This window comes from Spirulina major PCC 6313, assembly GCF_001890765.1.
In the GTDB taxonomy this organism is placed as follows: Bacteria; Cyanobacteriota; Cyanobacteriia; order Cyanobacteriales; family Spirulinaceae; genus Spirulina; species Spirulina major.
On record NZ_KV878783.1, the window covers coordinates 2175380 to 2233050 of the forward strand.

General features: G+C 54.2%; 47 protein-coding genes, 1 tRNA gene and 1 pseudogene (2 of these 49 running past the window's edge). 26 read left to right on the plus strand and 23 right to left on the minus strand.

Going from position 1 to position 57671, the window contains the following annotated elements; translation table 11 throughout:
* The 6 genes and pseudogenes from SPI6313_RS23975 to SPI6313_RS22315 form a co-directional block, all read left to right on the plus strand.
* Window positions 1–2276, plus strand: partial view of a DUF4114 domain-containing protein gene (locus tag SPI6313_RS23975; protein ID WP_072620769.1) — the 3' portion only. Its footprint begins 1705 nt before the window's first position; 2276 of the gene's 3981 nt are visible here — the last part of the coding sequence; the start codon falls outside the window, past its left edge; the stop codon is at window positions 2274–2276.
* A 288-nt stretch (window positions 2277–2564) separates the two neighbouring features.
* Entirely contained in the window at window positions 2565–2891 is a 327-nt protein-coding gene (locus SPI6313_RS09455; RefSeq protein WP_072620770.1) for a hypothetical protein, read from the plus strand.
* 513 nt (window positions 2892–3404) lie between these two features.
* A pseudogene (locus SPI6313_RS09460) lies at window positions 3405–3955 on the plus strand (Uma2 family endonuclease).
* A 146-nt stretch (window positions 3956–4101) separates the two neighbouring features.
* Complete coding sequence (locus SPI6313_RS09465) at window positions 4102–6801, plus strand: PD-(D/E)XK nuclease family protein (RefSeq protein WP_072620771.1); 2700 nt, start codon at window positions 4102–4104, stop codon at window positions 6799–6801.
* Window positions 6798–9998 carry a UvrD-helicase domain-containing protein gene (locus SPI6313_RS09470; protein WP_072620772.1) on the plus strand — a complete coding sequence of 1067 codons (3201 nt, stop codon included), beginning with the start codon at window positions 6798–6800 and terminating at the stop codon, window positions 9996–9998. Before SPI6313_RS09465 ends, SPI6313_RS09470 begins: the two co-directional genes overlap by 4 nt.
* Before the next feature lie 151 nt (window positions 9999–10149).
* Window positions 10150–10302 carry a helix-turn-helix domain-containing protein gene (locus SPI6313_RS22315; protein ID WP_084668962.1) on the plus strand — a complete coding sequence of 51 codons (153 nt, stop codon included), beginning with the start codon at window positions 10150–10152 and terminating at the stop codon, window positions 10300–10302.
* Window positions 10303–10344: 42 nt separating this feature from the next.
* Here SPI6313_RS22315 and cobJ read toward each other — a convergent pair whose 3' ends face one another.
* Window positions 10345–12171 carry a precorrin-3B C(17)-methyltransferase gene (cobJ, locus tag SPI6313_RS09480; protein ID WP_139276600.1) on the minus strand — a complete coding sequence of 609 codons (1827 nt, stop codon included), beginning with the start codon at window positions 12169–12171 and terminating at the stop codon, window positions 10345–10347.
* 44 nt (window positions 12172–12215) lie between these two features.
* Window positions 12216–13892, minus strand: a complete 1677-nt coding sequence (locus tag SPI6313_RS09485; RefSeq protein ID WP_175551111.1) for a peptidylprolyl isomerase — start codon at window positions 13890–13892, stop codon at window positions 12216–12218.
* Window positions 13893–14215: 323 nt separating this feature from the next.
* Between SPI6313_RS09485 and SPI6313_RS09490 the strand changes: the two genes are divergently transcribed.
* Window positions 14216–15085 (plus strand): tetratricopeptide repeat protein, encoded by an 870-nt coding sequence (locus SPI6313_RS09490; RefSeq protein WP_072620775.1) that lies wholly within the window; start codon window positions 14216–14218, stop codon window positions 15083–15085.
* A 90-nt stretch (window positions 15086–15175) separates the two neighbouring features.
* Here SPI6313_RS09490 and SPI6313_RS09495 read toward each other — a convergent pair whose 3' ends face one another.
* Both SPI6313_RS09495 and SPI6313_RS09500 read right to left on the minus strand, forming a co-directional pair.
* Entirely contained in the window at window positions 15176–16837 is a 1662-nt protein-coding gene (locus tag SPI6313_RS09495; RefSeq protein WP_072620776.1) for an NAD(P)H-quinone oxidoreductase subunit 4, read from the minus strand.
* A gap of 163 nt (window positions 16838–17000) precedes the next feature.
* Window positions 17001–19943 carry a protein kinase domain-containing protein gene (locus tag SPI6313_RS09500; protein WP_072620777.1) on the minus strand — a complete coding sequence of 981 codons (2943 nt, stop codon included), beginning with the start codon at window positions 19941–19943 and terminating at the stop codon, window positions 17001–17003.
* Window positions 19944–20178: 235 nt separating this feature from the next.
* Here SPI6313_RS09500 and SPI6313_RS09505 point away from each other — a divergent pair, with 235 nt between their 5' ends.
* Window positions 20179–20790, plus strand: a complete 612-nt coding sequence (locus SPI6313_RS09505) for a 5-formyltetrahydrofolate cyclo-ligase (protein ID WP_072620778.1) — start codon at window positions 20179–20181, stop codon at window positions 20788–20790.
* On the opposite strand, the gene SPI6313_RS09510 is transcribed toward SPI6313_RS09505, so the two are convergent.
* Window positions 20787–21407: a TetR/AcrR family transcriptional regulator gene (locus SPI6313_RS09510; protein ID WP_072620779.1), complete on the minus strand. Its 621-nt coding sequence runs from the start codon at window positions 21405–21407 to the stop codon at window positions 20787–20789. The two genes, SPI6313_RS09505 and SPI6313_RS09510, sit on opposite strands and share 4 nt — an antisense overlap.
* Before the next feature lie 118 nt (window positions 21408–21525).
* Here SPI6313_RS09510 and fraC point away from each other — a divergent pair, with 118 nt between their 5' ends.
* On the plus strand, window positions 21526–22107 hold the full coding sequence (gene fraC / locus SPI6313_RS09515; RefSeq protein ID WP_139276601.1) for a filament integrity protein FraC: 582 nt from the start codon (window positions 21526–21528) through the stop codon (window positions 22105–22107).
* Window positions 22108–22109: 2 nt separating this feature from the next.
* Window positions 22110–23060: a DUF5357 family protein gene (locus tag SPI6313_RS09520; RefSeq protein WP_072620781.1), complete on the plus strand. Its 951-nt coding sequence runs from the start codon at window positions 22110–22112 to the stop codon at window positions 23058–23060.
* 177 nt (window positions 23061–23237) lie between these two features.
* Here the strand turns inward: SPI6313_RS09520 and SPI6313_RS09525 are convergent, their stop codons facing one another.
* The 5 genes from SPI6313_RS09525 to SPI6313_RS09545 form a co-directional block, all read right to left on the minus strand.
* Window positions 23238–24104: a 6-carboxytetrahydropterin synthase gene (locus SPI6313_RS09525; protein WP_072620782.1), complete on the minus strand. Its 867-nt coding sequence runs from the start codon at window positions 24102–24104 to the stop codon at window positions 23238–23240.
* A gap of 81 nt (window positions 24105–24185) precedes the next feature.
* Entirely contained in the window at window positions 24186–24584 is a 399-nt protein-coding gene (locus SPI6313_RS09530) for a 2TM domain-containing protein (RefSeq protein ID WP_072620783.1), read from the minus strand.
* Window positions 24585–24935: 351 nt separating this feature from the next.
* The gene (gene crtH, locus SPI6313_RS09535; RefSeq protein WP_072620784.1) at window positions 24936–26474 is read right to left on the minus strand and encodes a carotenoid isomerase; all 1539 of its coding nucleotides are present in this window, start codon (window positions 26472–26474) and stop codon (window positions 24936–24938) included.
* Window positions 26475–26883: 409 nt separating this feature from the next.
* Window positions 26884–27714, minus strand: coding sequence for an ABC transporter permease (locus tag SPI6313_RS09540; RefSeq protein WP_072620785.1), 831 nt, complete (start codon window positions 27712–27714; stop codon window positions 26884–26886).
* Window positions 27715–28596: 882 nt separating this feature from the next.
* The gene (locus tag SPI6313_RS09545) at window positions 28597–31536 is read right to left on the minus strand and encodes a calcium-translocating P-type ATPase, PMCA-type (protein WP_072620786.1); all 2940 of its coding nucleotides are present in this window, start codon (window positions 31534–31536) and stop codon (window positions 28597–28599) included.
* A gap of 235 nt (window positions 31537–31771) precedes the next feature.
* Between SPI6313_RS09545 and SPI6313_RS09550 the strand changes: the two genes are divergently transcribed.
* Window positions 31772–33295, plus strand: coding sequence for a phytoene desaturase family protein (locus SPI6313_RS09550; RefSeq protein WP_072620787.1), 1524 nt, complete (start codon window positions 31772–31774; stop codon window positions 33293–33295).
* Window positions 33296–33310: 15 nt separating this feature from the next.
* Here SPI6313_RS09550 and SPI6313_RS09555 read toward each other — a convergent pair whose 3' ends face one another.
* The 3 genes from SPI6313_RS09555 to SPI6313_RS25365 are packed head-to-tail and all read right to left on the minus strand — an operon-like array spanning window position 33311 to window position 34187.
* Entirely contained in the window at window positions 33311–33703 is a 393-nt protein-coding gene (locus SPI6313_RS09555) for a type II toxin-antitoxin system VapC family toxin (RefSeq protein WP_072620788.1), read from the minus strand.
* Window positions 33700–33897 carry a hypothetical protein gene (locus SPI6313_RS09560; RefSeq protein WP_072620789.1) on the minus strand — a complete coding sequence of 66 codons (198 nt, stop codon included), beginning with the start codon at window positions 33895–33897 and terminating at the stop codon, window positions 33700–33702. The genes SPI6313_RS09555 and SPI6313_RS09560 overlap by 4 nt, the downstream gene beginning before the upstream one ends.
* 44 nt (window positions 33898–33941) lie before the next feature.
* The gene (locus tag SPI6313_RS25365) at window positions 33942–34187 is read right to left on the minus strand and encodes an NACHT C-terminal alpha/beta 1 domain-containing protein (protein ID WP_425443123.1); all 246 of its coding nucleotides are present in this window, start codon (window positions 34185–34187) and stop codon (window positions 33942–33944) included.
* 81 nt (window positions 34188–34268) lie between these two features.
* Between SPI6313_RS25365 and SPI6313_RS09565 the strand changes: the two genes are divergently transcribed.
* Both SPI6313_RS09565 and SPI6313_RS09570 read left to right on the plus strand, forming a co-directional pair.
* A complete protein-coding gene (locus SPI6313_RS09565; RefSeq protein ID WP_175551218.1) occupies window positions 34269–34475 on the plus strand; it encodes a hypothetical protein in 207 nt (68 codons plus the stop codon).
* Window positions 34476–34477: 2 nt separating this feature from the next.
* A complete protein-coding gene (locus SPI6313_RS09570) occupies window positions 34478–34744 on the plus strand; it encodes a type II toxin-antitoxin system RelE/ParE family toxin (protein ID WP_072620791.1) in 267 nt (88 codons plus the stop codon).
* A gap of 20 nt (window positions 34745–34764) precedes the next feature.
* Here SPI6313_RS09570 and SPI6313_RS09575 read toward each other — a convergent pair whose 3' ends face one another.
* Window positions 34765–38712 carry a HEAT repeat domain-containing protein gene (locus SPI6313_RS09575; RefSeq protein ID WP_084668964.1) on the minus strand — a complete coding sequence of 1316 codons (3948 nt, stop codon included), beginning with the start codon at window positions 38710–38712 and terminating at the stop codon, window positions 34765–34767.
* Window positions 38713–38885: 173 nt separating this feature from the next.
* Here SPI6313_RS09575 and SPI6313_RS09580 point away from each other — a divergent pair, with 173 nt between their 5' ends.
* A complete protein-coding gene (locus tag SPI6313_RS09580; RefSeq protein WP_072620792.1) occupies window positions 38886–39071 on the plus strand; it encodes a hypothetical protein in 186 nt (61 codons plus the stop codon).
* Window position 39072: 1 nt separating this feature from the next.
* Here SPI6313_RS09580 and SPI6313_RS09585 read toward each other — a convergent pair whose 3' ends face one another.
* Complete coding sequence (locus SPI6313_RS09585) at window positions 39073–39261, minus strand: CPXCG motif-containing cysteine-rich protein (RefSeq protein WP_072620793.1); 189 nt, start codon at window positions 39259–39261, stop codon at window positions 39073–39075.
* A 168-nt stretch (window positions 39262–39429) separates the two neighbouring features.
* Between SPI6313_RS09585 and SPI6313_RS09590 the strand changes: the two genes are divergently transcribed.
* Complete coding sequence (locus SPI6313_RS09590) at window positions 39430–39816, plus strand: DUF7682 family zinc-binding protein (protein WP_072620794.1); 387 nt, start codon at window positions 39430–39432, stop codon at window positions 39814–39816.
* A 41-nt stretch (window positions 39817–39857) separates the two neighbouring features.
* Window positions 39858–41033: a cysteine desulfurase family protein gene (locus SPI6313_RS09595; RefSeq protein WP_072623075.1), complete on the plus strand. Its 1176-nt coding sequence runs from the start codon at window positions 39858–39860 to the stop codon at window positions 41031–41033.
* Window positions 41034–41486: 453 nt separating this feature from the next.
* Here SPI6313_RS09595 and SPI6313_RS09600 read toward each other — a convergent pair.
* Both SPI6313_RS09600 and SPI6313_RS09610 read right to left on the minus strand, forming a co-directional pair.
* A tRNA-Phe gene (locus SPI6313_RS09600) sits at window positions 41487–41559 on the minus strand.
* 261 nt (window positions 41560–41820) lie between these two features.
* Complete coding sequence (locus SPI6313_RS09610) at window positions 41821–43572, minus strand: Rqc2 family fibronectin-binding protein (RefSeq protein ID WP_072620796.1); 1752 nt, start codon at window positions 43570–43572, stop codon at window positions 41821–41823.
* Window positions 43573–43697: 125 nt separating this feature from the next.
* Between SPI6313_RS09610 and remA the strand changes: the two genes are divergently transcribed.
* The 5 genes from remA (at window position 43698) to SPI6313_RS09635 (ending at window position 48120) form a co-directional block, all read left to right on the plus strand.
* Window positions 43698–43964 (plus strand): extracellular matrix/biofilm regulator RemA, encoded by a 267-nt coding sequence (gene remA / locus SPI6313_RS09615; RefSeq protein WP_072620797.1) that lies wholly within the window; start codon window positions 43698–43700, stop codon window positions 43962–43964.
* 26 nt (window positions 43965–43990) lie between these two features.
* Window positions 43991–44590 (plus strand): guanylate kinase, encoded by a 600-nt coding sequence (gene gmk, locus SPI6313_RS09620; protein WP_072620798.1) that lies wholly within the window; start codon window positions 43991–43993, stop codon window positions 44588–44590.
* A gap of 138 nt (window positions 44591–44728) precedes the next feature.
* The gene (locus tag SPI6313_RS09625; protein WP_072620799.1) at window positions 44729–45382 is read left to right on the plus strand and encodes a DUF3318 domain-containing protein; all 654 of its coding nucleotides are present in this window, start codon (window positions 44729–44731) and stop codon (window positions 45380–45382) included.
* A gap of 108 nt (window positions 45383–45490) precedes the next feature.
* On the plus strand, window positions 45491–46402 hold the full coding sequence (locus tag SPI6313_RS09630) for a cation diffusion facilitator family transporter (RefSeq protein ID WP_072620800.1): 912 nt from the start codon (window positions 45491–45493) through the stop codon (window positions 46400–46402).
* 146 nt (window positions 46403–46548) lie between these two features.
* Complete coding sequence (locus SPI6313_RS09635; RefSeq protein ID WP_072620801.1) at window positions 46549–48120, plus strand: AAA family ATPase; 1572 nt, start codon at window positions 46549–46551, stop codon at window positions 48118–48120.
* 82 nt (window positions 48121–48202) lie between these two features.
* Here SPI6313_RS09635 and SPI6313_RS09640 read toward each other — a convergent pair whose 3' ends face one another.
* On the minus strand, window positions 48203–48718 hold the full coding sequence (locus SPI6313_RS09640) for a QcrA and Rieske domain-containing protein (RefSeq protein WP_072620802.1): 516 nt from the start codon (window positions 48716–48718) through the stop codon (window positions 48203–48205).
* Between the two features lie 719 nt (window positions 48719–49437).
* Here SPI6313_RS09640 and SPI6313_RS09645 point away from each other — a divergent pair.
* Together SPI6313_RS09645 and SPI6313_RS09650 are read left to right on the plus strand one after the other, a co-directional pair.
* Window positions 49438–49821, plus strand: a complete 384-nt coding sequence (locus SPI6313_RS09645; protein ID WP_072620803.1) for a hypothetical protein — start codon at window positions 49438–49440, stop codon at window positions 49819–49821.
* 78 nt (window positions 49822–49899) lie between these two features.
* Window positions 49900–51447, plus strand: a complete 1548-nt coding sequence (locus SPI6313_RS09650; RefSeq protein WP_072620804.1) for an MFS transporter — start codon at window positions 49900–49902, stop codon at window positions 51445–51447.
* Here SPI6313_RS09650 and SPI6313_RS09655 read toward each other — a convergent pair.
* From SPI6313_RS09655 to SPI6313_RS09675, 5 genes are all read right to left on the minus strand, one after another.
* On the minus strand, window positions 51437–52933 hold the full coding sequence (locus tag SPI6313_RS09655) for a hypothetical protein (protein ID WP_072620805.1): 1497 nt from the start codon (window positions 52931–52933) through the stop codon (window positions 51437–51439). The two genes, SPI6313_RS09650 and SPI6313_RS09655, sit on opposite strands and share 11 nt — an antisense overlap.
* A gap of 137 nt (window positions 52934–53070) precedes the next feature.
* Window positions 53071–53322, minus strand: coding sequence for a DUF6737 family protein (locus SPI6313_RS09660; RefSeq protein WP_072620806.1), 252 nt, complete (start codon window positions 53320–53322; stop codon window positions 53071–53073).
* 20 nt (window positions 53323–53342) lie between these two features.
* Window positions 53343–53876 carry a CIA30 family protein gene (locus tag SPI6313_RS09665; protein ID WP_072620807.1) on the minus strand — a complete coding sequence of 178 codons (534 nt, stop codon included), beginning with the start codon at window positions 53874–53876 and terminating at the stop codon, window positions 53343–53345.
* Between the two features lie 69 nt (window positions 53877–53945).
* Entirely contained in the window at window positions 53946–55268 is a 1323-nt protein-coding gene (locus SPI6313_RS09670; protein ID WP_072620808.1) for a sensor histidine kinase, read from the minus strand.
* Window positions 55269–55317: 49 nt separating this feature from the next.
* On the minus strand, window positions 55318–55722 hold the full coding sequence (locus tag SPI6313_RS09675) for an NIL domain-containing protein (protein ID WP_072620809.1): 405 nt from the start codon (window positions 55720–55722) through the stop codon (window positions 55318–55320).
* 87 nt (window positions 55723–55809) lie between these two features.
* On the opposite strand from SPI6313_RS09675, the gene SPI6313_RS09680 reads away from it, so the two are divergent.
* The 3 genes from SPI6313_RS09680 to nusA form a co-directional block, all read left to right on the plus strand.
* The gene (locus SPI6313_RS09680; protein ID WP_072620810.1) at window positions 55810–56382 is read left to right on the plus strand and encodes a thioredoxin family protein; all 573 of its coding nucleotides are present in this window, start codon (window positions 55810–55812) and stop codon (window positions 56380–56382) included.
* Between the two features lie 188 nt (window positions 56383–56570).
* Window positions 56571–57041 (plus strand): ribosome maturation factor RimP, encoded by a 471-nt coding sequence (gene rimP / locus SPI6313_RS09685; RefSeq protein ID WP_072623076.1) that lies wholly within the window; start codon window positions 56571–56573, stop codon window positions 57039–57041.
* A 20-nt stretch (window positions 57042–57061) separates the two neighbouring features.
* On the plus strand, window positions 57062–57671 hold the 5' portion of the coding sequence (gene nusA, locus SPI6313_RS09690) for a transcription termination factor NusA (protein ID WP_072620811.1). It continues 575 nt past the right edge of the window; 610 of the gene's 1185 nt are visible here — the first part of the coding sequence; the start codon lies at window positions 57062–57064; its stop codon lies off the right edge, out of view.

A 57671-nucleotide genomic window follows, 5' to 3' on the forward strand; every position in this document is an offset into this window, starting at 1 on the left:
TCGCGGCCGCCGTGCATTTGGCGAAGACGATTAAAACAGATGATCAGACCCCACCTTTAGCTGACATCAACCCTTCTCTGACCGGAGATGATGATGCCATAGATATTGACGTATTCCCCGAAGTTGTTCCAGAAGAGGAATTTCAATTTGATGACTCACCCATAAACGCTTCCGAACGGGCCGCTGATTTGTGGTCTAAGACGATGACGCTCTTTATGGGCAAAGATTGGTCTACGGAGTATACCCGTGCCGAAAGTTGGATTGGGAAAATTACAACCAATCGCCCTCGATACTGGACTAAAGACGCTCAAGGCCGTCCATGGGAAATTCTTTACACCACTAATGGCTTTATCATTCGTAGTGCTGGGCTGGGTGCTTTCGCCTTCACCTGGGAAGAGTACAGGAATCGCAATGCTTGGGGTCTCTTCTGGCGCTCAGTCTATGCTCGGCGGTCTCGCAGCCAAATTCTGGCCTTCAAAAATGCCTATTGGGGTCAACGCTCTTGGGCGACTCAAACCGTGGGTTCGATGCGGCGGGTAGTTGGGCCAAATGGTAGTGGATGGGTGCAAGAATTTGATGGCCCCAATGGACGACGTTTACTGATGCTAGAAGATGGCAAAACAGAAGCGTTTTGGGTGCTAGGAGGCAATTACACAGAGTACATGGCAATGGGCGGGCTGACTGGAATGCTCGGTTTTCCTCGCTCTAATGAAAACAAAATTAATCGTGCCGATGGTCGCTATGCCACATGGCAGCCTTTCTCTTCTTCTGGTGGTAAATCTCGTATTCATCACTTAAGTGGCGTTGGCAGTGTTGCTACTTGGGGCAGTATTGGCAGCCTATACACCGATCTAGGTGGGGCTTCTCACTGGTTGGGGATGCCAACTCGTCGTGAGTACCATGATGGTGATACCATTTTCTCCGATTTTGAAGGCGGGCGTATTGCCCACAATCGCAATACTGGGCGCACGGAAGCCTTGCGTCCAGGGCAACAACCCTCTTGGCGACAAGTACAATCAGAGCCAGGTTTCGTGAATGGTAATGTGGGCGGTGTTAACCTCAACTTACGCTCTAGTGCTTCCACCAGTGGATCATTAATTGGGTCGTTGTCTCAGAATTCCCGTGTGACGATTTTGCGTTCTGTGACAGGTGGGACATATACGACACCCAATGGTCAGACTCGTTCCGATTGGTATGAGGTCGAAGCCAATGGGAAGAAAGGCTATGTCGCTGCTTACTATGTGACAAAGGGCAATCCTCCGAGCCTTACTGATGCTCAATTGCGAGACAAAAATCTTGCTCGCTTTCCTGGTTTACAGTTCTCAACAGTTGTCAGTAAAGCAATTAATAAAGCCCTAGATGCAGGGGGTGCGAATAATTCAGTTTATCCGCATTCCTCACCCAATTCAGCCAATACTTTCCATCAGTGGGGATTCCATAAAGTGGGTGATTATTACCTGATCATCAACAAGGCAACTGGAAAAGCTCTGGATGGAGGTGGGGGTTCTAATGGATCATTACCTTATATCCACCCTGATCCCCAAACTCATAACTCTTATCAATTGTGGAAGCTGACAAAAGTGGGTGACGCTTACATGATCGTTAATAAAGCTACAGGACGCGCCTTAGATCCCGGTGGTAATGGTGGCAATCAAATCTATATGCACCCCACTCCCAAATCAAGCAACAATTATCATTTATGGAAGTTGAATTTACCAGGTAGTGGTGTTAGCCCTAATCCCAATTACACATACAAGGAGTCTCACTATCTTAATACTTTGTACCAAGATAGTACCGGAAACTACATTAGTTCTCGACGGAATGATGGTTATCATAATACCGGCCGATCAATGGATTCATCTGGTGGAAAGGCGAATAGTGCAATCCATGCTTTGGTAGGTGGGGAAGTGATCGAAGCCAAAAATGGGAAGGAATTTTTTGGAAATAAGGTCAAGTCACACTGGGCTTATAATGGCACTGTTGCTATTTATAACAAAGCTCTCAATAAGACCTTTATTTATTGGCATTTAGCTGAAGGATCGATCAACGAAAGCATGAAAGGTAAAACTATCGAACCAGGAACCTTTATTGGAAAAGAAGGTAACACAGGTTATAGCTTTGGTGCTCATACTCATGTAGAAGTACATAATGGTCGAGTCAACGTTAATATGTCTAATCGCAATGCACCTAAAGCACCTGCTAATTCTGGTCGTTTATCTATTCCAACTATCTTTCAGGATGCTGTTCGCAAGGGCTTAGTCAAGTTACACAAATAGTTCAGGGTAACTAATGTCAGATCTACTTTAGAGATTACCCAACGCACCGCCGCCCCCATACCTGGCAGTGGTGCGTTTTTTTGTGGGGCTTGGGTGTAAGCATTGAGGGCGCAAGCGTTTCGCCCCTACGATGATTGACAATTTATGAAATTTGTAGGGGCGGATTGTATCCGAGCGATCGCATTGGAGCGATCGCCCCCCAAACCTAAACTACATCATCCGGACGGGGGCGCAAACGTTGTCTAAAACTGTAGAATGAAGAAAAACTAAAACCCAACACTTGGCTCAATGTCTGACATTTTCATTAGCATTCGGAACCAAGATGGTTACGCAATGGCCTCCACTCAGGGAACTCTCTTTATTGCAATTTTGCAACAAGATGGAACCCTAATCAGCCAGAAATCTGTGAACTGGCGTTGGGCAGATGCTCAATTTCCTGATTTACCGCCCGGAGACTATACTGCGATTGCCTTTCATCAATCCGTCAATCCTCCCGAAGCTCGACAGGATGTTACCTTGGCAATAGACACACTTCTTGAAGTTCAGTTCACCTATCTTGAGCCTGAACAACAACTTCTCTCTATCACTGTTGCGAGTATTCCCCTTGACCTATGAACCCCACTATCCACACCATTGATGATTCCGAGTCAATTCGTGCTTACCATAATCGCATTCGGATCTTTAGCCACCGTCTTAGCCGAGAAACTGATCCTAAAAAACGAGCGATTACTGCACTCTATCTTGCTGAAGCAGCTACAACGCTCGCCCGATTAGAATCGGAGCAGAGTTGAAACTGCCCCATAATATAATGCTAATTGTGATGCACCCCAAACCCCATCAACCCCAGCGCACTGCTGCCCCCACCCAGCAACGGTGCGTTTTTTCGTGGGGCTTGGGCGCAAGCGTTGCGCCCCTACGATGATTGACAATTTATGAAATTTGTAGGGGCGGATTGTATCCGAGCGATCGCATCGGCCCAAAACTATACACCATAGAGAATCGCAAGTGTTGAGAGGGCAATGGGGGTGAAGGGGGCGTTCATGGAGTGTCGCAGAGCGATCGCCCCCTTCAGCAGGGCAACCGAGAGGATTTACTAGAATAAACCCAGAACAATTCCCCCCATTCATCATGATTGCAGTTCCCCATCATCTCAACCCCCAAGAATATCTCGAACTCGAAAACAACAGCCAACATTGTCATGAATATCGCTATGGTTTAGTCTATTTCAGGGCAAGAGGCACAGATAATCATGATCGCATTGCCATTAATTTCTTAAACCAGATTAATTTACATCTGGGTCGTTCGGACTGCCGCTTTTATTCAGGGAATGTCAAGGTCAATTACGAAGATGACTTTTATTATTACCCAGATACCTTTGTGACTTGTGACGATCGCGACAAACAAGATCGCCTGATTAAACGCTACCCTAAATTGATTGTCGAGATCCTCTCAAAAGTACAAGGAATTTTGACGAAGGGGATAAGTTTACCGACTATCAAAAACTGGAATCCTTAGAAGAATGTATTCTCATTGAACAAGATCAACAACAAGTAGAATGTCGTCGCCGTCAGGCTGATAACACATGGGAAGCTGTGATTTATGGAGTTAATGAAAAAGTTATTTTTCAAAGTATTGAGGTAGAGATCGCGATCGCACAGTTGTATCAAGGGTTAGATTAGGTTCGGGTTGTGGCTCTGCATGGTGCGATGAGTCAAATGTATCATTTTCGTGAAATTTTGCAGCAACACTTCATCATCCGGGCGATCGCTTTTGATCTATGCTGCGAACGATACCCCCTGCAAACTGTTGATGTCTAAAACTGTTGATGTCTAAAACTGTTGATCGTGTCGTTTGGGTGAATGCCCACCCCCATACCCTGGCCACTCGCCTCGCGCTGCAAAACGATTGGACGGTGGTCACGGGGTCTCGCCTGGCGGCACGGGCGATCGCGGCTCGATCCCCCCAAACCCTCCGCCAACTGGCTGTTGCTCATCTGCGGCACCCTTGGCCTAACTGCCGTGTTGCATCGGGGTTAGAGGCGTTGCGATGTTTGCGGGCTGTTTTGGGGGAGACCCTCCGGCCAAAGGATCGGTTTGGGACGGCGAAGGTGTGGCTCCCGGCGGTGCGAGATTTGTTGCAGAGTGGGCCGCAGTTGCCCCTGTTACTCACGGATGAGGTGCGATCGCTGCGTATCCGTCAATTGCTGGTGGTGGCCCGTGCGTTTCAGCAGACTCTCCATGATCAGCAACAGATAGACGAAAGCGAACTGTATTGGAGAACCCTCGACCTTTCCCCTACCCCTAAACCGCTGCTGATTTATGGCTATTTTCAACCCCGCCGCGATGAATTGGCGTGGCTGGATGCGATCGCTGGCCCCGGCAGTGCCTTGATTTTGCCCCAACCCGATCACCCCTGGTTTGCCGATGTGCAGCAGTCGGTGGACTGGTTGCAGCACCAGGGCTGGACAGTGCAGTGGGATTCCGCTGCTCCCCAAACCTGCGGCGACCAGTTAAGTACACAATTTTTAACCGCTGCCGCCTCCCCCCCCGCCGCCGTTCAGGCTCATCACTACGACCACCGCGAAGCCGAGATTCGCGGCGTTCTCACCCAAGTGAAAACCCTCCTCAACCGGCAAGTCCCCGCCCGCAGTATCGTCCTGATCGCCCGCGATGAAACCGCCTACGGCCCCCAACTGCTGGATGTGGCGTGGGAATATCAGATTCCGGTGCGGGCCCTGTATCAGATTCCGCTCCTGAGTACGCGCCTCGGAACCTGGTTAAAACTGCTGATCGAAGTGTTGGTGGCGGGGTTTCCCTTTGAGCAGACGGCGCAACTGTTGAGCCATCCTCTGTGCAGTAATCCGGATCGGGAGTTTTGGGCGATTGTCCGGCAGGAGCATCCCCAGGGGTTCGCGGCTTGGCAGGCGATCGCAACGGCACACCTTGACCTCGATTTGCACCCCTTGGGGCGGGTCAACCAAGCCCGGCGACGGGATACCTGGGTGGACTGGTGGAAAGATTGCCTTAACAGGTTTAATCTCTATCAACGGGCTAACCGTTGGCCTCGCGACATCCTCGCCGTCAACGCCCTACGCCAACACCTCGCCGACCTCGCCAACAATGCCGAGGCAGAACTCCTCACCTGGGCAGACTTTCGCCAAGAATTGCTCGACCTCCTCGAATCCCTCACGGTCCCCGCCCAACCCGGTCGCGGCGGCGTTGAACTCCATGGGCCGCAGGCGGTGTTGGGGGCCCGATATCGCTATGGGTTTGTGTTGGGGATGGCGGAGGGTCTGTTTCCGGTTCCGATTCAGCCCGATCCGGTGGTGGACTTTTTCGATCGCCGCACCCTTGAGGATTACGGTGTGCGGTTACCCAGTGCGGCCGCCCTGGCCCGTCAGGAGGCGCTGTATTTTTATGGCATGGTGCAAACGGTGACGGAACGGGTGAGTTTTTCCTACGCGATTCGGCAGGACAAGGACGAACAGTTACCCAGCCCCTACCTCCAGCAGTTGAACCTCAAAACTACGGAGCCGCCACCCAAGGCGATCGCCAGCCCCGAAGAGGAACGCCGTCACGGTCTCCAAGCGGCCGCCGTAGATCCGGATGATCCGGTTTTAGGGTTGGCTCGCCATGCTTGGGCGGTGGAATTGCGGCGGGAAAGTGAGGCGGCGGCGGATGAATACGATGGTGCGATCGCCCTGCCCTTGGACCGTCCTGATTGGCACTTTAGCGCCTCACAGTTGACCCAGTTGGGGCAATGTCCCTTTAAATGGTTTGCCCGTAAACTGCTCAACCTCAATCCCCCCCAGGAGCCGGAAGACGACCTCACCCCCTCCCTACGCGGCAACCTCTACCACAAAACCCTCGAATTCCTAATCACGTTCCATCAAACCAACCCAGACCAAGACCTCACCGATCCCGCCCTCCTCGATCGCACCTATACCGCCGCCGAACAGGCGTTAACCCTGCCCGCCCTGCCGGCTTGGGAACACCGCCGCCCGGAACAACTAGCCACCCTCGCCCTCGTCCTCAAACATCCGAGTTTTTTACCCGCCAAGGCTGAACCCATCGCCCTTGAACATTGTTTCACCGGGGAATGGCACGGTTTGCAAGTATCGGGCCGGGTGGATCGCATCGATCGCACCCCCAACGGCCTTGTTTTAATTGACTACAAAACCGGGAGCGATCGCCCCCAAGGGATTAAAAACGCTCAAGGCCGAGCGGTGTTAGATCTGCAATTGCCCTTGTATCAAGATGTGGCCGCGCCCCACCTTGATTCTGCTGCATCGGTGCAGGATGCCTACTATTATTCTCTGTCGAAGCAGAAGAAAATCGCCATCCCCAAGGATCAGCAACCGAACGAACTCGCGGCCGCCATTGAACGCTGCAAGACCCATCTAACAACGGGAAATTATCCCGTCCAGCCCGACGTGAAGGGGGCAGCTTGCGAATATTGTGATTATTCATCGCTCTGTCGCCAAGGCGATCGCCTCCGTCGTAAAACCCAAGGAGAAAGAGCATGAAACTTACGGAACAACAGGCCCAAGCGGCCCAGCATCCCGGCAGCGTCGCGGTGACGGCGGGAGCGGGGACGGGCAAAACCCATATGCTCGCTGAACGGTATTTATATTTTCTCAACCAAGGCTATTCACCGCTGAATATTGTGGCTGTGACCTTTACGGACAAGGCCGCCCAGGAATTGCGATCGCGCATTCGTCGCACCATCACTGCCCAAATGGGCGATCGCCCCGACACCCGCGCCGAACTCGAAGCCGCCCCGATTAGCACCCTCCACGCCCTCGCCCAACAAATCTGTCGCGACCATCCCGAAGCCGCCCAAGTCCCCCCTGATTTCATCGTCCAAGATACGCTCCTCGGCCCAGTGTGGCAGGCTAGGGCGTTGATCGATGCGATCGCCCCATTGCCCAGCCCCCTCCCGCTGCCGTTTTCCCGACTGTGTAACCTGTTTGAGGCATTGCTCAAAAATCCGAGCACCGCCATGGCCGCCCTAGAATGCGATCGCGCCGCCTGGTTACCGATCCTTGCACCTCTGCGCCAAGACCAGTTAACGGCATTAATCACATCGGATGAATGGATAGCGGCGAAAGACGTATTAACCACCTATGCGGCTCCCGGTGATAAGTTAGACCTGCATCGGTTGACGGCTCTAGAAGCGATCGCAGACTTAGAACAGGGGCGCAATCTTAAAGGAGCGATCGCCGCACTTCAAGACCTCAAAATCAACGTCGGCAGTGCGAAAGAATGGGGCGATAAAGTCATCCTTAATGATGTCAAAACCGCCATTAAAACCCTACGATCCCTAGCCCAATCTAACGCCGAAATCATCACCCTTGAACCCAACGCCATTGATGACCAAACTGATGCACTACTTCCCGCCCTGCGCGAGGCTTTTCTCACCGTTTACGAGACGATTCGCCGGGGGAAAACAGAACAGCGCGTTCTTGATTTTAATGATTTAGAAATCCATGCCCTCCAAGCCTTAGAAAATCCCGAAGTCCAAGCCCATTATGCCCAGCGGTGGACGGTGTTTTTAATTGATGAATTTCAAGACACTAGCCTCATCCAAGGGCAATTTTTAGAACGGTTAACCACGGGGGCAATCGTGACGATTGTGGGGGATGTGAAACAGTCGATCTATGGGTTTCGGGGGGCAGCGGTGCAGGTGTTTCAAACGTGGCAGCAACGCATCCATGGGCGCGATCGCCCGGTGGAATTAAGCGTCAGTTTTCGCACCCATACCACCCTGTTAACGCAGATTAACCAAGTTTTCGCGCCCCTCCTTGATACGTTACATCAACCCCTCACCGCCCATCGTTGCGCCCCCCTCAACCCCACGCCCCGTATCGAACTCTACACTGTCCAACCCACCGAAGCCCAAACAAAAGATCCCGCGCTGGATACGACGGTTGAGGCGTGCCGCCGGGTGGAAGCGGATAAAATTGCGGATTTGATTGCAGAGATGCTCGATCAATCCTGCATCCATGACCCGGAAAGCGGTGAGGTGCGGCGGATTCGGCCGGGGGATGTGGCGGTGTTAGCGCGATCGTGGCAGTCGTTGGATCTGCCCGCAGCGGCGATCGCATCCCGTGGGATTCCCGTGGTGCAAGGGGGAGACGGCAAACTGCTCGAAACCCCAGAGGCGCGGGATGGTTGGGCGATGTTGCAGACCTTGGCGGATGGGACGGATAATCTCGCCCTGGCGACGGTGTTGCGGAGTCCCTTTTTTGCGGTGAGCGATCGCACCCTTTACCACTTCGCCCAATCTCTCCCCGCAAAAACCACCTGGTGGCAACATCTCGCCCACAGCACCGATCCTCCGTTAATCCATGCCTATCACTGTTTACAGCAGTTGAAAGCAGAGCGACGCACGGAACCCCCGACGCGGCTACTGCAATTGAGCGATCGCCTCACGGGTTACACTGCCGTGATCGCGAACCTGCCCAACGCGGCCCGACGGCTGGCGGATTGGCGCGGGTTTGGGGAATTGGTGCGATCGCTCGAATCCGGCCATGGGGATGCGATCGCCGTGGTGCGCCATCTCAAAGCGATCGCCGCCATCGATGATCTCAAAGTTCCCCGCCCCGCCCTCGCCGCTGACAATGCCGTCACCCTCACCACGATCCACAGCGCGAAGGGCTTAGAGTGGCCCGTGGTGTGCGTTATTGACCTATCCCGCCAATCGAAAACCGATCACACCCGATTTTATGTGGATGCCGATCTTGGCCTCGGTCTCAAGCTCGACGATGAAACCGGAACCGCCCAAGCGTCGGCCCTCTATACTGTTTTGGAACATCGCCACAACCAACGCGCACAGGCCGAAGCCAAACGCCTCCTCTATGTTGCCCTCACCCGTGCTCGCGATCGCCTCATCCTCACCGCCGCCGAACCGAAAGGGCCCGCCCTCGATCTGTTAAAACCCGGTTTAGAAACTTGCGTTGATGCGATCGCGATTCCCTTCGATCCGGCTCCCCTTAGCCACCCTGTTCCCATGGATGCGGTTGAGCCTGTCCCCGTTCCCCTGCCCACCCTGGCCACCGCCGGATTTTCTGACCTACCGATCACCGCTCTCACGGAGTACGCTCTCTGTCCGTTGCAGTTCAAATTTAACTATGTGGATGGGCATCCGGGCTATTACCCAGAGGATGATCCATCGACCGGGGAAACCCGCGATCGCCCCTCCGGCCGAACCATTGGCAACATCACCCACACCGCCCTAGAACAGAACATCATCGACCTCGCCACCCTGCGCCGCTACTACCCAAACCAGCCAGAGTCAGCCCTCAAAGATGCGCTCAACTATGCCCAGCGATTCCGCACCGCGCCGGAATTTGCAGCCTATCGTCAGGGCGATCGCGAAGTGCCGGTACAACTCGAACGCGAGGGAATTTTGTTCAATGGGTTTGTGGATCTTGTCGGCGCGGATTTTGTCCTGGATTTCAAAATCGATCGCACCCGCCAACCGCACCATCACCGCTTCCAACTCTGGGCCTACAGCCGCGCCACCCCAAAGCCCCACGCCCACATCGCCTATCTCCGCCATGACCACCTCCACAGCTTCACCCCCCAAGATTTAGAGAATTTAGATCACGAGGCGCACGCCATGATTCAGCAATTGGCCCAGGGCAATTTCACCGCCACCCCAGAGCGCGATCGCTGCTCCCATTGTCCCTATGCCACGGGTTGCGAGAGTGCGATCTAGTCACATGACACAGTTAAAATCAGGCTTTATTGTAGTGGACTGTTTTAGCTAAAATAGTGCAATGAAATTTTGATGTTTTTTTGCATTGTAAAGAATTTCAGCGATTTTCTAATACACAGCTTTAGCTGAAACAATCCACTAGGCTGTGAGCATGGCTCAAAAAGCATACCGCTATCGTTTCTATCCCACTACCGAACAGGAAACTCTGTTGCAGCCTGGTCGGTGGTTTGTGAGTCTGCTGTATCAATCCCCCACCATAGCGACGTTAGGAGCGTGGTGGTGGGAGAAGATCAATAAGACGTAGAGGAAAAATGAGATGCAGATCACGATTGACTTACAGCCAATGCTAATCCTGCCCCGGAATCGCGTAGCCCCTGGGGGTGATCAGCCAATCGGTGTAGCGGCGGGTGTTGCTGTTGCCGATTAGGACAGTGGTGAGCATGTCGATGGGGTGGGTGAGCATCTCATCAAGGGTGGTGAGGGTAATGGCCTCATCGGGGCGGTAGGCGGATTTGACGAGGGCGACGGGGGTATCGGGGCGGCGATGGGCGAGGAAAATGTCGCGGGCAGTGACGATCTGCTGCTGGCGTTGGCGCGATCGCGGATTATACAACGCCGTCACAAAATCTCCGTGGGCAGCGGCTTCGAGACGTTTAACAATCACATCCCAAGGCGTGAGGAGGTCGCTCAAACTCACGGCACAAAAATCATGCATCAACGGTGTGCCCACCCGGGCCGCTGCGGCCTGGAGGGCCGTGATGCCGGGGAACACCTGCACAGCGGGAGCTTTACCATCCCAACCTTGGGCGGCTAAGACTTCCATCACTAACCCCGCCATCCCGTAAATTCCGCAATCCCCCGACGACACCACCGCCACACTCAGGCCCAGATTGGCCAGTTCAACGGCCCGCTCGGCCCGTTGGGTTTCTTGGGTAATCGGTAGGGCTTCCACCTGTTGACCGGGACGGCGGAGGGGCGCGATCAGGTCGAGGTAGAGGGAATAGCCGATCAGGACATCGGCGGCGGTGATGGCCATTTGGGCGGCGGGGGTGATCTGACTGAGGGAACCGGGGCCCATGCCGACGAGGGCGATCGCACCGGTGCGGCCCGTGTATTCTGTGGCCGAGCGGGCGATCGCGATCGTCACGGCTCCTTCGCCCTCAGCTTTGATCACCTGTTTCGGGACGAGTAACTCAGCGGCTCCGCTGGCCTGGAGGGCGGCAGCCTCGGCAACGCTGGGAGTGCCGACGGTTTGGGCCACATAGTCCGAGGGGTTGGGAACAGCGATCGCGGCGAGGGTGGCGGCGGCAAAGGTACGGAAGGGATAGTCACGGGCAGCGCAAAGATCGAGGAGCGCGGCTTCGTCCCCTTTGAGGTCGATACTGGCAATGCCAGCGATCGCAGCGGGCGCGAGGTTAAAGTCTTGGCACACTTGCGTTAATGCCGCTGTGATCACGGCCAAACTTGTGCCCCGTTCACACCCCATCCCCACCCAGAGGACGCGGGGATACCATTGCACCGTGGGGGGTTCAGGCTGAGCCGGGTGGGGGCGATAGTCGATCCAAACCTGGGCGGCGGCGATGGGGTCTGGCGCGAAGGTCAGGGGATGATCGGGGGGGAGACTGTCGCGCCAACCGGTCGCGCCGCTGGTTTGGGTGACATGAACCACCGCCTGACGGGCGATCGCTGCACTCACCCCTGTCCAATCCCCCGCCCCCCGTCGCCAGCCCCAGGGTTTCCCCCACAGATCCACCGCTGGCATCTGTTGACCATGGGATGCGCCGGTGATGATCGGGGTCGCGCCCCAATAATGGGCGAGGGTTTGGGCGAGGCGATCGCCGCCGCCTTGGTGGCCACCGCAGAGACTGATCACAGTCTTACCCTGGGGATCAACCACGAGCACCGCCGGGTCGGTGGCTTTGTCGGTTAAGCATGGCGCAATGAGACGCACCACGGCCCCCGTGGCGAGGGCAAAAATCAGACCATCATAGTCCTGCCAAAGACCAGGGAGGCGATCGCGCAATCCAGCGCCGTAGGATTGCAGGGGAAATTCCGTCGCGAGGTGGGGCGGCACGAAGAGCGGCCAACCCTGTTCACGACAGAGGGGCAAGAGGGTTTGAATGGCAGCGGGCGTTGTGGCGATCGCCGCCAAGGATTGAGAAATCACAGTCATCGTCAGAAGGTGAACCGGAGCCATCAGACTCCCGGCGCGAAGGGTTAATCCACAGCCGCTGAATCCGCGTCTGCCCCCTCTAGTGAAGCATCAATTTGGGGATCATCTCCATCAACTTCTCGATTCTCCGGCAGCAGATCACCGCCTGACAACTCTGAACTATTGGAGGGTGACAGCGGCAGAGCGACCCTTTCTTGCGTATCACGGCCTTGGATTTGCACCTCAAATGCGATCGTCTCGGTGTTGTCCCGCAGCCGTTTGACATATTCTAAATACACTTGATATTCGATCGCTTTTTCCTGAGCCACGCCGTAGAACTGGCTGTCTTCAGGAACCGCTTCCATCGAGACCACAGCTTGATCCCAAGCGCGTACCGCCTTATCCCAATTTTGATGAGTTTGGGCACTTTGACCGATCAAAACCGCCTCTTCTGCATCCCGCACCGCCGTATAAAAGGCGAGATCTGAATTCCCTTGCTGCTGGCGGGCGTATTCTTCGTAACCTTGATATTCAATGACCTTATCTTGGGCTTGAGCGTAGTTAGGGTCATTGACGGGAACCGCCCGCATCAACTCCACTGAGGTTTCCCAATGGTGGGCGATCGCATCCCAATCCGCCGCCGTTCTCGCCTTGGGAATCGCCTCCACCGCAGCATTAGCATGGTTCACCGCATTGCGGAACGCTTCTTTTTGGGCGTTGGCTTGGGTGGTGGCAACGATCGCCGTTGATGACGTGGGCGAGTTCGCCGTTTCAGCGAGTTGAGCCGTAGTATCCGGTGCTGAGTCCGAACCAAAACCAAAGAGAGCCGCTAAAGACCACCCTCCCAACGCCAACGGCACGAGGGACATCAACACCGCTTCGGTAAAACGGGGGCTGCGACGCTTGCTGGAATTACGATCGAGACCATTCACCGTCGGAACCGGGAGGGATTTCCGGGCCGCGTTTTGGGGTGCTTTCGCGGCGGCGGAGGAATTTTCAGGGTAGAGGGGTGGTTCGAGTTCTTCGTCAATACTGCTGGGGAGGGGCGCGATCGCCTGCGGTGCCGCCGGAGCGGGAGCCGGTTCCGTCGCCGGAGCCCCAGCGGGCAGAGATGCGGGAGCCGCCCCAGCGGGGAGATTGAGCAGATCGGGAATCTGAATCACATCGGCCTGTTGAGCGATCGCCTGGCGCATCCAAGTTTCAAACCGCTCATCCAGCAACCGTTGCCGCAAAGCCTCATCAAACTGCGCCGGAATATAGCGTTCCAAACGCACAATCACCACCCATTGATCCACCCGAAACGGCGGCGACACCTGGCCCGGCTGGCTAATCCGCAACATCTGCGCCAATTTTTGATGGAGATTATGCAGTTCTAGGGGCCCCACGAGGCCATTGGTACGGGCTTCGGGGCCTTGGGAATAGCGGGTGGCCAGTTCTGCGAAATCCGCTTCCCCTTCCCGCAGCCGGAAATAGAGTTCCTGGATGATTTCGAGATTGTCGGTTTGAATCAAGGAAAACAAAACTTGGTCGTAGCGTTCCTGTTGATTGAGAAAATCCGCTTCAACGAGATTCCCCCAAGCGGCGAGTTTGAATTTTTGCAGTTTCAACTGACGCGGGGCAATGCGGCGAATCTGCTCCGGGGCCACGTTGAAATATTGGGGGTTTTTCGCCAATGCCTCGCAGCATTGAGTCAATTCTGCGTCGCTGTAGTCTATCTCTGCGATCGCACGCTCAATGGTCAATTCTCGTAATAAATGGGGAAGAACTTGCGGTGAAGTCAACAAGTTCACAACGTCTTCGGCACCCAAATTTTGTTGGCTTACGTTTAGAACTGCGCTCATGGTTCAGTGGCTGATTGATGGCGAATCGGGACTCCTCCCTATTCTAGGCCCTTCCTTTCCAAAAATCGCCCCACAGATGGCGTAAGTTTAACGAATTATGAAGTGGTTTCAATTCGCCACTGAATCATACAACACATCTCAATTCCGGTGAAATCTTTTAAAATAATGCAGCCCGATTCCTCATCACCTTAGTCATCCTCTGAATCGCTTCACCGCCCTCCCCTATGAATCACCCCATCTATCGCACCCTCGAAGCGCGTCCCGATAACTATCAGGGCTGGTATCAACAGGCCCGCGCCCTCCATGATCAGCGCCGGTATCAAGATGCGTTGTTTTGCTATGAAAAAGCCCTGGAACATAAGCCGGATGACTATTGGGGCTGGTATCGCAAGGGCACAATTCTCGAAGAATTGGGCGATTATGAAGACGCGATGCATTGTTATCAAGCGGCGGCCCAAGCCCGTTCGGATGACTATTGGGCGTGGTATAGCTTGGGCTATATTGCCCTCAAGGATTTGGAGAATTATCCCCAGGCGGCCCATTATTTTGCCCAAGCGCGACGAACTAATCCCGATGACTATTGGAGTTGTTACCGTCAGGGGGAGGCGTTGCGGTTGGCGGGGCAATTGGATGAGGCGATCGCTTGTTTTGATGCGGCGTTGAACCTGCGACCCGATGACTATTGGACGGTGTATCGGCGGGGGGATGCCCTGCGCCAAAGTGGGGCCTATGAGGCTGCGTTTCAGGCCTATGGTGAGGCGTTACGCCTGCGACCCGATGACTATTGGGCCGTCTATCAGCAGGGGGATTTGTTGCGGTTAATGGGGCATCCCTACGCGGCGTTGTCGGTGTTTCGGCAGTTGTGGGCGATCGCCCCCGATGATGAGACGGTGTGGTATGCGATCGCCCTCTGTTACGGCATGATCGGCGATGGCATCGGAGTCGTCCGGATGCTCGAACCCACGATCCAGCGCGACCCCCAGCATTACCTCCACAAAATCGAGCAAGACCCCGCCTTTGACCCCGTGCGTACCATCGCAGTGGTGCAGCATTTGGTTGATGTGTGCCAGGCGGAACTCGATAGCGGGGCTTAACGTTAAATGTTGAGCATCGAGCCGAAAAAAAGGGGCTTCACGCCCCTTTTTTTCGGTCAATTCCCAGCAAGTCCTAGCCCATTGACCGGGTTAAGGATGGGGCAGAATCGTTGCTTCTGCGATCGCTGTCGCCCCGGCCTGCACCTGTTCATAGGTGGCCACCATCGCACCATTCACCGCTGTGGTGCTGGTGTCATAGATCGACGTGGCGAGTTTCGGATAGCAGCCGATCGCAATAATCAACGCCAGAAAACTCACCGCAATCATCACTTCACGAGGGCGAGTATCCCCAAATACCGATTCACCGGGCAAGACACAATCCGTCCCGAAACAGACCGCCGCTTGGTTTTCTGTGAAATCGCGGCGCAGTTCAGGGTCAGCAATATCGCAGGCGGGAATAATCTTCGAGCCGTAGAACGATCCGTAAAATACCTGGCGCACCATTGAGAGCAGATAGATCGGCGTGAGAATGACTCCCACCGCAGCCAAGAAAACAATCACCACCCGAAACGTCAAACTATAGGCCGGACTGGTGGCAATGCCCAAGAAGACCGCCAACTCACTGACAAAGCCACTCATGCCAGGGAGAGCGAGGGAGGCGAGGGCCCCGGTGGTGTAGAGGGCGAAGACCTTCGGCATTAACCGCCCAATGCCCCCCATGTCATCCATGGTCAGGGTGTGGGTGCGATCGTAGGTGACCCCCGTTAAGAAGAACAACACCGACGCAATCAAGCCGTGGGAAATCATCTGGAGCATCGCCCCACTCATCCCCAAATCCGTAAACGACGCTAACCCAATCAACACAAACCCCATATGGGACACCGACGAATAGGCCAAGCGGCGTTTCATATTCATCTGGGCGAAGGAGGTCAACGCGCCATAGACAATATTCACCACCCCCAACGTCACCAACAGCGGCGCGAAATAAATATGGGCATCGGGTAACAGGCCCATATTGAACCGAATCAAGCCATAGGCCCCCATTTTCAACAGCACCCCAGCCAAGATCATCGACACCGGGGCTGAGGCTTCACCATGGGCATCGGGAAGCCAGGTATGGAAGGGGAAGGCGGCTAACTTCACCCCAAAGGCAACGAGCAAGCCTAGATAGAGGGGAATTTCCAAGGTGAGGGGAATTTCTTTCAAGCCGAGATCCACCAAATCAAAACTCAGCGGCCCACCACCATAGAGCGCCAAGGCCAAACCTGCCACGAGGATAAAGATCGAGGCCAAGGCGGTATAGAGTAAAAATTTCATGGCAGCATACTGCCGTTTGGGCCCGCCCCAAATGCAGACGAGCAAGTACACCGGCACTAATTCTAGTTCCCACATGATGAAGAACAAAATGAGGTCTTGGGCGACAAAGACCCCAATTTGGGCGGCATAGAGCACCAACATTAGGAAATAGAAAAGGCGGGGTTTGCGGTCTACTTGCCAGGCGGAGAGCAGGGCAAGAGTGCTGACAAATCCGGCTAAGAGGACGAGGGGAACGGAAATGCCATCGACGGATACTGTCCAATGAATACCGAGGGGGGTAATCCAGTTAAAGGTTTCAACGATTTGGAAACCGGATTGGGCGGGATCGTAATGTTGCCAAAACACTTGGCACATGAGGGCGAAATCAATGAGAGCAACGCTCAGAGCATACCAGCGGAGGGTTTTGCCGTCCTTGTCTGGGATGATGGGAACGAGGAGTGCCGCCACGAAGGGTAGGGCGAGAATGGTGGTGAGCCACGGAAATGATTCAGTCATTCAGGATTCAAGGTGAGGGTTCAACGCGGAGTGATGCGCTACAGAAACAGGTTCATTCTCCCATTAATTGTCCTGATTTTTTAATATTTCTTAAGGTTGTGTGATGATCTTTCGTTATGGTTCACATAAATTCAACAAACAATAACATCAACGGGATGGTGTGCTAGGGGGTGAGTTGACCTTGGAGGAGGACCGTTCCGGTTCCAGTGCTGGGTTGGGCGAGGATGTAGTATTCGTTGTTGCGGGGGTTGACGAAGAGATATTGCCCGGTGAGGGGGGTGGTGTTGCCGGCGGAGGTGAGGGGGGGAAGTTGCCAGGCTTGGCGGCGGGCGAGGGTTTGGGGGTCGAGTTGAATGAGTTGATTGGCGGGGTCGCCGTCGAGGGCGAGGAGGGGGGGGCTGAGGGAGAAGCGATGGGGGAGGGGGTTGGGGTTTTGGAGGGCGATCGCACTCGGTTGCATCGTTTGATTTCCTTGCAAACTGGGCAGTGGGAATGAGAAGCCGCGATCGCTCACGGCCCGGCGGCCGTCTTGGGTGATCCAGAGGCGATCGCCAACGTTCTGATCCCCGGCCCCTTGCCAGCGTCCCCGCACCACCGGCTCCCCCTGGGAGAGATCCACCACTTGCACCTGTTTCCCCCCCCGACTCAGGGCTAAGAGGGTGCGGCCGTTGGGGTGGAGGGTGAGGCTACTTTGGGCAAAACTGAGGCCGGCCGTTTCGAGGAGAGCGGCTTCGTTGGTGTTGAGGTTAATCCCCCACAGTCTGGGATTGTCGGTGCTGGACACATAGGCCCAGCGATTGGCGGTGAGGACGAGATCATGAATTTGTCCGGCGACCATAATCTGGTTTTCGATTTGGTTGCGTTGGAGGTTAATGAGGGTCAATTGATTGCCATTGGCCACGGCGGCCAGTTGCCCGGAGGGATCGACGACAACGAGGCGGGGGCTGTTTTGCAGGGGGATGGTTTGTAAGCGTTGGGAGAGGGGGCTGTAATGGTGTAGTTGGTTGGCGTTGGTGGGGATCATGACGATGCGATCGAGGGCGGGGCTGTAGGTGGCAGCGGCGATCGCAAAATCAAAGGAACGCAGTTGAGCGGGAAGCTGCGGCAGCGGTGCGTCGGACGGGTCTTCCGTATCCTGGGGAGCAGTGATCGCGGGGTCGGCAGTCGAGAGGGTGGCGGTTTGGGTGATTTGCCGAATCACATGGACGGCGACGCTGTAGAACAGCACCAACGTCGCCACCACAACGGCAATCACGATCGCGATCGTCGCCGCCGGCGGTACTTTTTTTTGATTCAGTTTTTGAATCGGGCGGATCACCGTTGAACGCCGCGATCCAATCCCATCGAGATCCCGCAACACCTCCGCCACCGTGGTGTAACGTTGCCGAAAGTCGTAGCGCACCATGCGATCCAAAATATCCCGCAGGGCTGGATTCATGTTTTTTTGCTGGATGCGATCGTGCCACAGCACCTCCCCGGTTTGGGGATCTTCGGGTAAATGTTCCGGCTCAACGCCCGTTAACGCCTGAATCGCAATCATGCCCAAGGCATAGAGGTCACTATTGAGCCGGGGTTTCCCTTGGGTTTGCTCACTAGGGGCATAGCCCGGCGTGCCGATCGCCACCGTCATATTCGTTTTCCCCTGACGATCCACCTGTTCGCCAATTTGCTTCACCGCCCCAAAATCAATCAGCACCAATTCCCCCGTCGTGCGTCGTCGAATATTGGCCGGTTTCAAATCTCGGTGAATCACATTCTTGCCATGGACAAACTCTAAAATGGCTAAAACCTCCCGCAACAGGCGCGTTACCTTGACCTCGCTCCAGGTTTTGCCAGGGGGTAACTCTGCATCAATATCCTGCCCTTCGATATAGTCCTGCACCAGATAAAACTCGCTATCTTCTTCAAAATAGGCGAGCAATTGCGGGATCTGTGGATGTTGCCCCAGTTGGCTGAGGACTTCCGCTTCGCTGAAAAAGAGACGGCGGGCTAACTTCAAGGCTTGGGGTGTGGTGCGGTAGGGGTGCAGTTGTTTCACCACACATTGGGGGCGGCCGGGAAATTGCTCATCTTCGGCCAGAAAGGTTTTCCCAAACCCCCCATCACCCAGTTGCCGGATGATCCGGTAGCGTTGCCCAATCAGATCCGCTGGGGGGGAGGGGGAGGAGAGTGGGGGCGGCGGTTTAGGGGGATCAGTGGGGTTGAGGATGGCGGTTTTTTGGTGGGCGGTGGTGGCAGGGGTATGGGTGGATGCGGTTTGAGCAACGGTGGCGGCGGGGGAATCGTCGTCTTCGTCCCAGGTGGCGATGGTCATGGCGGTGCCGTTGAGCCATTGGAGGGCATCTTGGGCGGTGGGATAGGTGAATTGCAGCAGACCGTGGAGGACGGTTTGGAGGCGATCGCCCTCCTTGAACATCCCATCGAGATCCATCGCTTTGAGATCAATCGCTTCGGGATCACAGCCTCTTAAAAGCTGCACCGCCAACACCCCCACACTGTAAAGATCGTAAGCCGGGGTGATTTTACCCTGCCATTGGGGGGGGCTATAGCCCGGTTGCCCGACCCGCTGCCGCAGCGTCACTTTACCCTGGCCATTGAGTTGTAACAGGCCCAACTGGGCCAAACCGCCAAAATCTGTTAACAACCAATGGCGATCGCGCTCACTCCAACGCCAACTTGCCGGACTCAAGTTGCGATGGGTGAGGCCCTGATCATGCACCACGGTGAGAATGGGCAACCATTGCTGTAGTAAGCGAATCACCTCACTGGCCTCTCGCTTGGGGGTGGTATCCAATTGTTCGAGGAGCGATCGCCCCGGTTGCCAATCCTGCACCAGATAAAATTCCTGCTCCTCCTCAAACGCCGCCTGAACCGTGGGGATATAGGGGCTTTGTCCCAACCGTTTCAAGCGTTTAGTTTCCTTCTGAAACAGGGTTCGCGCCGCCTGAAGTAACGTGGGATGGGTCGCGTTGAGGCGGAAATGCTGCACCCAACAGGTGGGATTGCCGGGCCGCTGCAAATCTTCGGCTAAATACTGCTGATGCAGAAAGCCGGTGGTCAAGGTGCGGGTAATTCCGTAGCGATTGTGGAGCAGGGAGGCAGCCATAGGCACATCTTGTAAAACAGCATCAACGATCAAAACCCAATCCCGATGCTTTTTTCATTAAAACTCAATTCACGATCCGATCTGAGGGGACAACAGGACTCAACCCGCTAGATTGCTGGGGGCTTGCCTGGTACAGGGCAGGATCAAAGGGAACGCTTGCGGCGGGGGAGCAGAGTTTGTTTTATGGTGAATGGGGGTATTGTCTCACGCCGCTGATTGCCATTGCTGTACCGAAATGTCTGATTTTCGCGCCCCCGCTCACCCGTCGAAACAACAACTGCGCCGCACTTTTTTAAGCCAGCGGCGTGCGCTCTCTTCCACCGCTTGGCAAGCTCACAGTCAGCATCTGTGCGATCGCTTAACCCAACTCCCCCAAGTGCAACAGGCCCGCACAATTTTAGCCTACCAAAGCATCCGTCAAGAACCGGATTTAACCCCCCTATTCTCCACCCTAGCGAAGGATTGGGGTTTACCGCGTTGCGTGGGAAAAACGCTGCAATGGCATCGGTGGCGATGGGGCCAACCGTTGGTACAGGGGCAGTACGGCATTGGGGAGCCTGACCCCACCTTACCCAGGGTGGAGCCGTCCCAGGTGGATCTAATTCTCGTGCCCTGTGTGGCCTGCGATCGCGCCGGTTATCGACTCGGCTACGGCGGCGGCTATTACGATCGCTTCTGCGCCGATCCCCAATGGCAGGGCATTCCCGCCATCGGCTTACTGTTTGAATCAGCCTACGTTGACACCCTCCCCCATGATCCCTGGGATGTGCCCCTGTCGGGAGTCTGCACAGAATCGGGATATCATGCCGCCGCGACCCTCCCGATCCCTGAAGAGACTAGCCCCTAAGCCAGCACCCCATTGAGGAAAATATCCGCCAACCCTTCCGCCATTTCCTTCATCGCTTCAGGGGAGGCATCGGGTTCCATGATCGTTTGATCTGAAAACCCCGCCACGGCGAACATCCCCAAAAAGACCCGCGCCACCACTTTCGGATTCATGCGACGATAGATGCCTTTCTCCATGGCGGTTTCAAAAAAGGCTTCAGCCACATCGGTCATTTTGGTAATCACATCAGATTGAATGCGATCGCGCAACTCCGGATGAAACTGCGCCTCCATAAAGCACACCCGCATCAAGTCACTACTTTCGGCCATCCGCAACATCCGCCGCCGCATCACCTGGGCCACCGCTTTATAGCTGCCCATCTCGCTCAACTCGGTTAATAAATCCGTCAGAATCTCAACCCAGCCCTTCGTCGCCACTTCGATCAGAATCGCCTTTTTATTACTAAAGTGACGAAATAATGTTCCTTCCGCTACCCCTGCCGCCGTCGCCAGGTCTTTCGTTGTTGTAGCATCGTAGCCTTTACGAGCAAACAGCTTTAAGGCTGCTTGCAGGATACGATCCCTGGTGCTGTTTTCCGAGGAAGCCAACGGGGAAGATCGCCGAGAAAAAACGCGCATGGCTTTGATCGTGAACTCAAAGGATATGATTTCAAAGTAACGTTACTTTCGCCGCTGTATCGACAATTACGACTAAAGCTTCATAAAAGTTGCGATTCGTTCATTTATCTTTGTTTCTTTGGAGACGATTCTCAAGAGCCTAACGATGCCGGATATTTTTGCTTGGACTGTATTTCCCGCCCCGATCATTGTCTTTCAATTGCTTTCTCTGGTGTTTAGCATCGCCATTGAAGCCTATATTTTTTCCCGAAAATTACTGTTGACTCGTCGGGAGTGCATTCAATATTCGGTGACCATTAATCTGATGAGTGCGATCGCGCTTTGGGTTTTAGGGTTTGTGATTCAGGGACTACTACCCAAACCCCTCAAACTCCAACTGATTAGTTACATTGTGTTGGGTCAAGGCTATGACTTTCAGAATTTGGCAATCTTAAACATTTGCATTGTTTTATTATTTATCTTAATCTTTTTTATTGTCTGTATTGTGGAATTCAAAGGATTAGATTTCATCGAAGTGATGTTTAGTGATTGGCCAGAATCCGACCCCGATCACGAGGATTCTTCATTGGTTCAGTATCTATTGCAAGCCCTGACCTACACCGATCCCCAAAAAATATCCGCCATTTTTTGGGCTAATGCCTTCAGCAACAGCGCGATTCTCCTCGTGCTCTTGCTGGCTCTGTTGCAATATTACGGATAGCCATGGCGAAATTTTTCGGCTTTCTCTTCAAACTGGTCAAACCCCCACAGTTTAACTCGTGGCAAACCTTCACCGCCCTCGCTGTTTTCTTTTTTATCAGTGCGATCGCCGCCAATGACTTTTTGCGAGAAGTGCTCGCTTTCACGAGTTTCATCTGTTTGGGAATTGGCGTGACCTGGGCCGGTTTAGAACAATCATGGGTGATCACCCCTTGGTTAACCTCGGCATTTATCTGCCTCTTTTTACGGGGATTACTCAACATCAGCCCCCAGATTCTGCTGTTGGGTTGGCTGCCGGGTGCGGCCTGCTTGGCGATTATTCCCCACTGTGTCCGGTCGGATTTTTCCTGGCATCCCCCCAATCTTGCCTCACGGCGTTACCTGACGATCCTGTTTACCAGTCAGTTGTTATTGACCTGTTGGCTGGAGTTCTTTTTTGTGGTGCAGGGGTGGATTATGGCCTATCCGAGTTTGTTGGTGGATGATTTTAGTCAGAGTTTATTTGTCCGCCAGGTTCAGATGGGGACGGAGCCATTGCCGCGCAGCATCCAATTGCTCAACCTGTTACGCCCGGCCATTGAACTGGAATTGGGAAATAAAGATTGGCCCACGATGGAGCGTTGGTTACAGCAGCTTTACACCGTGCCTCATAGCATGGATGATTTTGTCAAACCGGCCTTAGCAAGGTCAACCTGGGCAACGTTGCCGGAAAATGAGTTTTGGCAGGTGACGGCGATCGCATCACCCTCCCCCGATCGCCCCGATGGTTATCAACTTCGCTGGATCGCCCAATGGACGGGGCCGCGATCGCCCGCCGCCGAAGAAAACAACCCCTACGACAGCGATCTCCTCTGCACCCTCTACCCCGAAAACCAAGCCAGTTACGTCGAATGCAACGAAGCCCGACAGATCAACGCACCTACGTCAGAGGATCTCACCCCCTTTTTGGAATGATCCAGAGGACAAGGGCTGATTGACGGACAAAAAGGTTCTGATGTCGTGATCTGACCCCGTAGACATCTGGGCTTGGTCACCAAGCCCCTACGAGGGCCGATCCGGTAGGGGTTTGGTTTCCAAACCCTTGGGTCAGTCAATCAGGGGCAAGGGTGGTGTTTGGATCGAAAGTTGGGATTAAACCAAGGCCGGTTCAGCGATCGCGCCTAACCCTTGGGGAGCCGTCGCCCTGCGGCAGAAAATTTCCGCCGAATTATTGGGGCTTTCAATCAGTTTGACGCGATCCAACTCCACCCCCAACGCCGCGAGAGGAGCTTGCAACGTTTGGGCAACATACATCGCAATATTTTCCGCAGTGGGGACAATCTCTGCAAAGTAGGGAATATCTTTATTCAGGAACGTGTGATCCATCGGTTCGACAATTAACCGATCCACCACCTCCTGAAACGCCGTCAAATCCACAATCATCCCCGTGCGTGGGTCAATCGCCCCCGCCACACTCACCTCTAAATGGTAGTTATGACCATGGCCATGGGGCCGGGCACATTTACCGTAAATTTCCACATTTTGGTCATAGTCTAAACTCTCCAACGCCAGACGGTGAGCGGCGCTGAAGTGGGTGCTAATCGTTAGGGTTGCGTTCATATGATTGCCGGCGTAGGTGGCCCAAAGTTCAGGATGTTCAAAGAGTTGGATGTTAATCAAGGGGAGATGAGGCGCAAGACGCTGCCAAATCACCCGTGCCACATTTTCCGTGGTGGGGAGGGTCACTTCAAACTCTGGCCACACGGTATTGAGATAGGAAAAATTGAGGTCTTGGATCACAGCATTGCGGATGGCAGACTTAACCTCGGAGAGGTTTTGCACCATGCCGTATTGATCCAGTTCGCCCGCCAGGGATACATAAAGCGTATAGTTGTGGCCGTGACCGGGAAAGCGACTACAGGCCCCGAATTTGGCTTGATTGTCCGCCTCGCTCCATTCGGGCAGCCAATAGCGGTGGCTCGCCGCGAATTGCGCTCGGCGGTGAATAATACAGTGCATAAAATGTTGTGTCAGTGTAAAGCTTTGTAACCTGTACTGACTAGGATAAACGATCGCTGGAAGCCATGGCCGGGATTCGGCCTAGGATTTTGAGGAAGAGAGGGTCGGGTGAAGGACGAGGGCTAAGCCCCAACCTACGATGGGATAAATTGCCCAGGATAAGCTCCCCACAATGATCAGGTTCAAGGTTACCAAGCCCGCATTGACTAAACAGTAGTTTAGCCAGGATTGATTGTCTGAGGTGGGGGCGGCGGGTTCGGCGGGTTCAGGGGTGGCGGTGCTGTGGGGGGGCGTGGCAAGCCAATCTTCTTCGATGATATGGAGGTGTTCGGCGGGAATCTTCAGTTCGCGGGCGAGTTGATGGAGCCGAGCGGGGGAATATTCCACTTTTTTGCGGCAAGCGAGGGCGGCTTGGACGATGTAGTCGATGCTTTCGGCGGAATATCGCGGGATATAGCGTGAAGGGGTGGGGGTCGTCATGATGGGAGCACGGGTAGTGGGGCGGTGTAGATGCCTACAGGGTGTCAATGCTAATGGGAAAGTCGATCGCACCAGAGCAGCGATCGCTCAAACCGACAAAACTAACTGATGGAGATAAAAAAGACTGACGACGCGCTGATGATTTAGGCGAGGAGTCGTAATGTTTTTATACAATCACGACATGAATGCAATAGGTTGCAGTTAACTCTAGTGTATATTCAGCCGATTGCCTAAGTCAAATTTGCATCAAATGTGGTATGGAAGGTGACACCTTTGGGGTGGATATTGGAGGGCGATCGCCGTAGTCTAGCCTTGATTCACTCATCGCCCCCCATTCACCGCCCGCACCCCTTAAACCTGCCCCAAATCCGCCGCCACCCGATGGGCACAGGCAAACCCCGAAAACGCCACCGCATTCAGCCCCTGCCCCGGAAACGTACTATCCCCCACACAATACAGCCCCGGAATTGCCGTGCGGTTAAAGGGCATTGTCAACAGCCCCGGCAACTTACGGCGGGGAATGGGCCCATAGGTGCCATCCTCCCGACCGAGAAAACGGCGATGGGTGCGGGCTGTGCCGATTTCCAGATAATCCACCTGATCGCCCAGACCGGGGAAAATCGCCTCTAAGCGGGTGATCAACCGTTGAGCCGCAGCGGTTTTTTTCGCCTCATAGTCCGACTGGCTCAGGTTCTGCCAAGCGTCGATCCAACTGGGGGTAAAGGTGTGGATGATGTGGCGATCCGGTGGGGCGAGGCTGGGGTCAAGGAGGGTGGGGATTGAGACGAAAATTGTCCCTTCCGGGTCTTCCATCTGGGCCCAATCTTCGAGCAGGATATGGTGGCATTCTGTGCCCGGTGGCAGGGCGGCGGCCTTCACTCCTAAATGCACGGATAGAAAGCTGGGGGATTTTTGGTAACGGCTCTGCCAGCGTTGCTCACGGGCGGGGAGTTGTTCCGGGGGAAGGAGTTTCTCGAAGGTGTCCCAGCGGGTGGCGTTGGAGATGATGCGCTGGGCGCGGAGGGTTTCGCCGCTGGCGAGGGTGACCCCCACGGCGCGATCGCCCTCGATCAGGATTTTATTCACCCGTGCTTTGTAGCGAATTTCGCCGCCGTGTTGGGTGAGGCCGATGGCGAGTTTTTGGGCAATTTGGCCCACGCCGCCCTTGGGGTAGTTGATGCCGCCGTAGTGGCGATCGCTAAACACCATCCCGGCATTAATCATCGGGGTTTGTGCTGCCGGAACCACCGACCAGCAGTAACATTCCATATCAATAAACTTCAGCAATTCCGGGTCGCTAAGATGGCGGCGGGCCACATCTCCCACATTTTGCGGCAGATATTTCACCAACCCCAAGCAAGCCCAGGGACGCTGAAAAAAGATGCGGAACAGGTAGCGGAATTCCTCTAATGACAGCAATTCCATCACATTGAGGCAGTTAAACACTGCCCAACATTCATCGTAGAATTTGCGAATCCCGGTTTTTTCCTGGGGGAAGCGATCGCACAGTTCCCCTAAAAATTGCTCATAGTCCCGGTGGACTTTAATCTCTAAATCATTGGGCAGATGGTAGTGAATTTGGCAGGGGTCGGGGATGGTTTCAATCGCCTGATCCACCGCAGCGAGGGCGCGGGTGAGGAGGTTCGTCGTCCCTTCCGTCCCAAACCCAAAAATCATCGACGCGCCCACATCAAAGCGATACCCCTCCCGCTCAAAATATCCCGCACTCCCCCCCGGAATTAAATAGCGTTCGAGCACCACAACGCTCATGCCCTTGGCGGCCAGTTGGGTCGCGGTGACGAGGCCACCAATCCCGGAGCCGATCACGATCGCATCGTAGGATGAGGGTGCTGAGGAGACTTGTTGAATATTATTTTCAGTTACTGTCATTTCGGTTAGGGGGTGTTGCGCCCGACGCGAAGCTTGAACTTTTGTAAATTTTCCCTAGATTAGCATTTTGTGGGGAAGCTCAGACGCGATCGCCCCCGATTCACTAAGCCTTTTCTGGGCTAACGCGAATCGTCGAATACAAAAAGGTGGGACTTGACCTTGGCCAAAGTCCCACCGGCTGAATCCATAACAGAGAGGAGAACACTGAAGACATTATGTCCTTATTGAAAATAAATGTCAATAGATTTCTGCGGAACTTGGCAACAACGCGCTCAACTTAGCCGGGAGCATCCCACTCTGGCAGGAGTGAGCCAGAGGCTCACACTCCCATGGCCGTCATCCTCTGGCGTGCCAGCATCTCGCTCGCTGCTCTGCTCAGGGGATCACATGCGGGCTAGGTTAAAAGCCGTTAATCCCGTTGGTTGGCGAATTTGCGGGAACCCCAGAAGGAAAGGGCGATCGCTACCGTGAGCAGAATCGGGATGGAATACCAGGGAAATTCCGACAGGGGCGCGTAGGCTGCCGCCCGTAATGCCGTGGTGGTGTAGGTGAGGGGCAAGCAATAGACCACGCCTTTTAACAGGAGGGGTAAGGTGGCGGGGTCAAAAAAGGTCGCGCCCAGGAACGACATCGGCACAATCACGAAATTATTAAACAAGCCCACACTTTCGAGGGACTGCACCGTTAACCCAGCAATCACCCCCAAGCCAGCAAACACAGCACAGTTCAGCACCACCACCAGCAAAAAGAGCGGGTTAATGAAGCTCCACACTTTGCCCGTGAAGAGAATCGCCACCACGAGCACCGATCCGGCAGTCATTAAGCCCCGGACAATCCCCGCGAGCATTTTCCCTAAATGGAGGGCGAGGGGATGGATCGGCATCAGGAGCAGTTCTTCAAAGGTTTTGCTGTAGAGGCGATCGCCACAAATCGAAAACGTCGTACCGCCAAAACTAATCGTCATCGACGACAGGGCAATCATCCCCGGCAAAATAAATTCCAGATAGTTATCCCCCATCGGCGCATCCATGGCTTGATCTAAGGCACTGCCCAGCCCAAGACCAAAGGCAAGGATATAGATCAGGGGTGAAATTAAGCCCGTAGACGCGACCTGGAGAACCCGCACCCGCAGATCCAGCCAATCCCCCCAGAAGATGGTCAGGGTATCGACCCACAGGGTTTGGACAGCGCGGGGTTGACGAAGCGATGGGCGGGATTGAGTGAGTTCAGCGTTCACCATGGATTCCTATACACAATTCAGAAGCGGTGATCTTACTTTACATTTCTTGGCGAATTGAATGGGGAACAGTTGTGTTGAGCGATACCCGATCCGGACTGAATCCCCTGTATTAGAGAATGGGGGTCGAATTTGAAAGTTGAATTTGGTTTGGAAGCAGTGAGCCAGAGGCTCACCCTACATGAGTGCTTTGTAGTGCGAGCTTCTAGCTCGCTGCTCCGTAGTGCGAGCTTCTAGCTCGCTGCCATCAAGCCATCTAGTTAGTCAGGTAATCAGCAGTGAGCCAGAGGCTCACCCTACATGAGTGCTTTGTAGTGCGAGCTTCTAGCTCGCTGCCATCAAGCCATCTAGTTAGCCAGGTAATCAGCAGTGAGCCAGAGGCTCACCCTACATGAGTGTTCCGTAGTGCGAGCTTCTAGCTCGCTGCTTTGTAGTGCGAGCTTCTAGCTCGCTGCTCCGTAGTGCGAGCTTCTAGCTCGCTGCCATCAAGCCATCTAGTGAGTCAGGTAATCAGCAGTGAGCCAGAGGCTCACCCTACATGAGTGCTTTGTAGTGCGAGCTTCTAGCTCGCTGCTTTGTAGTGCGAGCTTCTAGCTCGCTGCCATCAAGCCATCTAGTGAGCCAGGTAATCAGCAGTGAGCCAGAGGCTCACCCTACATGAGTGTTCCGTAGTGCGAGCTGCTAGCTCGCTGCTTTGACGCTGAAGAGTGACGCGGCGTGAATGAAACAAAATTTAGAGTCGTAGGGTAGATTAAGCGGCTTCAATACCTGCTATCACTGCAATTGAGTAATCCGCCGTAACCCACCGATCAAAGCGCGTCGCGGCCCTAACCCATTACCCTGACGGGGAGAGGAGACGTTTTAACCCGTTAGGATGCCAGAAATTTAAGGCGTGCCCTGCTGACGATGGCGCAACCAGCGCCACCCCTCCCCGATCCAGAGCACCACGGATGCACCCCCGATAATCTTGAGCCAATCCCCGATATTCAGGGGCACGGTGCGAAACACATCCCCTCCGAATTGAATGATTAACACTTGACCGACAAAGATTGTTAGGGCAATCCAGACAAAGCCTTGGTTATCCAAAAGCCCCTTAAATGCGGACTGCTGCACGCCTAAACAACGGGCATTGAACAGGTTCCAAAACTGCAAAAAGACAAACACAGCAAAAAAGACCGAGAGTTCATAGTCTGTCATGCCGCCTTGGTTGAGATACAGCAAGAAGCCCACTAAAAAGACTAAGAAGATTCCCCCGGTAATCAGGATGGTTCGGGTCATTTCTGTGGAGATGATGAAGTCTGATGGGGAGCGGGGTTTTTCTTCGAGGACGCGGCGGGAGGGGGGTTCGGTGGCGAGGGCAAGGGCGGCAAAGGTGTCCATGATCAGGTTGACCCAGAGCATTTGGGTGACGGTGAGGGGGAGGGAGATGCCGATAAAGGGGCCGAGGAGGGCAATCCCCAGGGCGACGACGTTGATCGTGAGTTGAAAGAGGATGAAACGCTGGATGTTTTTGTAGAGCGATCGCCCCCAGACCACCGCATTGACAATACTTTTAAAGGAGTCATCCAGGAGGATGATGTCGCTGGCATCTTTGGCGATCGCTGTACCGCTGCCCATGGCAAGGCCGACTTTGGCCTGCTTTAACGCCCCAGCATCATTGGTTCCATCCCCGGTCACGCCCACCACTTCGCCCTGTGCTTGGAGCAACCGCACCAGCCGTAATTTATCCAACGGGATCGCCCGCGCCAACACCTTCAACTCTTGCACCGCCTGCCGAGCGTCATGATCACAGAGATCGCGGAAGTCTTTCCCACTCATCAAGGCGTAGGGATGTTGAATCTCGCTGTCATCGTCCCACAGCCCGATTTGGCGAGCGATTTCCTGGGCGGTTTCGGTGCAGTCGCCGGTAATGATTTTGACTTGAATACCCGCCTGCAAACAGACCCGAATCGCGTCGGGCACTTCATCCCGGAGCGGATCTGCGATCGCCACAAACCCCAGCCAACAGAGCGAATGGGGCAGTGCCTGGTTATCCTCATCCGGCCGCATCAAATTATCCGGCAGTCGGGTATAGGCAAACCCCAGCGTCCGCATCCCGCGAGCTTGGTAGTCGTACAACATCTCCCGGATCGGATGCTTATTGCTGAGGGGAAACATCCCGTATTCCGTCATAATATGGGAGCATTTTTCCAGCAACACCTCCGGCGCTCCCTTCAGGTGCATGATCTCCTCATCCAACACCGCCGAATGTCCCAAGGTCGCCATGTATTTCGTCTGGGTGGAAAACGAAAGGCGAAACTTAATATCTAAGCCGCGACGCAAACTTATGTAGTCCTGCTTTTGCTGATCCAACCAGAGCAGTAAGGCCCCTTCGGTGGCATTACCGATCACCGTGGGCGCACTCCCCGGCTTTTTGTCCAGATCGGCGGTGCTATTTCCCGCCATCCCTTCCCCGATTAACCGGGTGGCGCGATCCAAATCCGCCACCTTGCGGCTATGGAGACTGGGGAAATTCACCTCATGGATACGCATCTGGTTTTTCGTCAATGTGCCCGTTTTATCGGAGCAAATTACCGTGGCTGCGCCAATGGTTTCACAGGCGTGCATCCGCCGCACGAGGTTATTACTCTTGGCCATGCGTTTCATGCTGTAGGCCAAAGACAGGGTGACGCTCATGGGCAGGCCTTCCGGCACGGCTACCACAATGATCGTGACGGCCACCATGAAATATTCCAGCAACAGTTGACCGACATGGGGCGGTAGCCATAGCCCGGAGGGGGGCGGCAAGGTTTGCGTCAGGGTTCCTAAACCAACGCCCAGACCCAAGACGGCGAGACCCCCCGCCAAGGCCTTTAACCAACCCTGGAGGGTTTCCACATCCAGCCAGCTTGGAACGTCTAGATCCTCATCAATCAGGCGCAGACCGTCATAGACGACGGGGAGCCAGACAGGAATGAGTGTCACTAAAATCGCCGTAATGACCACCGTTAAGAAATAGCTTTGGCTGCCGGTGAGGGCGAAATCTTGGGTGATTAAACCGCGCAAGAAGAGGGCGACGAAGATGGTCGCGGCGAAGAAGAGTCCGACGACACCGATCAATTCGCTGAGGCGTTCGAGTTGTTGGTTGAGGGGGGTTTCCTCGCCGGCTTCGACGGTGGCGATCGCGGTGGCGAGTTGGCCGATTTCGGTGCGATCGCCCACTGCCGTCACCACATACAGCCCATTGCCTTGATCCACAATCGTGGTGCGATAGACCATGTAGGGCGGATAGGTGAATTCAGCCGGGTTGTTGGGATCGAGTTCGGGGCGGCTGAGTTTGCGGACGGGTTCGGATTCGCCGGTAATTTTGGATTGATTGACCAGGAGGGACACGGCTTCGACCACTTCGCCATCCGCCGGGATTTCTTCCCCCTGTTCCACATAGATCCAATCACCCACCACCACATCTTTGCGCGGAATCGTGGTGGGGTGTCCGTCCCGGATGACGCGGACTTTGGCCTCATCAACGTAGTGATTGAGGATTTCAAAGGCTTGGTTGGCGCGATATTCATTGACAAAGGCCAAAATCGTGGCGAGGAAAATCGCCGCTAAAATACCCAGGCCTTCGATGAACTCGCCTTCGATCGCACCGACCGCGATCGCAATCACCGCCGCGATGATTAAAATCCGAATCACCGGATCTTCAAATTTACTCAGCAGCAACACCCACCACGGTTCGCGGGGCGGTGGGGTGAGGACATTAGAGCCATGAGTTTTGCGACTCAGTTCAACTTGTGCAGTGGTTAGGCCTTGAGGCGGCGATGGTTGCGATCGTGTCTGGGTCATTGGGGCTTGGGCAGACAACGGGAAAGAGTTTGTTTTATCGTAATCACTGAGCAACTGAGCAAACCAAAGTGATTTTAATATCTCCCATTGTAGGAATGAAACCCTTGGCACGTCGTGAATTTGTTATGAAACCTCATGTTAGTGGCGATCGCACCTCAGGCTCACCCCTGGGATCTGGACGCAAAAATTCAATCTGATCTTTCAGTATTCACCCCATCCCTAGAGCAGTTCCCCTATGAGTCAACCTGATGTGATTGTCATTGGCAGTGGTATTGGTGGCCTCTGCTGCGCCGGACTCTTAGCCTATTACGGCCGCGAGGTCTTGGTCTGTGAAAGCCACAGCCAACCGGGCGGCGCAGCCCACAGCTTCCAACGTGGGGGCTATCACTTCGACTCCGGCCCGTCCCTCCATTCGGGGCTGACCCGCTGGCCGTCGAGTAACCCCCTCCAACAGGTGCTCCATCTCCTGGGGGAATCGGTTCCCTGTGCCACCTACACCGGTTGGGATTGCCATGTACCAGAGGGGCAGTTTCGGGCCACGGTGGGAGCCGATGCGTTTTGTGATTTGTTGCTGAAGTTGCGGGGTGCGATCGCTGTCCAACAATGGCGCGAACTCCAGCGGGTGATGGCTCCCCTCGGTGCGGCAGCCACGGCGATTTCCCCCGGTGCGTGGCGCTGGGATTGGCTCGCCCCCCTCACCCTCGCCCGTTCGGGGCATCACCTCCTCGACCACCTCGGCGCTTTTCGCCAGATCACCGCCCCCTTTAGCCGCATCGTCGATGAGGTGATCAGCGATGCTTTTTTACGCCATTGGCTCGATCTCCTCTGTTTTCTCCTCTCCGGCTTCCCCGCTAGCGGCACGAGTACGGCGGAAATGGCGTTTATGTTTGCCGATTGGTATCAGCCCGATGTGGTGCTGGACTATCCCCTCGGCGGTAGTGGGGCGTTAATTGATGCCCTCGTGCGCGGCGTGACGAAACACGGCGGCGAAGTGCGCTGCAATGCCACCGTTGAGGAAATTTTGATCGAGTCGGGGCAAGCCGTCGGGGTGCGACTGCGGGGCGGTGAGGAAGTTCGGGCGAAACAAGCGATCGCCTCCAACGCCTCGATTTGGGACACGATCCGCCTCATCCCTGACCCCAACCTCCAAGCCAAATTCACCCCACCCCCCGCCTGTGATAGCTTTCTGCACCTCCATCTCGGCTTCGATGGCGCAGGCTTAGACGATCTCGACTGTCACGGCATCGTCGTCGCCGATTGGGATCGCGGTGTCACCGACCCGCAAAATGTAGTAGTGTTCTCAATGCCGTCGGTACTCGATCCCACCCTCGCCCCCCCCGGCCACCATGCCCTCCATGTCTACACCCCCGCCACAGAACCCTTTCACCTCTGGGCAGACCTTGAACGGGGCAGCGCCGCCTATGACGCGATGAAACAGGAACGCCTCGCCCCGGTGTGGCAGGCCATGGAGCGGGTGATTCCCGATTTGCGCGATCGCTGTGCCGTCACCCTCGAAGGCACACCCCTAACCCATCGCCACTTTTTAAGGCGCGATCGGGGTTCCTATGGCCCCGCCATCTCCGCCCAAACCGGCATTTTTCCCGGCTGCCATACCCCCATCCCCAAACTTCTCTGCTGCGGTGATTCCACCTTCCCCGGCATCGGTGTCCCCGCCGTCGCCGCCAGCGGCATGATCACCGCCAACACCCTCGTTTCTGTCTTCGACCACCTCAAACTCCTCAATGCTCTCGATCGTTAAACCATTCGATTGAGTTCAAATGCGGCTCTCATCAAACGGATTACACAGGGTTAATTCAGTCACTCGCTTAAAATCATCCACATTTCGAGTCATCACAGCCGCAGTACAGTGTAATGCTGTTGCTGCAATTAAAGCATCGGGTAGTTTGAGGTGATACTGCCGCCGCAATTGAATGGTGCGATCTTCAATTTCGGGCAAGAGGGAGACTCGTTCAAATTGCATCAATAAATCAGTGATTACCGCTTCTTCTTCCTGTGATAGCTCTGAAAAACTGAGCAACTCAATTCGCACAATGCTAGAAATGATTTCTTCATTTTGGCGAAGAAATTGTTCTGAGAAGATCGGTGAAATTTTTGGCTCTCCGATCAGGTAGTCAATAAAAATATTGGTGTCGTAGAGATACTTCACCGATCCCACTCCTGACGTATTGTTTCAGCATGAGTGAGCATTTTATCTCGTTTATCTTTTAAAAATCCCTTGGCTTTGTTGATCTTGGCATAGTCGCGTTGCCACAGTGATATCAATGAATCAGGGACATCTACAGTGATGAATTCTTCATTTTGGCTGATTAGATACTGCTTAGGAATTTTAATGATGGGCATGTTTTTTAGTTAGGGCTTGTGGATAGTTTAGCGGTTTGGGCGGTTTAGAGTTCTGCTAACCAGGTTTGGATGGCAGATAACAGGTTGGGTTGATCGGGGGGGAAGCCTTTTAAGGGGGCTTCTAGGGGTTGGTGGGTGAGGAGGGCGATCGCTAGGGTGTCGGTGAGTTGTTCACAGAGGGTGATGAGTTCGGGGGTTGTGGGCAGTGGGTGAGGAGGAGGGCACGGCGCAGTTGGGCGGGGGTTGTGGGTTCGGGGGGGTCTTCGCCGGGATATGGGGTGTCCCAGGATGGGGTGTGGTGGGGGGGTGCGGCTAAGTGGTGAAGTAGAATATCATTGAAGGTGATTTAGTAGCGTGAGGCTTCGTCAATGATGACATTTAATGATGTAGTTGAGGGAATTAAAGGTCTTTCTACCGATGAAAAAGAAGAAATTCAATCATTGTTGCAGCAGTATCTCCGTGAAGAACGTCGCGATAGGATTTATGAGAATTTGCAAGCAGCCCAGAAAGAACAACAACAAGGAAACCTCAAGTTTTCTAACCAGATTGACGAATTGAGACAACTGATTGAGGAATAATCATGGAAGTCAGTTTCAGTTCAGCTTTTAAACGGGCTTTTAAAAAAAGGATTAAAGGGAATGAAAACTTAGAGTCAAAGTTTTGGCAAAAACTAGAAATATTTACGTCAGACCCTTACGACCCAAGATTGAGAACCCATAAGCTATCAGGAAAACTGAAGGATTTATGGAGTTTTACGGTAGATTACGACGTGAGAGTATTATTTTATCTTACCGAAGATGACAAGGCTATTTTTGTTGATTTCGGCAGCCATGACGAAGTTTATTAAGGGGTTAGAAACTCGGTTTCTCAAATCTCCTCTAACCAGGTTTCGATGGCAGATAAGAGGTTGGGTTGATTGGGGGGGAAGCCTTTTAAGGGGGCTTCTAGGGGTTGGTGGGTGAGGAGGGCGATCGCTACGGTGTCGGTGAGTTGTTGGCAAAGGGTGATGAGTTCTGGGGTGGGTGTTTCGCAGTTGATGAGGAGGAGGGCGCGGTGGGGAAGTTGTTGGTTGAGGTGCAAGGTATCGAGATAGCGACTGAGTTGGCCGGGGGTGGAAACGTCGGGATAAATCTCTTTAAGTTGGAGGGGTTTCCAGATGAGTTTGCACAGTTTGAGGGCGATTTCGCTTTCGCGGGTTTCGGTGGCGAGGGGTTTGGCGTTGAGGCAATAAATGGGCAGGTGTTTTAGGGATTCGCAGGTGAAGGGGGTGGCGGGGGTTGTTTGGCTGTTATGGGGGGTTTGGTCGATGATTTCGGGGTGGGGGGTGGTGGGGGGATTGTGCCAGGCTTGATAAAAGTCGGGATAGGGGAGGTTTTCGGCACAGTTCCAGATGACTTTGTAGCATTCCTTGAATTGGTCAAAGTTGCTTTCGTAAACTTCATCGCTGAGGCAGTCTTTTAATGCAGAAACAACCCCTGCATAGTGCTTGCGTGTAGTAAGAATTTTCCCTAAGCTCTCCGCTGCTAGCCCACGGGTGTCATCATCAGCCCCAGCATCCCGTAAGATTTCCACTAAGGCGGCGATCGCCTGGGGGTTCCCTGGGTTGATTTCCCCTAAACGCTCGGCTGCTTGACCACGGATATCAAGATTAGTCCCAGCATTCCTCCAAATTTCCGCTAAGGCGATTATTGCCTGCTTGTTCCCTGGGTTGATTTTTCCTAAACTCCAGGCTACTAGCAAACGGGTGTAGGCATCAGCTCCAGCATCCCTCAAGATTTCCGCTAAGGCGATTATTGCCTGCTTGTTCCCTGGGTTGATTTCACCTAAACTTTCGGCTGCTTGCTCACGAGTATAAATATTAGCCGAAGCATCCTGTAAGATTTCCACTAAAGTGGCGATTGCTTGCTCATTCTCTGAGTCAATTTTCCCTAAACTTTCGGCTGCTAGAAAACGGGTGTAAGTATCACCCCTGGCATCCTGTAAGATTTCCTCTAAAGTGGTGATCGCCTGCCTATTTCTTGGGACAATTTTCCCTAAACTTTCGGCTGCTAGCAAACGGGTGTAAGCATCAGCCCCAGCATTCCTCAAAATTCTCTCTAAGGTGGCGATCATCTGCTTGTTTTCTAAGACAATTGTCTCCAAGCTCTCGACTGATTGATAACGGGTATCAAGATCGGCTCCAGCATCCTGTAAAGTTTCCACTAAAGCAGTGATCACCTGCTCATTCCCTGGAGCAATTTCCCCTAAACTCCAGGCTGCTTGATTACGGATATAAGCATTAGCCCCAACATCCCTCAAGGTTTCCGTTAAAGCAGTGATCGCCTGCTCATTATCTGGGTCGATTTTCCCTAAACTCCAGGCTGCTTGATTACGGATATAAGCATCAGCCCCAGCATCCCGTAAGATTTCCTCTAAGGCGGCGATCGCCTGCTCATTATCTGGGTCGATTTTCCCTAAACTCCAGGCTGCTTGATTACGGATATAAGCATCAGCCCCAGCATCCCGTAAGATTTCCTCTAAGGCGGCGATCGCCTGCTCGTTCCCTGGGGCGATTTCCCCTAAACTCAAGGCTGCTATCCTACGAATGTCACGATCAACCCCAGTATCTCGTAAAATTTCTGCTAAGGCGGCGATCACCTTCTGATTTCCTAATGCGATTCCCCATAAACTCTTGGCTGCTTGATACCAGGTGATGCTAAACCCAGCATCTTGTTGTAAAATTCTCACTAATGCAGTAGTTGCTTTTTCCCGAATCGTCTCACCGAGAACAGTTCTCGCACCCTCTTTAAGTGGGTCTAAAAATGTTCGCCATTCCTGTTTCTCAATATTGAAATAACCAAACCCCCATTTCACCACCTGCCGCACAATCTCAGCCGCAAGGGAACAAACTTTAAACTCATTAATTGCCGCAGCCGCTAGAAAATAGGCTTGATATTCATAAAGTCCTCTATCTACTTTGTTAAAGTTCCACTCTCTACAAGCATCATCAAACCCAACCAACACCCGAATAAACTGCTCCTTCTGCTCATTCCCAACATCCTCACGCCCCAACCACAACAAAATCACCTGCTTCCATTGCTTCTCAAAAATCCGATACCGTTTCCCCTCCACCGGACAATCCACATGATCCTTCGGTAAAAAATAATCCCAATCCTCCACCGCCAACGCCGCAAGATACTCCTGAAACGTCGCATGATAAAACGCGAAAACCTCCGCCTCCGGATTCTCCTCCGCCACCCCCACCCGATTTAACCAGCCCAAATCCAACGCCAAACGGAACAGCCCCGCATCCGCATCCCTCCACACATCCCGCACAAACCGCCCCGTCAACCGAAACCGAGACCCCTCCAACTCCATCGCCCGCAACGCCAAAACCCCCAACCCCTCATTTAAAGCCCGCCGCTGCGCGTCCGTTGTGGGAAATTCGTCGCCCTTCCACTCATAAAACACCTCCACAAACCGCCCATATAACCCCGCCTGCGTATCCGGAAACTTCCCCTGCCGCACCTGCCACGTCCGACAAAGCAACGCCAACCGTAACGGATTTTTCACCAAATCCTGAATCCGGCAATGCTCCGGAGCCGCCAACTCTTCTTTTAACTTCCCCGCCAGTGCAGAAATGTCCGGCGCATTAAACCAACGATCAATAAACGCCTCCACCTGCTCCGGATAACGAAACTCCAACGTCCGAAACGTATCAAACCGAAACAACGCATTGCGCTCCCCATCCCACACATTCAACCGACAAGTTAAAATCACCCGCGCCGCATCCACCCAACCCGCCAACTGCTGGGCAATCTCCCCCAAAACCGCATTTGAAGTTCCCGCAACCTCATCCACCCCATCCAACAACAACCAAGCCCGCCCCGCATTAAACATCTCCACACATTGCTCTCGGTGCGCCGCCGTCGTTTCAAGCACATTCAATAATTGCTTTAACCAAACTCCCCCCAAATATTCCTCCAGAGTTCGCCCCCGCAAATCGGCTAACGATACCCAGACCGGGATGAAATCCGTTTCTGCCAAAATCCATTGCTCAATGGTTTGTAATAACGTCGTTTTTCCCGCCCCCGGCTCCCCAATAATCGCCAAACGTCGCCCCTCACTCTTACTTTTCCCCGCCGCTAACACCTCCTGAAAAAACCGATCCTGCTCATAGGTTTCTGTCACCTCATAACTCTCAACCCCGTAGAGCTTTGACCCTTCCTCTGCACCCTCCACATCCGGCCGCCGCTCCCGCTGCTTCCGCTCCATTAACCCCAACGGCACATAAAGATCAGCGCGATCGCGCTGAATGCGATCGCTATAGGTCAGCGAATTTGTACTAATTTCTTGGCGTTTCGTCGCCTGTGCTTGACAGAGTTGCCGCCAATCAATCCCCGCTGGCGGAGGTAGTGAAGGTTTACCCTTGTCTGGACGCTTTTCCTCCCAAAGCCGTTCAAACGCAGCGAGATTTTCTTCCCGATCCTTACTCCACAGCTTTAACGTGAAATGCCATTCATCTTTCCCTTTCGTTTTGCCGCGATTGTCTTCGAGAATTTCCAAGAAATCCCCTAGATAGGTTGTCAAAGTTTGCCGAACCTGGTCAGCCCCAAGTTGGCCAGGATAGCGCGGGTCTTTAGCCGTCAAAAATTCTAAGGTGCGGCGTTGAGTCTCCACGATTAGCTTCGGGGGTTGTCCCCGTTCCTCTTGCCAACGGTGGGTAATGTCAATTTCGGCTAATTCTGCCAACTCAAAATTGACATAAGCCAACAGCGCATCTAATAACTGCTTGGCTCTGTCCTTTGGCTCCTTCCCATAACTTGCCTTTGGCATAACAACCCCAATCGCGAGTAAAAACCTTGGGGGGTTTGGGAACTTCTCTAACTACCCCAAACCCTTCAAACCCTGATTATAACAAGGTTTTCAGCCTTGCCGCCTTCAGTTTGCTTTAGGGTAGTACCCCAAACTGACCATGCCTTCAGATGATTTATGAAGGTTAGTCAGTGATGGATGAATTAGAGCAGAAACTTAAGGAGCGGGATGCGTTGGAGGGGGCGTATGGGAGTTTTGTGGAGCCGTATGTGACGCAACAGATTGAGATTGGGGTGGATGGGGCGGGGTTTTATTGTGTGGCGGCGTGGGTGGTGTTGACGGTGCTTTACTGTGGTTGGGTGCGATCGCGCCGCCCGTAGGTCACTCGTTGAAATCGGTGTCGATTGCCACATCGAGGGTATCTTCATCGACGCGCACATAGAGGACATTGGGACGGCAACAGACTTGGCAGTCTTCGACATAGGTTTGCTGAAAGCCTTGGCTAAGATCCACAAAGGTCTGATTGGGTTCGCCGCAGCAGGCGCAATAAAATTCGGCAGTGGTTTCCATGGTGTCTGGGGAATTCGCACCCTCTATTCTGGCGGAGATGGTCGCTCAGGGTGTAAATCAGTCACAATAAAGCCATGATCCCCGCACTCTCTCCTGCCCGGTTTGGGAAGCGTGTTGATGGGCGATCGCACCCTCTAGAATTTTTGTTCACTACCGCTAGACACTGTCATGGCTAAAGCGAAACGCAAAAAACTGTTTCCATGCGGCCACCGGGGCCAAGGGCAAATTTGTCATCGCTGTGCCCAAGCAGCACGAGATCAAACCCAACGCCAATCGGAAAAACAACAATGGGAAGCCACCTTTGCTCACGACGTAATTGATCTAACCCAGTTTCCCAAAGCTGTGGTGCTCAAGGCTCGGCAGATTATCGCCGGTCTCCAGCGTCGGGAAAATTATCGCACCTATCGTGGCAAACGCCTGCGCCATAATCGTGTGGTGATCAGCATCCCGGTGACGCGACATTATCGGTTGCTCTGTCGAGATCTGGGCAGTGGGATTGTGCCGGAGGCGTTGGTTTCCCATGAAGATTACAATGTGTGTAAACCCGGCGGCTAAGGGTGCGGGTGCAAACGAGTTGCTACGGCGAGGGGAAAACGATGCAAATTTATTTAGACTACAGTGCGACGACTCCCCCTCATCCCGATGTGTTGGCAACGTTGCACCACCAGGGCGCGACGCTCTGGGGCAATCCATCCAGTCTGCACCATTGGGGGGAGCGGGCGGCGATCGCCCTCGAAACCGCCCGCTGGCAAGTGGCGCAATTGCTCAACGCGCCCACCGCCGATAGTATTCATTTCACCTCTGGAGGAACGGAAGCCGATAACCTCGCCATCTTTGGAGTGGCCCACCGCTACCCCACGCCGCAACACATCATTATTTCAGCAGTGGAACATCCTGCGATCGCCGCCCCGGCCCGTCAACTGGCGGCACGAGGTTGGCAGGTGACGGAACTCCCCGTTGATGCCACGGGCAAAATCAACCCCCTTGAACTCCTCGCCGCCCTCCAACCCAATACGGTTTTGGTTTCGATCATCTACGGTCAAAGCGAAATCGGCACAGTGCAGGCGATCGCAGAATTAGCGCAAATTGCCCGCCGCCATCGCATTCTCTTCCACACCGACGCGGTGCAAGTGGCAGGGCGGCTCCCCCTCGATGTCCAAGCCTTAGATGTGGATTTGCTGTCCGTATCGGGTCATAAACTCTACGGCCCCCAAGGCTCAGGCGCACTCTACGTCCGGCCCGGCGTGGAACTGGTTCCCCTCTTGGCAGGAGGCGGCCAAGAACATCAATTGCGCTCCGGAACCCAAGCCGTGCCAACCTTGGCTGGGTTTGGGTTAGCGGCTCAATTGGCCCAGGAACAGTTGCCGACGGAAGCACACCGCTTACAGCAGTTGCGCGATCGCCTCATTACCCGCCTTGAAGCCTGCCCCTATTTCCAACTCACAGGCCATCGGCGCGATCGCCTCCCCCACCACGCCAGTTTTGTCCTGCGCGATTTTCCGCCGGAGATCACCGGGCGGGCGATCGTGCGCCAGATGAATCTCGCGGGCATTGCCCTCAGTGCCGGTTCCGCCTGCCACAGTGGCCAAGCCAGCCCCAGCCCGATCCTCACCGCCCTCGGCTACGGTGAAATCCAAGCCCGCCAAGGCATCCGCGTTTCCCTCGGTCGCGACACCACCCCCGAAGATATTGATTGGACGGTGATGGCCTTGCAACAAGTGCTCCACCGCTTAAACCCGTCCCCCCTGCCCTGCGTTGGTTCGTCTTGTTAGGATGATGGGGAATGATTGTGAAGTTTCCGTGTTTTTACGGTTAAAGTCTGAGGATTTGACAGGCTCGATTATGTTTTTTCCATGAAGTGACCGTAAAAATACGGTTAGCCATGATAGAACAGAAGCAATGTGATTAAACCCTACGCGATCGCTGCCCACCCACAACAGGGCAGCGATTTTTATGAACGCTCCACCCTGAGAACCTACTGTTTATACACAACGTTTTAAGGTTGACCTCGCCTGCGTTTAATCCCCTCTGTAGTCAAGGCAGCGAGCTAGAAGCTCGCACTACAGAGGATTCCAGGCAGGGTAGCGTGAGCCTCTGGCTCACTCATACCCCCTCCAGATTCGTCACTTGGGTTATGTATAAGCAGTAGCCCTGAGCACGGAGGCTTAAACGCCTTAACCGATCTTCAAACGATCTTCACGGATCTTCATTCGATGCTGGAAAGATGCCGGGAGGCGGAATTGAACCGCCGACACGAGGATTTTCAGTCCTCTGCTCTACCAACTGAGCTATCCTGGCTGGTGCTGAATGTTTCGAGCACAATTACCACCATAACAAGATGACATAACTTTGTCAAAGTTTTCTTTGCGGCTTCAACAAGGTGCTCAAAGCTCAACTTCAGCATGAAAAAAGCCCACAGGGAGGACTGTGGGCTGACATTACTTAAGTCTGTCGTTTGAATTCGCATGAAAAAATCCAAGCACACCGTCCAAGGCAATCACTTGAAATATTTCTTTACGTCAACACAGTGTAGCAGGAATGACAGACGTTTCAACAAAATTATGAGTGATTTTCTGGGTTTTGTGTGTTGAGATAGGCTTGGGCTTGTTGCGATCGCCCCCAGATCACCTGTTCGCGCTGATAAATCGCGATACCGGGTTTTGCACCCTTTGGTTTATACACAAATTTGGGCTGTGTGTAAACCACCGGAACCTGATCACTCTGGCGAGCACGACTATAGTACGCCGCCACATTCGCCGCACATTGCAAATCACGCTCATCCGGCACAGTTCCCGGCTCTAACCGTAACAGGACATGACTCCCGGCAATTTCCTGAGCATGGAACCACAGGTCATATTCCCCCGCCGTGCGAAACGTCAGGTGATCATTTTGGCGGTTGTTGCGGCCGACCCAGAGCTCAAACCCGGAGGGGGTGCGGTAGCGACGGGGTTGGGATTCCGGCGCGGTATTGTTGGCGCGTTCTTTGCCGGGGTCGAGATAGCCTTGTTGAATCAGTTCGGTGCGAATTTCGAGCAGGGCAGCCAGTTCATCATCCCAGGACTGGCGATCGCACTGCTGCAATGCGGCTTCAATCTGTTCTAAATAGTCCAATTCCGCCTGAGCCGTAGCCAGTAATGGCTCCACAGCCGATCGCGCCCGCTTTAACTTTTGGTGTTGCTTATACAGAGCTTGGGCGTTTTGGACGGCGTTTTTTTCTGGGTTGAGGGGGATCGTCACCGGGTCGCCTGTGGTGAAATCGGGGAGGGCGATCGCCTGTTGTCCCGGTTGCCATTCATGGAGATAGGCCATGAGGAGATCCGCCTGATCGCGAAACTGTTGAGCATCATCTGACTGGGAGAGGCGATCGCGGAATGTCTCGCATTTTTGCCGCACCTTGGCCGCCAGGGTTTTCACCTTTTGGCTCAGTTGGTGGTGAAGTTGCTGGAATTGCTGCTGTTGCGCCTGGGTGCTGTAATACTGATCCACCAGTTCTTGCACCGTGGCAACCGCTCGCCCCGCCACACCGGGCAACACCGTATAACCCTGAGGCAATCGCGTTGGGGTAAACTCCTCAGCAGCTAAGCAATTGAGCCAGGTTTGCCACTGTTGCCACAGGTCTTGCCACTGTTGCGGGGTCAGTTGCGTTGTGACGGTTTGGGCATCTAAATTCGCCCGCTCGGTTAGCCAGGCCACCACCGCCGGACTCACGCCCCGATAGATTTTGAGTAATTGTTTTTTCAGCGTACCGGGCACGAGGCTGATCCGCTCCTGCCACTGGGCGAAGGATTCGGTGCGATCGGGGATATCGCCGAGGAGGGGGGGCGGCGGTTCGTAGGCTTGGCCGGTTTGGACGGTGCGGACGCGGGATTGTTGGGCGTTGACTTGGTGGGCGGTGGTGACAATTTGCCCGGTGCCATCGGTGAGGATGACGTTGCTATATTTGCCCATGATTTCCACATAAAGATGCCAGAGGGGGTCTTCTCCCGGTCGCCGGGCAAACTGTAAATCTACGACGCGCTCCCAGGGTTGGAGGAGGGCGATCGCAACTAATGCCAAGCCGTTGAGTTGGTGGCGGAGTTGGTCGCTGAGGGTAAAGGTGTCCGGGGTGCGGGGTGGGGCCGTGCCGATGCCGAGCCGGGCCAGTTGGGGATGCCAGCAAAGGGTGAGCCAATCGCGGCGGCTGAGGGTGCGCAGGGCAATGTCGAGAGTATGGCGATCGCGCTGATAGACCTGTTCGACGCGGGCCGGAATCCAGTCCGTTTGGAGTTCGGCACAAATGGCCACCAAGGTGGTGTAGTCAAAAGCTTGCATAGGCGTGGGCGAGGTCAGGGGGAGAGCCGGATAATGGTGCGCTGAAAGATTTTCGTTACCATGGTGGGAATAGCGCTCAAAACGCCTTTAACGTCCCTTCAAGACGGCAGCGCCGCTCGGTCTTTATGGATATTCAACTGATTAATATCGGCTTTGGGAATATTGTTTCGGCGAACCGGATCATTGCGATCGTCAGTCCCGAATCGGCCCCTATTAAGCGTATCATTACAGAAGCTCGCGATCGCGGTCAGCTTGTGGATGCCACCTACGGACGACGAACCCGCGCCGTGATCATTACCGATTCGAGTCATGTCATTCTCTCGGCCATTCAGCCCGAAACCGTTGCCCATCGCTTTCTGTTACACAAAGATGGCTCCGCAGCCTCGTCTTAACCTCATTCTCTCATCCTCTCCACCCCATGCAGCCTGAAACCCTTACCCCTCAAGCATGCCAGCCGTCTACATCCCTGGGTCGGCTCGTCGTCTTGACCGGGCCGAGCGGGGTGGGAAAAGGAACCCTGGTCAAAGCCTTGTTAAGCACCCATCCGGAATTGCATCTGTCCATCTCTGCAACCACACGACAACCGCGACCGGGCGAAGTCCATGGGCAACAGTATTACTTTGTCGATCGCGCCACCTTTGAAGAGATGATCGCCACGGAACAACTTTTAGAATGGGCCGAATATGCCGGCAATCTCTACGGTACGCCCCGTGGGGCCGTGGAGGCGGAAATTGCAGCCGGGAAAACGGTGATTTTAGAAATTGAACTGGTGGGGGCGCGGGTGGTTCGGCAAACGTTCCCGGCGGCGTTTCGGGTCTTTATTTTGCCCCCGTCTTTGGATGAGTTGGAACGGCGCTTGCGCGATCGCGGCACGGATGCTGACCCGGTGATTCAGCAACGCTTAGCCCACGCCCAAACCGAACTCGCCGCCAGGGATGAATTTGATGTGCAGATCGTCAATGATGACTTTGACACGGCCTTGCGTCAGATTGAGCAGGCGGTGCTTGATGGGGCTTAGGGGGGGATTGGCGGGACTTGTTGACCGAGCGATCGCACCATTGAACCAAGATTCCCACGGCTTTTTCGCAGACCCTGAATCGAGAGACGATAAGATAAAGAACAGCAACGCAGAGTTACAGGACACTGAAAAGAATCTATGACATCCTATGCCGCCGCTTCTGCCCGCGCCGAAATGAGTGAGCTTCGGCGTTTAAAAACCCTTCTACCGCCTGAGCTACAAAGCTGGGTGATGGTGGAAGCAACCACCGAAGTCAATCCGCCCCTCGTGCGCTGTGAAGAATTGGGACGGGACGAAATTGAAATCCAAATCGATCTAGCCAAGTGGGATAACCTGGCGATCGATCAGCGTAACCTCTTGTTTTGGCATGAAGTGGGGCGGATTCAAAACGACACGATTCCGAAAGAAGGATGGGAAATGGCCGCCCTCGCCATTGGCCTAGGCGGGGCTGTGGGTGAACTGTGGGTGCAAGATGGTCTTTTGCTCCTCCTGGCGTTGGCCCTCTGTGGGGTTTCGGGCTTTCGCCTCTGGCAGAAAAACAATGGTGATAAACGGCTCGAAGAAGCCCTCGAAGCCGATCAACGAGCGATCGCCCTCGCCACCCGCTTCGGCTACAGCCTCCCCAACGCCTATAAGAGCCTCGGCAGCGCCCTCAAAACCTTAGTGGAGCAAACCCCCAACCGCCGCGTCCGGAAGCGTTACGAAACCCGCCTCCAAGCCCTCCGCCGCAGTGCCAACAAGGCCAAGTCCAAAATGGAAACGAAAGTGCCGGAAAACCGCCCGATGCTCTAGGGTAATCGACGGCGTGAAAGTATTCCTCCGTTTTGCACGTTGAGCATGTCAACGGGGCGGCGATGATTGCCTGCCCCGTCTTTAACTTGATCTTCATTGTCTTCGCCCATGGATCACGGCTCTTCCAAACGCTCTATTTATGCCGCCCTGGCCGCGAATCTGGCTATTGCGATCGCAAAATTCGTGGGTGCGTCTCTCAGCGGGAGTTCTGCCATGCTCTCCGAAGGGTTTCATTCCGTGGTAGATACAGCCAATGAGCTACTCTTGCTCTACGGTTTAAAACAGAGTGCCGCCGAACCCGACGAAGACTATCCCCTCGGCCGCAGCCAAGAGCTTTATTTTTGGGCATTGATGGTGGCGGTGTTGATTTTTGCCCTCGGTGGTGGGTTTTCGATCTACGAAGGGGTGCAAAGTCTACAGCATCCGGAGCCGTCGCGCAATTTTGCGGTGAGCTACGGCGTGTTAGCGATCGCTGCCCTCTTTGAAAGTATCGCCCTCGTCATTTCCGTGGGGGAATTTAACCGCACTCGCCCCCACAGCCTCACCTTTTGGCAAGCCCTCCGCAAAAGCAAAGATCCCACCACGTTTGTCGTCATTTTTGAAGATGCCGCCGCCTTAATCGGCTTAGCCATTGCTGCGATCGGGCTTGGGGTGAGTGAATGGCAGCAGAATACCCAATACGACGGCATCGCCTCGATTTTGATCGGCCTATTGTTAATCATTGTTGCTGTGGTGCTGGTTTTTGAAACGAAAGGACTTCTCCTCGGAGAAAGTGCCCTCCCGGAAACCCGTGCCAGCATTAAGCAGATTGTCCAGAACGATCCCGCTGTCTCAGCCCTAGGGCCACCGATCACGATCCATCTCGGCCCAACAGATGTGCTGTTAGCCCTGAATATTGAATTTCAAGATGAACTCGCCGCCGATGAAATTGAAGCCGCGATCCGACGGATTGAAGCCAAGATCCGGGACGCTCACGGGGAGATTAAGCGCATTTTTATCGAAGCGGCATCCATTGTTTAGCGATCCATTGAGGCGATCGCCCCTCGCCAGTCTCATCCCCGACAACGATAAAATGCTGACCACGACACCGTTTTAATCCTGTGAACCTGCGTTCCCGACAAACGCGGTGATCACCCTGCCGACCGTGCTCTTAACCTCTCTCTCTCATGCTCGATCTTGATCTGTTAATTCGCGCTCGCTATCCCCTGCTCTATATCGTCACACCAGAAGAAGAGCCGGCCCTACAACAGTTGGCCCAGGTGGCACAGCACCTCATTCCCCAGCGGCAACTGTTGGTATGGGATTTAGTGCGGGGCTGGCAAGATAACAGCACCCACCGCAATTCGGTGATGGGAGCCTTGGGACGGGTGCGGACGGAAGAAGTAGAGCCGACGATCTTTGTGTTAAAGGATCTCCATTTTATTTTGCAATATCCCCACAATCCGTCCAATGCCCCGGTGATTCGGGAGTTGAAGAATCTGGCGGCGGATCTGAAATATACCCACCACACCCTGATTTTGACCAGTTACACCCTGATCGTGCCGCCGGAACTGGCCGAAGAGGTAACGGTGATTGATTGCCCGCTCCCCGATGAAGGCGCGATCGCTCACCTCCTCACCGCCGCCGTCACCCCCGATCAACTCCGTCTCAACACCCTCGCCAAAGAACAATTTGTCAACGCCTGCCAAGGCTTGAGCCGTACCCGGATTCAGCGCGTCCTCGCCCGTGCCCTCGCCGCCAAAGGGCAAGTGAACGCCGCCGACATTGAAAGCGCCCTCGAAGAAAAAAAACAAGCCATTCGCCAAACGGGATTGCTGGAATTCTACGCCGCCCAAGCCTCCCTCAAAAGTGTGGGGGGGTTAGAAAATCTCAAGCAGTGGGTCCGGCTGCGCAAGGATGCCTTTACCGAGGAAGCCCGCCGCTATGGGATTCCCAACCCAAAAGGTGTGCTCCTCGTCGGCATTCAGGGTACGGGGAAATCCCTTTCGGCGAAAACCATCGCCCATGAATGGCGGTTGCCCCTGTTGCGGTTGGATACAGGGCGATTGTTTGGTGGGTTGGTGGGGGAAAGTGAAAGCCGGGTGCGGCGGATGATTCAGATCACAGAAGCGATCGCCCCCTGCGTCTTGTGGATTGATGAAATTGACAAAGCCTTCGGCAACATTAGCGGCAGCGTCGATGGCGATTCTGGCACATCGCGGCGGATGTTCGGGGCGTTGATCACCTGGATGCAGGAAAAAACGGCCCCGGTTTTCATCGTTGCGACGGCAAATAATGTGCGCATCCTCCCCGCTGAACTGCTCCGCAAAGGCCGCTTTGATGAAATTTTCTTCCTCAACCTGCCCACAGAAAAAGAACGCCAAGAAATTTTTAACGTCCATCTTCAACGCCTGCGCCCCTCTCGCCTGCGGGAATTTAACCGATCGCTCCTCGCCAAACAGACCAAAGACTTTAGCGGCGCAGAAATTGAGCAGGTGATTTTCGACGCAATGCACCAAGCCTTCGCCGAAGGTCAAGATGGGCAACGGCGGGACTTTGTGGATACGGATATTTTGCGAGCCGTAGAAGATACTGTGCCCTTGGCTGCGATCGCCCGCGACCAGATCGAAGACCTCAAACGCTGGTCTGCCGAAGTGGGCGCTCGCACCGCCTCCCAAGACACCGAACTCACCCAAGCCCTCCGCGACTACATGAAGCGGCGCGGCTTCAATGCCAATGATGGCGATCCGTCCCGCTAATCAAAACCCCCGTTATTTCAACGAGGGTACTTGCATCAGATTAGTCATTGAATCGCCATGCTTTCGGGTCGTCGGTCGGATCTTAACTGACCTTCACCAAGATTTGATCCCCCTCTTCGCGGCTTTCGTAAACGGGCAGCGGATCTTCGGCGGGGCCTTTGGCAACGGAACCATCCAGGTTAAATTCAGCATCATGGCAGGGGCAAACCAAGGTGCCAGACTCTGACTTAAAGGCCACCGTACAGCCCTTATGGGTGCAGGTCGGGTTCAATGCCACCACCGCATCCGTACCCGGATCACGCAGGATTAGCACCGGAGCCGCTGCACTGGTTTCGTCAAGGACAGCTCCAGCGGCGAGTTGATCCACCGTAGCTAAGGCCAGAAATCCATCGGCATCCACCTCTGCGGCAGTGCCTTCGGTCGTGGTGGCATCCGGGGTGGTTTCCTCTGCGGCGGTGGTGTCATCGGGGGCGGCTTCCGGCTCCTCCGATGCAGCCGTGTCATCCGTGGCGGCGGGGCTACAGGCAGCTAGCACCACCGGGAGGGAACTGGCCAGCATGCCGACGCTGATCCAACTCAAAAATTGACGACGTTCCATAGAGTGTTCTTCATTCTGTGTAAGACTTCCTTAGTGTATCGAGATTTAAGATGATCATTAGATATTACTGAAGATCCACACAGGACAAACGCAGACTCCCAATGTCTCAACGACAGCATCAGAGGTGCAGCGATTGATCCCTTGCGTCAACCCCGTAAATTTTGCAACAAGACCAGAATTTAACCGCCTTGTTGCAAACAATGGAGAGTATGGGTTTGTCCTGAAGACCCACATAGTCAGGAAACGTAAACGAATGTTGCAAGTTGCGGGCAGAACTGTTACATTAATTTACATAAGAGGTGAGCACTACAGCATTTATTCGACACTCGTTCGTCAATCTCTGCACATCATCTGTAACTCACATCTCCTCCCAATACAGCAAGCTCAATCTAGCAAGCCAATCCAACGGCTTGCTTTTTTCTTGTCCGACCGTTGGTCTGACTCCCGCCCTTGGGAGCCTGCGCCCACGGTCCGATTACAGATCTTGATAATGGCTATTTTGGATTCGTATAGACGCGGCGTAAAGATAGATGTAAGTTTATGGGTAGGGTGAAGTGTTAATCTTAAAAGAAAGTTAAAATGCCCTAATAGACCGTGGTGATGACATTAAGCCCTCATCGCGCCCTGTGATTATTGCCCTAACTCGATTTTAGTTTTAGCGCATCCCATCGATTTTTTTAATGACCTTGTCCTGAATTGCACACTGAGGGGAAAGCACCGTGACTGCTCAAAACGCTAGCGCAAACCTTGCCAACAAAGATAGTAAAGATGCACCCAAAACGGCTGAAGCACCGAAGAAGCCCGCAGACGTGGTGAAAGCCAAAGAAGGCAGCCTACAGGTGTATCAATCCGGTGGCTTTCCATTGCCCCAAAACCGTCCCATTGAACCCAGCCATCTCAATGTTGTGAGTACCTACAATGCCATGGGAATTCGTCCGGTGATTGCCAGTGGCTTGAATATCAGCAGCAGCATGGTGTTGTCGGGCCAACGTCCGATCACGAAGAGTTCCTTGAATATCAGCGAGATCGTGATTTTGGGCAATCGGCCGGTGGCATCCAATGAGATTGAAGATATTAATACGTTGATTGGCTACCTCGATTAGGCTGCACTCGACGCGCCTGGCCCGATCGCACCTTCTAACGTCGTTTGCGATCGCCGTTTGATCCATTCCCCCTAATCCATGAATCGCCAAGTTTGGATATTAGCCCTTGGCCGGCTCCTTTCGCAGATTGGAACCGGCTTCACGCTGTTTTACGCAGCGATTTTTTTTGTCAATGAAGTGGGACTATCGGCCACTGCGGTGGGGTTGGCCTTAGGGAGTCAGTCCCTGTCCGGTGTGTTTGGGCGGTTTTTTGGCGGGATGGGGGCGGACTCGCCGCGCTGGGGACGGAAGCGGATCGTCTTAATTTCGGCGTTGGTGTCGGCGGTGGCGGATGGGGCGTTGGCGTTGGCTGATGATTTTCCGACCTTGGTACTGGGTAACCTGTTGATGGGGTTAGGGGTGGGTCTCTATTGGCCTGCGGCCGAGGCGGCGGTGGCGGATCTGACCACGGGGGCACAACGCAACGAAGCCTTCGCCCTGACGCGGTTAGCGGATTTGGTGGGGTTGGGGATTGGGACGGTGTTGGCGGGGCAGTGGATCGCTTGGGCGGGCAACTATCGGATGCTGTTTGTGATCGATGGTCTGTCGTTTGTGGTGTTTATGGGGTTGGTGGCGGTGTTGATTGCGGAGACGCGATCGCCCCACACCCCCGCCCCCAACCTCACACAGGGCTGGCTCTACGCCGTTCGCGATTCCACCTTGATGACCTACTGCGGGGTAAATATCCTCTTCACCGCCTACATCTCCCAAATCCAAAGCACCCTCCCCCTCTACCTCACCAATTTTCTGACGGCGGGCGGCTTTTCCCCGGCGGTGCTCAGTGGTCTGGTGACCTTTCACCTCGTCCTTGCGATGATCTGCCAAATGCCGATCGCGCGATCGCTGAATGCCGTCAGTCGGTGGCGGGCCTTGATGATCTCAATGCTCCTCTGGGGGATGGGGTTTGTGGCCGTGTGGGGCGCAGGGGTGGTGGAGTCTGGGGCGATACGGCCCGCTCTCTTAGCCTTTAGCCTCTTTGCCGTGGCGATGGTCACCTATACCCCGGCGGCTTCTGCCCTCGTGGTGGAACTTGCGCCCCCGTCCCTGCGGGGTATTTATTTATCGCTCAATTCCCAATGTTGGGCGATGGGGTATTTAGTGGGGCCAGCGGTGGGGGGTTGGGCGATGGATCAAGCCCGGCCGATTGTGGATGGATATTGGTTAATCGCGGCCCTGACGACGATCGCAGGCTTAGGGCTTTTAATTGCCTTAGAGCGGCACGTCCGCGGCCACCATCGCGCAACGCGAGCCTTAGTGGAGCAGGCAATGCAGACCTGTATGGCGCGGGATGCATCGGGGTTTGCGGCACTATTTACCGACGCGGCCGAACTGGTGTTAAAGCATCAGGTCATCACGGGACGGGATGCGATCGCTCAGATCACCGCTGACTACTTCACCACCTGCACCGAGATCACCATCACCCTGACTCACTTGCTCATTCAAAGCGATCGCGCCGAACTCGATTGGCATTGGTCGGATACCAAGGGCGATCGCGCCAATCACATCACCCTTGATCTCCACAACGGCAAAATCCAACGCTGGCACGAGGCCGATCAACCGACTCCCGCGCCCGTCGCTAAGGAATGATCACGTTAATCAAGCTCATCGCCCCGGCTTCGGGATTGGACACCACCACCTGATTTGTCGCGGCAATGAATTCAATGCCTTCGGGTTCAAACCCAGCCTCTGCATCGGCTCGGACAACCTCAGGATTGAGAATGACCGTGTCGAGCAGTTGAATATTGGCGGGGTCGGAAATGTCGTGGATCGTCATGGCATCGGATCGCTCAATGGCGACAAAGGCCAGGGTGCGATCGCCCACAACACCCACAGAAACCACCTCTGGCTCTGGCCCTTTGCTACTACAGCGTTGGGGCAATCCCAACCCAAGGATGCTCTCCTCAATCGAGTTACCACTGTCTCCGAGCAACGCTCCCGTAGTGGCATCAAACACACTAATGCTGCGGGTTCCATGGGGACTCAGGGGAATTCCCTGATCAGACTGTTGATTAACGCTGGTCAAATTATCTTCATCTGCGGTGACAAAAAAACGTCCGTCTGGAGTGAGGGCAATCCCGTCCGGCTCACGGGCAGAGGTAAACTCTTGTCGGAGGGACAGGTCATAGCGGCTAGAACGGCATTGGCCTGTGCCCACTTTGTCCACAATTAAGCCCAACCCGGTACGAATGCCCAGGTCAAAGTTTTGCACTGCAAATGCGGCGGCGGTCAGCGGGCTAGGGAGGGGAGACGGCAGATCAATGCGAGCGACGGCGTTATTTTCTTGGAGCGTGGCCACGAGAAACGAGCTATCCGCTGCAATTTTAATCGTTTCGGGCTGTGGATCATGGGGGAAGAACGGCAGGTTATCCGGCGGAATGGGGATTTCCACCTGAGTCATCTGGTCTACGCCATTGCGTAAATCAATGATCGAAATCGTGCCAGGACGGTTCTCAAGATTAGTCAGGTCTTCTTCGTTTTCTTCATCTTCATTGGCCACGGCGGCAAATTGGCCGTTTGGCGCGATCGCTACGGAGTCCGGGCCCCGTCCGACCGTGACCTGTCCCATCGGTTCTAGGTCAGGTAAGGCCAGGGCCACAACTTTTCCGGGCATCTCATTAAACGTGTCAGTATTAGCGTCATCCGCATCCTTGACCCCCAGCAGGGCAAACGTACCGTCGGGGCTGATGGCAACCCCCGTGAGTTCGGCGGCCGTCGAGCCTGCCGGTAAAAATTCTGCGGTCAATGTCCAAGTGCCCGCAACGGTGAGGGTCTCTGCGCCAATGGCCACCAGGGTCGCGGTCTCGTCACCAACCACGAGGGCATATTGACCATCGTTAGACACAGCTAACATCTCTGCTCCGGCGAGGTCGGTGAGGGTAAACACCACTTCTCCCCGAATCTCTGTATTTTGTGCGATATTTTGTGCGATATTTTGTGCGATCGCCGGGGAGATTTCCAGACTCAATGGGAGTAACGCCAGGGTAGACAATAAAACGGATTGAACCCCAATTTTTAGCTTGGACTGCACACCTGTTTTCGAGCAATGCTTCACACCAAAATCATTCCAGTTCATGGCTTTTACCGATCTGAGACAAGGTCACAGTCCTAACCCTACAATGTCAACAAATCGCTTGGGTTAACAAGAGAATAAATGAACTTTAACGCTTAGATCTTGCCGCCGAATGACTCATCGCAGCGCGATCAATGCGCTCAATCTTGAGTCTGCTGATCTTGCTGATATTGGGCAAACAATGCCGGATAAATCACCACAAAAAACACCATCCAAGTCACCATCGGCACCGCCACCAACCCCGTCACCCAGACCCGATGGAACAGCAGCCAACTGCCGCCAATACTGCCAAATCCTGTCAGTAAAATTGACCAGGGTTGACACCACCAGGGTTTGAGTTGCCACACCGTGACGGGAGCGGATGGGGATTTTAATTCAGAGGGTTGGGTCATCGCGTTTAATCACGTTGAGGTTAATCGGCTTCAATCCGTTGTACCCACAGGCTAAAGTTGCCGGGGAAAAAGTGCGGGTTTAAGGCTTGGTCGTATTCAAATTTACTCAGCATCAGTTGACAGGCGATGATGTGGCGGGTGGTGAGGGGTGGCGCATCGCTGAGGGTTTTGGCGCGGAAAACGGCTTTGAACTGGTCAAAGGGGAGTTCGACGGTGAGCCATTGACCGGCGGCAGTGTCGAAGGAGGTGGCGTAAGCGATGCCGTCCCAACTGGATTGATCGCGGAGGAAAAATTTGTAGCGTTGACCGTCGCCTTTGATGCGTAACCGGATGCCGCTGTAGGCGCTGAGGTCGCGGGGGGGGTCAAAGTCGCGCGATCGCACCGACACAAACCCCCCGGAGCGATCCGTGGAGGTATAGCCCGTAAACAAGGCTCCGTCGGCTTGTTTTTCAATACGGCTAGCACTAACCCCTCCCATCACCCCATCATCAATACTGCGCCATTGGTGATGCAGTTCGGTGAGGGATAGGGTTTGAAAATCAAATAAAATCATCCGAGGTTGTGAAAATGAGCGACAGGTTGAGAAGCGTTCCGGCATGATCTAGATCGCGCTGGGCAGCCCCTAATCAAAGGGTAGGATAATTTCAAACTCGGTGCGATCGCCCGGTGTGGAGGTAAACAAAAACTCGCCGCCATGCTTTGCGGTGATGATTTGATAACTGAGGGACAAACTGGTTTCCTTTTCTGTCCGGCGTTGGATCGTGAAGGATTCCCGCAGTTTTTCCTGTTCATCGGCGCTCATTCCCGGCCCATTGTCCGCAATCCGAATCGACACCCAGCGGCCCGGTCGCTTCAGGTCAGGGCGATCGCGCTGGGATTGAATCGCCGTCACAATCTCGATCGTGGGGGGAATGATGTCGGGTTCCGTACCGTCCGGTCGGGGCGATCGCACCTGATTCGTGACGGCAGGTTCTAGGAGTGAATCCACCGCCGTGATCAAAATATTCATCAACACCTGAGTCAAATGCCCCACGTAGCAGGTGATCGGCGGCAATTGACAATAGGACTTTTTGATCGCAATTTCGCTGGAAAGGCGACTTTTCAGCAGCAGCAAAATCCCATCTAACACCGTATGGAGATCCGCCGGTTTGGGGTAAACATCATCCACATGACAGAAATTCTGCAAACTCATCGCCAAGTCCCGCAGGCGTTTCGCGCCGGTGGTGACACTCTCCACGGCTCTGGGCACATCCGCTTGGAGATAGTCCAGTTCAAGGTCTTCAATTAAGGCCTGGAGCGGAGCCGGGGGATTGGGAATATGGGTTTGGTAGGCGGCGATCAGTTGGAGCAGATCTTGGCTGTATCGGTCGATGTGGGTGAGGTTGCCCCAAATGAAGCCGACGGGATCAAGAATTTCATGGGCAATGCCATCGACGAGGCGACCCAAGCTCGCCATCCGTTCGCTTTGGATCATCTGAGCTTGGGTGCGTTCGTAGCGCACTTGGGTTTCAATGCCCCGCAGTTGCCAAGCGGTGAGGCTGAGTTGACCAAAATCAAGCACACGATAGTCTGCCGGGGCAACACAGACGATCACCGGCTCGCTGGCGAATTGGGGCGATCGCTTCAAGGCCCGTTGCAACGCCGTCAAGATCGGTGTCTTAGCGGAGAGCACGAGCAGGTCGTTGTGGTTGTAGCGAAAAAAGACCCGCAGTGGATTGTCCAGAAATAAATCCAACCCCTGGGGGAGGAGAAGATATTCCAAAAACTGTCGCCGGGAAATCATGCCGATAAACGACTGATTTTCCGTGAGAATTACACCCGGCAAGAGCGGATCACTATCAAAGACATCAGCGAGTTCGACCCCAAGGCGGCTATTTTCAAAGGACAGGTCATAGAGTTGCAGACTGTCAAGATTAGATTCGAGGTGAATATCATTGAAAAACATCGGAACTCGATGGGAAATGAGCGGGAAAGCACATTGGGATGGGACAGGCTCAGAATGTGGTGGAAATGGCGATCACAGGGCAGGTGGGAATACATTGCTCGCACAGGACACAGCGCGATCGCGTGAATTGCAACTGAAAGGTTTGGGGGTGCAAACTGAGGGCCTCGGTGGGACAAACCCCGGTACAAAGACCGCAATCCACACAAATCGTCTCGTCAATCACAATTTCGCGGCTGGTGACCGATACCGTGATGTCGTGCGATCGCATCCAATCAATCGAAGCGTCAATCTCATCAATATCCCCTAGTAACTCCACAATCAATTTACCCACCTGATTGGGAGCCACTTGGGCCCGGATAATATTGGCAGCCACGTTAAAGTCTTTCGCCAGTCGGTACGTGACAGGCATATGGACAGTGCGGCGGGGAAAGGTCAATGTGACTCGTTTTTTCATGGCGACCCCCTCGATATGATCATCAACACCCCTGCCTTGTACAGGTTACATTATGAGGAAACCGGAACAGTCTAAATCGAAACGGGTATGACAGAGAATCTCACGACACCGAACCGCGTTCGTAACATTTTAATTGCTGCTGTGGCGATCCTCCTCAGCGCGGCGCTCTTCTTTTCGCTCCAACAGGAAACCAGTACCGGGAATCTTGATCAACAGGCCGAACAAGCGATCCCCCTCACGGTGGCGCTCACCAATGGCAAGCCAACGCTGATCGAGTTTTACGCCAATTGGTGTACCAGTTGCCAAGCGATGGCGGGTGACCTGGCGACGGTGAAGGCGGAGTATGGCGATCGCATCAACTTCGTCATGCTCAACGTTGATAATTCCAAATGGCTCCCGGAACTGCTGCAATACGACGTAGACGGGATTCCCCAGTTTGTCTATCTTGACGCAACGGGAGAGGCGATCGCCCAAACCATCGGCGAACAACCCCTCACCATCCTCGCAGCCGACATGAACGCCCTCGCCCTCGCCCAACCCCTCCCCTACGCCAACACCACCGGCCGCACCTCCCGCGTTGATCCCAACCTCACCGCCCCACCTCCCCCCGCCGGGAGTGATCCCCGCAGCCACGGGGCCCAAGCCGCTCCCACGCGCTAACCCGCCGCCCGTCTCGATCCAGCACGGACAGTGAAGCCCGCCAGACCCCACTGTTGTCAGACCGAGAGTGCGTCTCCTATGATGGAAACCAGAAGTATCTGTCGTTGGCAGGTGCTTCACCCCTGTCAAGATTTGCAATATCTTTGCAGAAGTGGGTCTGGCCCGCTTTTTTTATTGGTGATTTTCTCATGGCTCATCCCCTGATCCCCCAACTTTTAGAATTAGCCGCTCCCATTGCTGAGCAACTCGGCCTAGAAGTCGTCGGCGCAGTGTTTCAAACGAGTAAAAGCCCCCCGGTGCTCCGGATCGATATCCGCAACCTCACCGGGGATACCGGCTTGAACGACTGTGAACAGATGAGTCGCTTGTTTGAAGCTCAACTCGATGCAACAGACCTGATTCCGGGGGCCTATGTCCTAGAACTGTCGAGTCCGGGGGTATCGCGCCAACTGACAACGGATCGAGAATTTACAGCGTTTCAGGGGTTTGCTGTGGTTGTTAAAACCTACGCCCCCTATGACGGAAAAAAGCAATGGCCCGGCCGTCTCCAACGTCGAGATTCGGAGCATCTCTATCTCAGTCAAAAAGGTAAAACGATCGCCATTCCTCGGCAAGCGATCGCCACCGTCCAACTCGATGACCACGCCGATGCGATCTAATTGGAGCCTAAAATTCCCCTATGTCCTTAGTTAATTTACCCGGTCTACGTCAGATGATCACTGAGATCAGTAATCAGCATCGTCTGCCTGAAGATTCCGTCAAAGAAGCCCTCCGTGAAGCCCTCCTCAAAGGTTACGAACGCTATCGCCGCTCCCAATTGATGGACAAAAAAACAGTCCAATTTGGCGAAGACTACTTTGAAAACTTTGAAGTAGAACTCGATGTGGATGAAGAAGGCTTTCGGGTGCTTTCCACCAAAATTATTGTCGAAGACCTTGAAGACACCGACCACCATATCTCCCTTCAAGAAGTCCAAGAAGTGACCTCGGAAGCGCAGATTGGTGATTCTGTGGTTTTAGATGTCACCCCCGAAAAACAAGACTTTGGGCGGATGGCCGCCATTCAAACCAAGCAAGTCCTGCTCCAAAAACTGCGAGATCAGCAGCGCAAACTGATCCAAGATGAATTTAAAGATATTGAAGATCAAGTCATCCCGGCCAAAGTACTGCGCTTTGAACGGCAATCCGTCATCATGGCCGTCAACAGTGAAGCAGGGGAAGTGGAGGCCGAACTCCCGAAGCGGGAACAACTCCCCAACGACACCTATCGGGTCAATGCCACCTTTAAGG

What these genes read in the sequence shown, in the direction of transcription:
- SPI6313_RS09455 (WP_072620770.1), top strand. Translation starts at nt 2,565, where the DNA reads ATGTCTGACATTTTCATTAGCATTCGGAACCAAGATGGTTACGCAATG.
- SPI6313_RS09465 (WP_072620771.1), top strand. Translation starts at nt 4,102, where the DNA reads ATGTCTAAAACTGTTGATCGTGTCGTTTGGGTGAATGCCCACCCCCAT.
- SPI6313_RS09470 (WP_072620772.1), top strand. Translation starts at nt 6,798, where the DNA reads ATGAAACTTACGGAACAACAGGCCCAAGCGGCCCAGCATCCCGGCAGC.
- SPI6313_RS22315 (WP_084668962.1), top strand. Translation starts at nt 10,150, where the DNA reads ATGGCTCAAAAAGCATACCGCTATCGTTTCTATCCCACTACCGAACAG.
- cobJ (WP_139276600.1), bottom strand. Translation starts at nt 12,171, where the DNA reads ATGACTGTGATTTCTCAATCCTTGGCGGCGATCGCCACAACGCCCGCT.
- SPI6313_RS09490 (WP_072620775.1), top strand. Translation starts at nt 14,216, where the DNA reads ATGAATCACCCCATCTATCGCACCCTCGAAGCGCGTCCCGATAACTAT.
- SPI6313_RS09495 (WP_072620776.1), bottom strand. Translation starts at nt 16,837, where the DNA reads ATGACTGAATCATTTCCGTGGCTCACCACCATTCTCGCCCTACCCTTC.
- SPI6313_RS09500 (WP_072620777.1), bottom strand. Translation starts at nt 19,943, where the DNA reads ATGGCTGCCTCCCTGCTCCACAATCGCTACGGAATTACCCGCACCTTG.
- SPI6313_RS09505 (WP_072620778.1), top strand. Translation starts at nt 20,179, where the DNA reads ATGTCTGATTTTCGCGCCCCCGCTCACCCGTCGAAACAACAACTGCGC.
- SPI6313_RS09510 (WP_072620779.1), bottom strand. Translation starts at nt 21,407, where the DNA reads ATGCGCGTTTTTTCTCGGCGATCTTCCCCGTTGGCTTCCTCGGAAAAC.
- SPI6313_RS09520 (WP_072620781.1), top strand. Translation starts at nt 22,110, where the DNA reads ATGGCGAAATTTTTCGGCTTTCTCTTCAAACTGGTCAAACCCCCACAG.
- SPI6313_RS09525 (WP_072620782.1), bottom strand. Translation starts at nt 24,104, where the DNA reads ATGCACTGTATTATTCACCGCCGAGCGCAATTCGCGGCGAGCCACCGC.
- SPI6313_RS09530 (WP_072620783.1), bottom strand. Translation starts at nt 24,584, where the DNA reads ATGACGACCCCCACCCCTTCACGCTATATCCCGCGATATTCCGCCGAA.
- crtH (WP_072620784.1), bottom strand. Translation starts at nt 26,474, where the DNA reads ATGACAGTAACTGAAAATAATATTCAACAAGTCTCCTCAGCACCCTCA.
- SPI6313_RS09540 (WP_072620785.1), bottom strand. Translation starts at nt 27,714, where the DNA reads ATGGTGAACGCTGAACTCACTCAATCCCGCCCATCGCTTCGTCAACCC.
- SPI6313_RS09545 (WP_072620786.1), bottom strand. Translation starts at nt 31,536, where the DNA reads ATGACCCAGACACGATCGCAACCATCGCCGCCTCAAGGCCTAACCACT.
- SPI6313_RS09550 (WP_072620787.1), top strand. Translation starts at nt 31,772, where the DNA reads ATGAGTCAACCTGATGTGATTGTCATTGGCAGTGGTATTGGTGGCCTC.
- SPI6313_RS09560 (WP_072620789.1), bottom strand. Translation starts at nt 33,897, where the DNA reads ATGCCCATCATTAAAATTCCTAAGCAGTATCTAATCAGCCAAAATGAA.
- SPI6313_RS09565 (WP_175551218.1), top strand. Translation starts at nt 34,269, where the DNA reads ATGACATTTAATGATGTAGTTGAGGGAATTAAAGGTCTTTCTACCGAT.
- SPI6313_RS09570 (WP_072620791.1), top strand. Translation starts at nt 34,478, where the DNA reads ATGGAAGTCAGTTTCAGTTCAGCTTTTAAACGGGCTTTTAAAAAAAGG.
- SPI6313_RS09575 (WP_084668964.1), bottom strand. Translation starts at nt 38,712, where the DNA reads ATGCCAAAGGCAAGTTATGGGAAGGAGCCAAAGGACAGAGCCAAGCAG.
- SPI6313_RS09580 (WP_072620792.1), top strand. Translation starts at nt 38,886, where the DNA reads ATGGATGAATTAGAGCAGAAACTTAAGGAGCGGGATGCGTTGGAGGGG.
- SPI6313_RS09585 (WP_072620793.1), bottom strand. Translation starts at nt 39,261, where the DNA reads ATGGAAACCACTGCCGAATTTTATTGCGCCTGCTGCGGCGAACCCAAT.
- SPI6313_RS09590 (WP_072620794.1), top strand. Translation starts at nt 39,430, where the DNA reads ATGGCTAAAGCGAAACGCAAAAAACTGTTTCCATGCGGCCACCGGGGC.
- SPI6313_RS09595 (WP_072623075.1), top strand. Translation starts at nt 39,858, where the DNA reads ATGCAAATTTATTTAGACTACAGTGCGACGACTCCCCCTCATCCCGAT.
- SPI6313_RS09610 (WP_072620796.1), bottom strand. Translation starts at nt 43,572, where the DNA reads ATGCAAGCTTTTGACTACACCACCTTGGTGGCCATTTGTGCCGAACTC.
- remA (WP_072620797.1), top strand. Translation starts at nt 43,698, where the DNA reads ATGGATATTCAACTGATTAATATCGGCTTTGGGAATATTGTTTCGGCG.
- gmk (WP_072620798.1), top strand. Translation starts at nt 43,991, where the DNA reads ATGCAGCCTGAAACCCTTACCCCTCAAGCATGCCAGCCGTCTACATCC.
- SPI6313_RS09625 (WP_072620799.1), top strand. Translation starts at nt 44,729, where the DNA reads ATGACATCCTATGCCGCCGCTTCTGCCCGCGCCGAAATGAGTGAGCTT.
- SPI6313_RS09630 (WP_072620800.1), top strand. Translation starts at nt 45,491, where the DNA reads ATGGATCACGGCTCTTCCAAACGCTCTATTTATGCCGCCCTGGCCGCG.
- SPI6313_RS09635 (WP_072620801.1), top strand. Translation starts at nt 46,549, where the DNA reads ATGCTCGATCTTGATCTGTTAATTCGCGCTCGCTATCCCCTGCTCTAT.
- SPI6313_RS09640 (WP_072620802.1), bottom strand. Translation starts at nt 48,718, where the DNA reads ATGGAACGTCGTCAATTTTTGAGTTGGATCAGCGTCGGCATGCTGGCC.
- SPI6313_RS09650 (WP_072620804.1), top strand. Translation starts at nt 49,900, where the DNA reads ATGAATCGCCAAGTTTGGATATTAGCCCTTGGCCGGCTCCTTTCGCAG.
- SPI6313_RS09655 (WP_072620805.1), bottom strand. Translation starts at nt 52,933, where the DNA reads ATGAACTGGAATGATTTTGGTGTGAAGCATTGCTCGAAAACAGGTGTG.
- SPI6313_RS09660 (WP_072620806.1), bottom strand. Translation starts at nt 53,322, where the DNA reads ATGACCCAACCCTCTGAATTAAAATCCCCATCCGCTCCCGTCACGGTG.
- SPI6313_RS09665 (WP_072620807.1), bottom strand. Translation starts at nt 53,876, where the DNA reads ATGATTTTATTTGATTTTCAAACCCTATCCCTCACCGAACTGCATCAC.
- SPI6313_RS09670 (WP_072620808.1), bottom strand. Translation starts at nt 55,268, where the DNA reads ATGTTTTTCAATGATATTCACCTCGAATCTAATCTTGACAGTCTGCAA.
- SPI6313_RS09675 (WP_072620809.1), bottom strand. Translation starts at nt 55,722, where the DNA reads ATGAAAAAACGAGTCACATTGACCTTTCCCCGCCGCACTGTCCATATG.
- SPI6313_RS09680 (WP_072620810.1), top strand. Translation starts at nt 55,810, where the DNA reads ATGACAGAGAATCTCACGACACCGAACCGCGTTCGTAACATTTTAATT.
- rimP (WP_072623076.1), top strand. Translation starts at nt 56,571, where the DNA reads ATGGCTCATCCCCTGATCCCCCAACTTTTAGAATTAGCCGCTCCCATT.